The sequence below is a fragment of the Klebsiella pneumoniae subsp. pneumoniae HS11286 genome (genome assembly GCF_000240185.1).
Lineage (GTDB): Bacteria > Pseudomonadota > Gammaproteobacteria > Enterobacterales > Enterobacteriaceae > Klebsiella > Klebsiella pneumoniae.
Genome location: NC_016845.1, coordinates 1,655,072 through 1,710,430, shown reverse-complemented (window position 1 = coordinate 1,710,430; position 55,359 = coordinate 1,655,072). Strand labels below are relative to the sequence as shown.

59 protein-coding genes and 2 other annotated features (2 of these 61 only partly in view) are annotated in these 55,359 nt (G+C 58.8%); of the genes, 29 read left to right on the top strand and 30 right to left on the bottom strand.

Going from position 1 to position 55,359, the window contains the following annotated elements:
• The 3 genes from KPHS_16490 to KPHS_16470 form a co-directional block, all read left to right on the top strand.
• Positions 1-1,447: the 3' portion of a putative ABC-type transport system ATP-binding component gene (locus KPHS_16490; protein ID YP_005225949.1), read on the top strand. 293 nt of this gene lie to the left of the window's left edge; the window shows 1,447 of its 1,740 coding nt (coding positions 294-1,740); its start codon lies beyond the left edge, outside the window; its stop codon occupies positions 1,445-1,447.
• Complete coding sequence (locus tag KPHS_16480; protein ID YP_005225948.1) at positions 1,437-2,570, top strand: ABC transporter membrane protein; 1,134 nt, start codon at positions 1,437-1,439, stop codon at positions 2,568-2,570. The genes KPHS_16490 and KPHS_16480 overlap by 11 nt, the downstream gene beginning before the upstream one ends.
• 129 nt (positions 2,571-2,699) lie before the next feature.
• Positions 2,700-3,806, top strand: coding sequence for a putative ABC-type transport system inner membrane component (locus tag KPHS_16470; protein ID YP_005225947.1), 1,107 nt, complete (start codon positions 2,700-2,702; stop codon positions 3,804-3,806).
• Between the two features lie 60 nt (positions 3,807-3,866).
• Here the strand turns inward: KPHS_16470 and KPHS_16460 are convergent, their stop codons facing one another.
• A complete protein-coding gene (locus KPHS_16460; RefSeq protein YP_005225946.1) occupies positions 3,867-4,250 on the bottom strand; it encodes a membrane protein in 384 nt (127 codons plus the stop codon).
• Positions 4,251-4,435: 185 nt separating this feature from the next.
• On the opposite strand from KPHS_16460, the gene KPHS_16450 reads away from it, so the two are divergent.
• The 3 genes from KPHS_16450 to KPHS_16430 are packed head-to-tail and all read left to right on the top strand — an operon-like array spanning position 4,436 to position 7,400.
• On the top strand, positions 4,436-5,197 hold the full coding sequence (locus KPHS_16450; protein YP_005225945.1) for a putative DNase: 762 nt from the start codon (positions 4,436-4,438) through the stop codon (positions 5,195-5,197).
• Positions 5,194-6,438, top strand: a complete 1,245-nt coding sequence (locus KPHS_16440) for a cardiolipin synthase 2 (protein YP_005225944.1) — start codon at positions 5,194-5,196, stop codon at positions 6,436-6,438. The genes KPHS_16450 and KPHS_16440 overlap by 4 nt, the downstream gene beginning before the upstream one ends.
• Positions 6,435-7,400: a putative negative regulator gene (locus KPHS_16430; protein YP_005225943.1), complete on the top strand. Its 966-nt coding sequence runs from the start codon at positions 6,435-6,437 to the stop codon at positions 7,398-7,400. The genes KPHS_16440 and KPHS_16430 overlap by 4 nt, the downstream gene beginning before the upstream one ends.
• A 417-nt stretch (positions 7,401-7,817) precedes the next feature.
• Here the strand turns inward: KPHS_16430 and KPHS_16420 are convergent, their stop codons facing one another.
• The 6 genes from KPHS_16420 to KPHS_16370 are packed head-to-tail and all read right to left on the bottom strand — an operon-like array spanning position 7,818 to position 11,280.
• Entirely contained in the window at positions 7,818-8,522 is a 705-nt protein-coding gene (locus KPHS_16420; protein ID YP_005225942.1) for a putative transport protein, read from the bottom strand.
• A 45-nt stretch (positions 8,523-8,567) separates the two neighbouring features.
• On the bottom strand, positions 8,568-9,020 hold the full coding sequence (locus KPHS_16410; protein YP_005225941.1) for a molybdopterin synthase large subunit: 453 nt from the start codon (positions 9,018-9,020) through the stop codon (positions 8,568-8,570).
• Between the two features lies 1 nt (position 9,021).
• A complete protein-coding gene (locus KPHS_16400) occupies positions 9,022-9,270 on the bottom strand; it encodes a molybdopterin biosynthesis protein (RefSeq protein YP_005225940.1) in 249 nt (82 codons plus the stop codon).
• Positions 9,263-9,751, bottom strand: coding sequence for a molybdenum cofactor biosynthesis protein C (locus KPHS_16390; RefSeq protein YP_005225939.1), 489 nt, complete (start codon positions 9,749-9,751; stop codon positions 9,263-9,265). Before KPHS_16390 ends, KPHS_16400 begins: the two co-directional genes overlap by 8 nt.
• A gap of 3 nt (positions 9,752-9,754) precedes the next feature.
• Complete coding sequence (locus tag KPHS_16380; protein YP_005225938.1) at positions 9,755-10,267, bottom strand: molybdopterin biosynthesis protein B; 513 nt, start codon at positions 10,265-10,267, stop codon at positions 9,755-9,757.
• A 23-nt stretch (positions 10,268-10,290) separates the two neighbouring features.
• Positions 10,291-11,280 (bottom strand): molybdenum cofactor biosynthesis protein A, encoded by a 990-nt coding sequence (locus tag KPHS_16370; RefSeq protein ID YP_005225937.1) that lies wholly within the window; start codon positions 11,278-11,280, stop codon positions 10,291-10,293.
• Positions 11,281-11,614: 334 nt separating this feature from the next.
• Here KPHS_16370 and KPHS_16360 point away from each other — a divergent pair, with 334 nt between their 5' ends.
• The 4 genes from KPHS_16360 to KPHS_16330 all read left to right on the top strand — a co-directional run bounded on the left by KPHS_16360 (position 11,615) and on the right by KPHS_16330 (position 16,038).
• Positions 11,615-12,520 carry a putative phosphatase/sulfatase gene (locus KPHS_16360; RefSeq protein ID YP_005225936.1) on the top strand — a complete coding sequence of 302 codons (906 nt, stop codon included), beginning with the start codon at positions 11,615-11,617 and terminating at the stop codon, positions 12,518-12,520.
• Positions 12,521-12,624: 104 nt separating this feature from the next.
• Positions 12,625-14,265 (top strand): putative cell division protein, encoded by a 1,641-nt coding sequence (locus tag KPHS_16350; RefSeq protein YP_005225935.1) that lies wholly within the window; start codon positions 12,625-12,627, stop codon positions 14,263-14,265.
• Entirely contained in the window at positions 14,265-14,936 is a 672-nt protein-coding gene (locus KPHS_16340; RefSeq protein YP_005225934.1) for a DNA-binding transcriptional regulator BasR, read from the top strand. Before KPHS_16350 ends, KPHS_16340 begins: the two co-directional genes overlap by 1 nt.
• A gap of 73 nt (positions 14,937-15,009) precedes the next feature.
• Positions 15,010-16,038: a sensor protein for basR gene (locus tag KPHS_16330; protein ID YP_005225933.1), complete on the top strand. Its 1,029-nt coding sequence runs from the start codon at positions 15,010-15,012 to the stop codon at positions 16,036-16,038.
• Between the two features lie 248 nt (positions 16,039-16,286).
• Here KPHS_16330 and KPHS_16320 read toward each other — a convergent pair whose 3' ends face one another.
• Positions 16,287-18,308 (bottom strand): excinuclease ABC subunit B, encoded by a 2,022-nt coding sequence (locus tag KPHS_16320; RefSeq protein YP_005225932.1) that lies wholly within the window; start codon positions 18,306-18,308, stop codon positions 16,287-16,289.
• A 411-nt stretch (positions 18,309-18,719) separates the two neighbouring features.
• Here KPHS_16320 and KPHS_16310 point away from each other — a divergent pair, with 411 nt between their 5' ends.
• Entirely contained in the window at positions 18,720-18,932 is a 213-nt protein-coding gene (locus KPHS_16310; RefSeq protein ID YP_005225931.1) for a hypothetical protein, read from the top strand.
• A gap of 750 nt (positions 18,933-19,682) precedes the next feature.
• Here KPHS_16310 and KPHS_16300 read toward each other — a convergent pair.
• From KPHS_16300 to KPHS_16270, 4 genes are read right to left on the bottom strand one after another with little or no spacing between them, the layout of a single operon-like run.
• Positions 19,683-20,405, bottom strand: coding sequence for a dithiobiotin synthetase (locus KPHS_16300; protein YP_005225930.1), 723 nt, complete (start codon positions 20,403-20,405; stop codon positions 19,683-19,685).
• Positions 20,398-21,153, bottom strand: coding sequence for a biotin biosynthesis protein BioC (locus tag KPHS_16290; protein YP_005225929.1), 756 nt, complete (start codon positions 21,151-21,153; stop codon positions 20,398-20,400). Before KPHS_16290 ends, KPHS_16300 begins: the two co-directional genes overlap by 8 nt.
• On the bottom strand, positions 21,137-22,294 hold the full coding sequence (locus KPHS_16280) for an 8-amino-7-oxononanoate synthase (protein ID YP_005225928.1): 1,158 nt from the start codon (positions 22,292-22,294) through the stop codon (positions 21,137-21,139). Before KPHS_16280 ends, KPHS_16290 begins: the two co-directional genes overlap by 17 nt.
• Positions 22,291-23,307, bottom strand: coding sequence for a biotin synthesis, sulfur insertion (locus KPHS_16270; RefSeq protein ID YP_005225927.1), 1,017 nt, complete (start codon positions 23,305-23,307; stop codon positions 22,291-22,293). Before KPHS_16270 ends, KPHS_16280 begins: the two co-directional genes overlap by 4 nt.
• 237 nt (positions 23,308-23,544) lie before the next feature.
• Between KPHS_16270 and KPHS_16260 the strand changes: the two genes are divergently transcribed.
• Together KPHS_16260 and KPHS_16250 are read left to right on the top strand one after the other, a co-directional pair.
• Positions 23,545-24,834, top strand: a complete 1,290-nt coding sequence (locus KPHS_16260) for an adenosylmethionine-8-amino-7-oxononanoate aminotransferase (protein YP_005225926.1) — start codon at positions 23,545-23,547, stop codon at positions 24,832-24,834.
• A 70-nt stretch (positions 24,835-24,904) separates the two neighbouring features.
• Positions 24,905-25,381 carry a putative kinase inhibitor protein gene (locus KPHS_16250; RefSeq protein YP_005225925.1) on the top strand — a complete coding sequence of 159 codons (477 nt, stop codon included), beginning with the start codon at positions 24,905-24,907 and terminating at the stop codon, positions 25,379-25,381.
• Positions 25,382-26,159: 778 nt separating this feature from the next.
• Here KPHS_16250 and KPHS_16240 read toward each other — a convergent pair.
• The 7 genes from KPHS_16240 to KPHS_16180 all read right to left on the bottom strand — a co-directional run bounded on the left by KPHS_16240 (position 26,160) and on the right by KPHS_16180 (position 34,053).
• Positions 26,160-27,542, bottom strand: a complete 1,383-nt coding sequence (locus KPHS_16240; RefSeq protein YP_005225924.1) for a putative amino acid permease — start codon at positions 27,540-27,542, stop codon at positions 26,160-26,162.
• Between the two features lie 98 nt (positions 27,543-27,640).
• Complete coding sequence (locus tag KPHS_16230) at positions 27,641-29,167, bottom strand: histidine ammonia lyase (protein YP_005225923.1); 1,527 nt, start codon at positions 29,165-29,167, stop codon at positions 27,641-27,643.
• A complete protein-coding gene (locus tag KPHS_16220; RefSeq protein YP_005225922.1) occupies positions 29,164-30,102 on the bottom strand; it encodes a putative urocanase in 939 nt (312 codons plus the stop codon). The genes KPHS_16230 and KPHS_16220 overlap by 4 nt, the downstream gene beginning before the upstream one ends.
• Positions 29,164-30,851: a sequence feature (potential frameshift: common BLAST hit: gi|336249366|ref|YP_004593076.1| urocanate hydratase), on the bottom strand. Its footprint overlaps the gene before it by 939 nt.
• Positions 30,099-30,851, bottom strand: a complete 753-nt coding sequence (locus KPHS_16210; RefSeq protein YP_005225921.1) for a putative urocanase — start codon at positions 30,849-30,851, stop codon at positions 30,099-30,101. (Overlaps the previous feature by 753 nt.) The genes KPHS_16220 and KPHS_16210 overlap by 4 nt, the downstream gene beginning before the upstream one ends.
• A 142-nt stretch (positions 30,852-30,993) precedes the next feature.
• Positions 30,994-31,719 (bottom strand): histidine utilization repressor, encoded by a 726-nt coding sequence (locus KPHS_16200; protein YP_005225920.1) that lies wholly within the window; start codon positions 31,717-31,719, stop codon positions 30,994-30,996.
• Positions 31,720-31,780: 61 nt separating this feature from the next.
• Positions 31,781-32,737: a formimidoylglutamase gene (locus tag KPHS_16190; protein ID YP_005225919.1), complete on the bottom strand. Its 957-nt coding sequence runs from the start codon at positions 32,735-32,737 to the stop codon at positions 31,781-31,783.
• On the bottom strand, positions 32,734-34,053 hold the full coding sequence (locus KPHS_16180) for an imidazolonepropionase (protein YP_005225918.1): 1,320 nt from the start codon (positions 34,051-34,053) through the stop codon (positions 32,734-32,736). The genes KPHS_16190 and KPHS_16180 overlap by 4 nt, the downstream gene beginning before the upstream one ends.
• A 154-nt stretch (positions 34,054-34,207) precedes the next feature.
• Here KPHS_16180 and KPHS_16170 point away from each other — a divergent pair, with 154 nt between their 5' ends.
• Positions 34,208-35,491: a putative pectinesterase gene (locus KPHS_16170; RefSeq protein YP_005225917.1), complete on the top strand. Its 1,284-nt coding sequence runs from the start codon at positions 34,208-34,210 to the stop codon at positions 35,489-35,491.
• A gap of 273 nt (positions 35,492-35,764) precedes the next feature.
• Here KPHS_16170 and KPHS_16160 read toward each other — a convergent pair whose 3' ends face one another.
• On the bottom strand, positions 35,765-36,172 hold the full coding sequence (locus KPHS_16160) for a putative cation transport protein (protein YP_005225916.1): 408 nt from the start codon (positions 36,170-36,172) through the stop codon (positions 35,765-35,767).
• Between the two features lie 14 nt (positions 36,173-36,186).
• On the opposite strand from KPHS_16160, the gene KPHS_16150 reads away from it, so the two are divergent.
• Positions 36,187-37,110, top strand: a complete 924-nt coding sequence (locus KPHS_16150) for an acyltransferase family protein (RefSeq protein YP_005225915.1) — start codon at positions 36,187-36,189, stop codon at positions 37,108-37,110.
• Between the two features lie 16 nt (positions 37,111-37,126).
• Here KPHS_16150 and KPHS_16140 read toward each other — a convergent pair whose 3' ends face one another.
• Together KPHS_16140 and KPHS_16130 are read right to left on the bottom strand one after the other, a co-directional pair.
• Complete coding sequence (locus KPHS_16140; protein YP_005225914.1) at positions 37,127-37,633, bottom strand: hypothetical protein; 507 nt, start codon at positions 37,631-37,633, stop codon at positions 37,127-37,129.
• A gap of 204 nt (positions 37,634-37,837) precedes the next feature.
• Positions 37,838-37,984 carry a hypothetical protein gene (locus KPHS_16130; protein ID YP_005225913.1) on the bottom strand — a complete coding sequence of 49 codons (147 nt, stop codon included), beginning with the start codon at positions 37,982-37,984 and terminating at the stop codon, positions 37,838-37,840.
• Positions 37,985-38,368: 384 nt separating this feature from the next.
• Here KPHS_16130 and KPHS_16120 point away from each other — a divergent pair, with 384 nt between their 5' ends.
• Together KPHS_16120 and KPHS_16110 are read left to right on the top strand one after the other, a co-directional pair.
• On the top strand, positions 38,369-38,581 hold the full coding sequence (locus tag KPHS_16120) for a hypothetical protein (RefSeq protein ID YP_005225912.1): 213 nt from the start codon (positions 38,369-38,371) through the stop codon (positions 38,579-38,581).
• Between the two features lie 81 nt (positions 38,582-38,662).
• Positions 38,663-39,217, top strand: coding sequence for a LuxR transcriptional regulator (locus KPHS_16110; RefSeq protein ID YP_005225911.1), 555 nt, complete (start codon positions 38,663-38,665; stop codon positions 39,215-39,217).
• Between the two features lie 41 nt (positions 39,218-39,258).
• Here KPHS_16110 and KPHS_16100 read toward each other — a convergent pair whose 3' ends face one another.
• Positions 39,259-39,993: a putative regulatory protein MerR gene (locus tag KPHS_16100; RefSeq protein ID YP_005225910.1), complete on the bottom strand. Its 735-nt coding sequence runs from the start codon at positions 39,991-39,993 to the stop codon at positions 39,259-39,261.
• Between the two features lie 155 nt (positions 39,994-40,148).
• Positions 40,149-41,360, bottom strand: coding sequence for a diguanylate phosphodiesterase (locus KPHS_16090; RefSeq protein ID YP_005225909.1), 1,212 nt, complete (start codon positions 41,358-41,360; stop codon positions 40,149-40,151).
• A 330-nt stretch (positions 41,361-41,690) separates the two neighbouring features.
• Between KPHS_16090 and KPHS_16080 the strand changes: the two genes are divergently transcribed.
• From KPHS_16080 to KPHS_16060, 3 genes are all read left to right on the top strand, one after another.
• Complete coding sequence (locus KPHS_16080) at positions 41,691-41,936, top strand: two-component-system connector protein YcgZ (RefSeq protein YP_005225908.1); 246 nt, start codon at positions 41,691-41,693, stop codon at positions 41,934-41,936.
• A 243-nt stretch (positions 41,937-42,179) separates the two neighbouring features.
• Entirely contained in the window at positions 42,180-42,368 is a 189-nt protein-coding gene (locus KPHS_16070; protein YP_005225907.1) for a hypothetical protein, read from the top strand.
• Positions 42,369-42,419: 51 nt separating this feature from the next.
• Complete coding sequence (locus tag KPHS_16060) at positions 42,420-42,686, top strand: two-component-system connector protein AriR (protein ID YP_005225906.1); 267 nt, start codon at positions 42,420-42,422, stop codon at positions 42,684-42,686.
• 109 nt (positions 42,687-42,795) lie between these two features.
• Here the strand turns inward: KPHS_16060 and KPHS_16050 are convergent, their stop codons facing one another.
• The gene (locus KPHS_16050; protein ID YP_005225905.1) at positions 42,796-43,791 is read right to left on the bottom strand and encodes a 6-phosphogluconolactonase; all 996 of its coding nucleotides are present in this window, start codon (positions 43,789-43,791) and stop codon (positions 42,796-42,798) included.
• A 228-nt stretch (positions 43,792-44,019) separates the two neighbouring features.
• Here KPHS_16050 and KPHS_16040 point away from each other — a divergent pair, with 228 nt between their 5' ends.
• Positions 44,020-44,838 carry a putative phosphatase gene (locus tag KPHS_16040; protein YP_005225904.1) on the top strand — a complete coding sequence of 273 codons (819 nt, stop codon included), beginning with the start codon at positions 44,020-44,022 and terminating at the stop codon, positions 44,836-44,838.
• Here the strand turns inward: KPHS_16040 and KPHS_16030 are convergent, their stop codons facing one another.
• From KPHS_16030 to KPHS_16000, 4 genes are all read right to left on the bottom strand, one after another.
• Entirely contained in the window at positions 44,839-45,897 is a 1,059-nt protein-coding gene (locus tag KPHS_16030) for a molybdenum transport ATP-binding protein (protein YP_005225903.1), read from the bottom strand.
• A 2-nt stretch (positions 45,898-45,899) separates the two neighbouring features.
• Positions 45,900-46,589 carry a molybdate ABC transporter permease gene (locus KPHS_16020; protein ID YP_005225902.1) on the bottom strand — a complete coding sequence of 230 codons (690 nt, stop codon included), beginning with the start codon at positions 46,587-46,589 and terminating at the stop codon, positions 45,900-45,902.
• The gene (locus KPHS_16010; RefSeq protein ID YP_005225901.1) at positions 46,589-47,362 is read right to left on the bottom strand and encodes a molybdate transporter periplasmic protein; all 774 of its coding nucleotides are present in this window, start codon (positions 47,360-47,362) and stop codon (positions 46,589-46,591) included. Before KPHS_16010 ends, KPHS_16020 begins: the two co-directional genes overlap by 1 nt.
• 142 nt (positions 47,363-47,504) lie before the next feature.
• On the bottom strand, positions 47,505-47,654 hold the full coding sequence (locus tag KPHS_16000) for a multidrug efflux pump-associated protein, AcrZ family (protein ID YP_005225900.1): 150 nt from the start codon (positions 47,652-47,654) through the stop codon (positions 47,505-47,507).
• 152 nt (positions 47,655-47,806) lie between these two features.
• On the opposite strand from KPHS_16000, the gene KPHS_15990 reads away from it, so the two are divergent.
• The 3 genes from KPHS_15990 (at position 47,807) to KPHS_15970 (ending at position 50,135) form a co-directional block, all read left to right on the top strand.
• Positions 47,807-48,595 (top strand): DNA-binding transcriptional regulator ModE, encoded by a 789-nt coding sequence (locus KPHS_15990; protein YP_005225899.1) that lies wholly within the window; start codon positions 47,807-47,809, stop codon positions 48,593-48,595.
• Between the two features lie 68 nt (positions 48,596-48,663).
• Positions 48,664-49,512, top strand: coding sequence for a molybdate transport system ATP-binding component (locus tag KPHS_15980; protein ID YP_005225898.1), 849 nt, complete (start codon positions 48,664-48,666; stop codon positions 49,510-49,512).
• Positions 48,664-50,135 (top strand) — a sequence feature (potential frameshift: common BLAST hit: gi|152969331|ref|YP_001334440.1| putative molybdenum transport ATP-binding protein ModF). Its footprint overlaps the gene before it by 849 nt.
• A complete protein-coding gene (locus KPHS_15970; RefSeq protein YP_005225897.1) occupies positions 49,509-50,135 on the top strand; it encodes a molybdate transport system ATP-binding component in 627 nt (208 codons plus the stop codon). (Overlaps the previous feature by 627 nt.) The genes KPHS_15980 and KPHS_15970 overlap by 4 nt, the downstream gene beginning before the upstream one ends.
• Here KPHS_15970 and KPHS_15960 read toward each other — a convergent pair.
• Positions 50,114-50,239 carry a hypothetical protein gene (locus KPHS_15960; protein ID YP_005225896.1) on the bottom strand — a complete coding sequence of 42 codons (126 nt, stop codon included), beginning with the start codon at positions 50,237-50,239 and terminating at the stop codon, positions 50,114-50,116. The genes KPHS_15970 and KPHS_15960 overlap by 22 nt on opposite strands.
• Before the next feature lie 105 nt (positions 50,240-50,344).
• Between KPHS_15960 and KPHS_15950 the strand changes: the two genes are divergently transcribed.
• The 5 genes from KPHS_15950 to KPHS_15910 all read left to right on the top strand — a co-directional run.
• Positions 50,345-51,361, top strand: coding sequence for a UDP-galactose 4-epimerase (locus KPHS_15950; protein ID YP_005225895.1), 1,017 nt, complete (start codon positions 50,345-50,347; stop codon positions 51,359-51,361).
• A 9-nt stretch (positions 51,362-51,370) separates the two neighbouring features.
• Positions 51,371-52,417: a galactose-1-phosphate uridylyltransferase gene (locus tag KPHS_15940; protein ID YP_005225894.1), complete on the top strand. Its 1,047-nt coding sequence runs from the start codon at positions 51,371-51,373 to the stop codon at positions 52,415-52,417.
• On the top strand, positions 52,417-53,568 hold the full coding sequence (locus tag KPHS_15930; RefSeq protein ID YP_005225893.1) for a galactokinase: 1,152 nt from the start codon (positions 52,417-52,419) through the stop codon (positions 53,566-53,568). The genes KPHS_15940 and KPHS_15930 overlap by 1 nt, the downstream gene beginning before the upstream one ends.
• Positions 53,562-54,605, top strand: coding sequence for an aldose 1-epimerase (locus KPHS_15920; RefSeq protein ID YP_005225892.1), 1,044 nt, complete (start codon positions 53,562-53,564; stop codon positions 54,603-54,605). Before KPHS_15930 ends, KPHS_15920 begins: the two co-directional genes overlap by 7 nt.
• A 291-nt stretch (positions 54,606-54,896) precedes the next feature.
• A protein-coding gene (locus tag KPHS_15910) for a phosphoglyceromutase (protein YP_005225891.1) crosses the window boundary here: on the top strand, positions 54,897-55,359 show its 5' portion. 290 nt of this gene lie beyond the right edge of the window; 463 of the gene's 753 nt are visible here — the first part of the coding sequence; it begins with the start codon at positions 54,897-54,899; its stop codon lies beyond the right edge, outside the window.

The following is a 55,359-nucleotide window of genomic DNA, read 5'->3' as shown; positions in this document are numbered from 1 at the left end:
GGAAAACCTGACCCTGTACGCCGACCTGCGCAGCGTCACCGGCGAGGCGCGGAAGAAAATTTTCGACCGCCTGCTGGAGTTCACCTCCCTTGGTCCATTCACCGAACGGCTGGCAGGCAAGCTTTCCGGCGGGATGAAGCAAAAGCTGGGCCTCGCCTGTACCCTGGTGGGCGATCCGAAAGTACTGCTGCTCGATGAGCCCGGCGTCGGCGTCGACCCTATCTCGCGCCGCGAGCTATGGCAGATGGTGCACGAGCTGGCCGGCGACGGCATGCTGATCCTGTGGAGCACCTCCTATCTCGATGAAGCCGAGCAGTGTCGCGATGTGCTGCTGATGAACGAAGGCAAACTGCTCTACCAGGGCGAGCCGACGGCGCTGACGCAAACCATGGCCGGGTGCAGCTTTCTGGTTTCCAGCCCGCAGGAAAACAACCGCCGCCTGCTGCAGCGGGCGCTGAAGCTGCCGCAGGTTAGCGACGGGGTGATCCAGGGCAAATCGGTGCGTCTGATCCTGAAAAAGGACGCGCGCATTGAGGAAGTCCAGCAGCATGGCGACATGCCGCCCCTGCAGGTGGCCGACACCGCACCGCGCTTTGAAGATGCGTTTATCGACCTGCTCGGCGGCGCCGGGACCGCTGAATCGCCGTTGGGGGCGATTATCCATCGCGTTGACGGCAGCAAAGAGGAAACGGTCATTGAAGCCCAGTCGTTAACGAAAAAGTTTGGTGATTTCGCCGCTACCGACCATGTCGATTTCCAGGTTAAGCGCGGTGAAATTTTCGGCCTGCTCGGCCCCAACGGCGCCGGGAAATCCACCACCTTCAAAATGATGTGCGGCCTGCTGGTGCCCACCTCCGGCAAAGCGCTGGTGCTGGGAATGGATCTCAAGGTCAGCTCTGGCAAGGCGCGCCAGCATCTGGGCTATATGGCGCAAAAATTTTCGCTGTACGGCAACCTCAGCGTCGAGCAAAACCTGCGCTTTTTCTCCGGCGTCTATGGCCTGCGCGGCCGGGCGCAAAATGAAAAAATCGCCCGGATGAGCGATGCCTTTGGCCTGAAAAGTATCGCCCGCCACGCCGCCGACGAGCTGCCGCTCGGCTACAAGCAGCGGCTGGCGCTGGCCTGCTCCCTGATGCATGAACCCGATATTCTGTTTCTCGATGAACCCACCTCCGGCGTCGATCCCCTTACCCGCCGCGAGTTCTGGCTACATATTAATAGCATGGTTGATAAAGGCGTGACGGTAATGGTCACCACCCACTTCATGGATGAGGCGGAATACTGCGACCGCATCGGGCTGGTCTATCACGGCAAACTTATCGCCAGCGGGACCCCGGACGCGCTGAAGGCCCAGGCGGCGGACGACAGCCAGACGGACCCAACCATGGAGCAGGCGTTTATTACCCTGATTAACCGCTGGGACAAGGAGAATAGCCATGGGCAATAGCATTCTCTCCTGGCGGCGGGTCCGCGCCCTGTGCGTCAAAGAGACCCGGCAGATTGTGCGCGATCCCAGCAGTTGGCTGATCGCGGTGGTGATCCCCCTGCTGCTGCTGTTTATCTTCGGCTACGGCATTAACCTCGACTCCAGCAGGCTGCGGGTCGGGGTATTGCTTGAGCAGCAGAGCGAAGAGGCGCTGGATTTCGTCCATACCATGACCGGCTCGCCCTATATCGACGCCACCGTCAGCGACAGCCGCAGGCAGCTGATTGAGATGATGCAGGCCGGGCGCATCCGCGCCATGGTGGTCATTCCGGTGGATTTCGACCGCCAGATGGCCCGCCCCGGCGCCGACGCACCGCTGCAGCTCATCACCGACGGCAGCGAGCCCAATACCGCCAACTTCGCTCAGGGCTATGTGGAAGGTATTTGGCAAATCTGGCAGCAGCAGCGGGCGGAAGACCGCGGCGAAACCTTTGAACCGCTGATCGACGTGCAGATGCGCTACTGGTTTAACCCGGCGGCTATTAGCCAGCACTTTATTATCCCCGGGGCGATCACCATCATCATGACCGTGGTCGGCGCCATACTGACCTCGCTGGTGGTGGCCCGCGAATGGGAGCGCGGCACCATGGAGGCGCTGCTGTCGACGGAGATCACCCGCGCCGAACTGCTGCTGTGCAAGCTCATTCCCTACTATTTCCTCGGCATGCTGGCGATGCTGTTGTGTATGCTGGTGTCGGTATTTATTCTCGGCGTGCCCTATCGCGGCTCGCTGCCGATCCTGTTTGTCATTACCAGTCTGTTTTTGCTCAGCACCCTGGGGATGGGGCTGCTGATCTCAACCATTACCCGCAACCAGTTTAACGCCGCGCAGGTGGCGCTGAACGCCGCCTTTTTACCGTCGATTATGCTGTCCGGGTTTATTTTCCAGATAGACAGTATGCCGGCGGTGATCCGCGCGGTGACCTATGTGATCCCGGCGCGCTATTTCGTTAGTACTCTGCAAAGCCTGTTTCTGGCGGGCAATATTCCGGTGGTGCTGCTGGTCAACGTGCTGTTTTTGATTGCGTCGGCGGTGATGTTTATCGGTCTGACGTGGCTGAAAACCAAACGGCGTCTGGATTAGGTTTTGTCCGGTGGCGCTGCGCCGACCGGGCCTACGGTTTAACCAACATCGATTATACGGTTCGCCGATCCCGTAGGCCGGGCAAACGCAGTGCCGCCCGGCGTGGTTGAATGGGCCAAAGGAGCTATTATGTTTCACCGTTTATGGACATTAATCCGCAAAGAGCTGCAGTCGCTGCTGCGCGAGCCGCAGACGCGGGCGATTTTAATCATGCCGGTGCTGATTCAGGTGCTGCTTTTTCCCTTTGCCGCGACGCTGGAGGTGACCAACGCCACCATCGCTATCTACAACGAGGACAGCGGTCGCCACGCGGTGGAACTCACTCAGCGCTTTGCCCGCGCCAAAGCCTTTACCCACGTCCTGCTGCTGCAAAGCCCGCAGGCGATCCAGCCGACCATCGATGAACAAAAAGCTCTGCTGGTGGTGCGCTTCCCGGCCGATTTCTCGCGCAATCTGGATAACTATCAAACCGCCCCGCTGCAGCTTCTGCTCGACGGACGCAACTCCAACAGCGCGCAAATCGCCGCCAACTATCTGCAACAGATTGTGAAAAACTATCAGCAGGAGCTGCTGGAGGGTAAAGCGAAGCCGAACAACAGCGAGCTGGTGGTGCGCAACTGGTACAACCCGAATCTCGACTATAAATGGTTCGTGGTGCCGTCGCTTATCGCCATGATCACTACCATCGGGGTGATGATCGTCACCTCGCTGTCGGTGGCTCGCGAGCGCGAGCAGGGCACCCTTGACCAGCTGCTGGTCTCCCCCCTCGCCACCTGGCAAATTTTCGTCGGCAAGGCGGTGCCGGCGCTGATCGTCGCCACCCTGCAGGCAACTATCGTGCTGGCGATTGGTATCTGGGCCTATCAGATCCCGTTTGCCGGCTCGCTGCTGCTGTTCTATTTCACCATGGTGATTTACGGTCTATCGCTGGTGGGCTTTGGCTTATTGATTTCGTCGCTGTGCGCCACCCAGCAGCAGGCGTTTATCGGCGTGTTCGTCTTTATGATGCCGGCTATTCTCCTGTCGGGGTACGTCTCACCAGTGGAAAACATGCCGCAGTGGCTGCAGAATCTGACCTGGATAAATCCCATCCGCCACTTTACCGATATCACCAAGCAAATTTATCTGAAGGATGCGAGTCTGGAGATTGTGTGGGGAAGTTTGTGGCCGCTACTGGTCATAGCGGCCACCACCGGCTCAGCGGCGTATGCGATGTTCCGAAGGAAGATTGCGTAATACCCGTCATCGTTCAAACTACAACGGCGTTGGCTTTCCTTACTCACCCCAGTCGCATAGTTATCTATGCTTCTGGGGATTCGCTGCGTTGCCGCCTTGTTGTAGCCCGAACGCTTTAGGGTAACGGCTCTTATCTTTCGCCAGCAGCGAGACCACCGCCGGGCCTGCCAGTATCACCAGCCCGGCGAGGGCCAGCAGCAGGTTGTTGTGCAGCACGCGCGACAGCAGCCACAGCGCTATCATGGCCGCGCCGAAGTACCAGGTCGTGGTGAGCTCCTCAAGGAAGTCTCCCACATCGCGCCAGCGCGCCTCATGGTGACGCTGTAAAAACAGCATCGCCAGCAGCGTGACGCTGTAGAGGACGCACAGTCCCAATCCGACGCGCACCAGCGCGCCGCTAATCCAACCCATCACCAGTACTGCCACGACCAGTAGATGCAACATAATCTGCCAGCAACTAAGACCCGTTGCGACGCGTACACGTTGTTGCCACTTCATGGCTTCTCTCCTGAAGGATTTTTCTCTGCTACTCAGAGTACCGCACTTTACGGAAAATTCCGTAACACCGCATCTTTTTGTGACGTCTACTACACTATTTTATTCAGGAAAGTGACATTTACTGGAGAATTATGGCTGAGCCAACGGCGGGATTTTCGTTGAACGTGCTGACAATTAACACCCATAAAGGCTTTACGGCGTTTAATCGGCGTTTTATTTTGCCCGAACTGCGCGACGCCGTGCGCAGCGTTAGCGCGGATATTGTTTGCCTGCAGGAGGTGATGGGCGCTCATGAGGTACATCCGCTGCACATCGAAAACTGGCCGGATACGACCCATTATGAATTTCTCGCCGACACCATGTGGAGCGACTACGCCTACGGGCGCAATGCGGTTTATCCGGAAGGCCACCACGGCAACGCCGTGCTGTCGCGCTTTCCCATTGAATACTACGAAAATCGCGATATCTCGGTCGGCAACGGGGAGAAGCGCGGCCTGCTGTACTGCCGCATCGTGCCGCCGCGGAGCGGGATAACTATTCACGTGATTTGCGTCCATCTCGGTCTACGCGCCGACCAACGGCAGGCGCAGTTGACCATGCTGGCGGAGTGGGTCAATACCCTGCCCGCGGGCGAGCCGGTGGTGGTGGCTGGCGATTTTAACGACTGGCGTCAGCAGGCTAACCAGCCGTTAAAAGCCCAGGCCGGGCTGGAAGAGATCTTTACCCGCGCCCGCGGACGGCCGGCGCGCACCTTTCCGGTCAGTTTTCCGCTGTTGCGCCTCGACCGCATTTACGTCAAGAACGCCCACGCCAGTCGCCCGAAGGCGCTGGCCCTTAAACATTGGCGGCATCTGTCCGATCATGCACCCCTTAGCGTGGAGATACATTTGTGAAATGTCGTTGGCAGGAAGGCAACCGCATTACGCTACTGGAGAATGGCGACCAGTACTATCCGGCGCTGTTTGCGGCCATCGGTCGCGCCAGCCGGCGGGTGATCCTCGAATCCTTTATCTGGTTTGAAGATGAGGTAGGCCGGCGGCTGCACGCGGTCCTGCTCGAGGCTGCCCGCCGCGGCATCCAGGTGGAGGTGCTCCTCGACGGCTATGGTTCCCCGGATCTCAGCGATGAATTTGTCGGCGAGCTCACCGCCGCTGGCGTGATTTTCCGCTACTACGATCCGCGTCCTAAGCTGATGGGGATGCGCACCAATCTGTTCCGTCGCATGCACCGTAAAATCGTGGTAATCGACGACACCACCGCCTTTGTCGGCGGTATTAACTACTCCGCCGAACATATGAGCGACTACGGTCCGGAGGCGAAGCAGGATTATGCGGTGCAGGTCGAAGGGCCGGTGGTGCTCGACATCCTGCAGTTCGAGCTGGAAAACCTGCCCAACAGCGAAACCGCCCGCCGCTGGTGGCGACGTCGTCGCCACCAGCCGGAGATTAACCAGACCCCCGGCGAGGCGCAGGCGCTGTTCGTCTGGCGCGACAACCAGGATCACCGCGACGATATTGAACGCCACTATCTGAAGATGCTGACCAGCGCCCGCCGGGAAGTGATTATCGCTAACGCCTATTTTTTCCCCGGCTACCGCCTGCTGCATGCGATGCGCAATGCCGCGCGGCGCGGAGTACGGGTTAAGCTGATCGTGCAGGGCGAACCGGATATTCCCATTGTGAAGTTTGGCGCCCACCTGCTCTATCACTATCTCGTTAAGGGCGGGGTGCAGATTTACGAATATCGCCGTCGCCCGCTGCATGGCAAGGTCGCTCTGGCAGACGACCACTGGGCCACCGTTGGGTCAAGCAACCTGGATCCGCTCAGCCTGTCGCTGAATCTGGAAGCCAATCTGATCATCCACGATCGGGTGTTTAACCAGACGCTGCGCGATAATCTCAACGGGCTTATCGCCCGGGATTGCCAGCGGATCGATAAAACGATGCTGCCGAAACGCAACTGGTGGCGGCTGGGCGTCAGCGTGATGGCTTTCCACTTTCTGCGCCACTTCCCGGCATGGGTCGGCTGGTTACCGGCTCATACCCCGCGGCTGGCCAGAGTCAGCCCGCCGGTCCAGCCGGAAATTGAAACTCAGGACCGCGTCGAGTCTCCAGCCAGGGATAATCCACTATGAGCAAATCACATCCCCGCTGGCGGATGGCGAAAAGAGTGCTGACCGTGCTCTTTTTTATCGCCGTCATCGTCCTGTTGGTGATCTACGCGCAAAAAGTCGACTGGCAGGACGTGTGGAAGGTGATCCGCGGCTACGATCGGCTGGCCTTGTTTAGCGCCATTGCGCTGGTTATCGTCAGCTACCTCATTTACGGCTGCTACGATCTGCTCGGTCGGGCCTATTGCGGGCACAAGCTGGCGAAACGCCAGGTCATGCTGGTGTCGTTTATCTGCTACGCCTTTAACCTGACACTCAGCACCTGGGTCGGCGGGATCGGTATGCGCTACCGGCTGTACTCGCGGCTGGGGCTGAACGGCAGCACCATCACCCGTATTTTTTCCTTAAGCATTACCACCAACTGGTTGGGCTATATTCTGCTGGGCGGGGTGATATTCACGGCAGATCTGGTGAAGCTGCCGCCGCACTGGTACATCAGCCAGACCACTCTGCGCATTATCGGCGGGGTGATGCTGATCCTTACGCTTTGCTATCTGTTCGGCTGCGCGTTCGCCAAACGCCGTCACCTGACGATTAAAGGCCAGCGGCTGGTGCTGCCCTCCTGGCGCTTCGCGCTGCTGCAGATGGGGCTCTCGGCGGCGAACTGGATGGCGATGGGGGCGATAATCTGGCTGCTGTTGGGCAGCGAGATTAACTATTTTCTGGTATTAGGGGTGCTGCTGGTGAGCAGTATCGCCGGGGTGATTATCCATATTCCGGCTGGGATCGGCGTGCTGGAGGCGGTGTTTATCGCCATGCTCTCCGGGGAAGATATTTCGAAGGGCGCGATCATTGCCGCCCTGCTCGCCTGGCGCGCGCTCTATTATTTCCTGCCATTGCTGCTGGCGACGGTGGCCTATCTGCTGCTGGAGAGCCGGGCGAAAAAGCTGCGGCAAAAGAACCAGCGCAAGCTGGCCCGCGAATGAAACGGTCAGGCCGCGCTGCGCTTGCACGGGCCTACGGGGTGTGAGCCTGTGAGAGGAGCCTGTAGGCCGGGTAAGGCGCAGCCGCCGCCCGGCAGCACCACGGGTACCGTGCCTGATGCCATCGCCCGGCGGCGCTGCGCTTGCGCGGGCCTACGGAGTGTGAGCCTGTGAGAGGATCCTGTAGGCCGGGTAAGGCGTAGCCGCCGCCCGGCAACATCAAGAGTACCGTGCCTGAAATCTCGCCCGGCGGCGCTACGCTTGCGCGGGCCTACGGAGTGTGAGCCTGTGAGAGGATCCTGTAGGCCGGGTAAGGCGCAGCCGCCACCCGGCAAAATCAAGGGTACCGTGCCTGAAATCTCGCCCGGCGGCGCTACGCTTGCCGGGCGTTCGGAGATGCAACCCTGTGATATAAAGAGGTTAGCGGCGGTTGCCCATAATACGCAGCAGCATCAGGAACAGGTTGATGAAGTCCAGATACAGCGTTAAGGCGCCAAGGATCGAGTATTTACGCAGCGTGGCGCTGTCGCGGGTATCAATCTGCTCGCCGATGTTTTTCAGCTTCTGGGTGTCATACGCCGTCAGACCGACAAACAGCACCACCCCAATATAGGTCACGGCCCACATCAGCGCCTCGCTCTTCAGCCACAGGTTGACCAGCGACGCCAGCACGATGCCAATCAGCCCCATAAACAGCATGCTGCCGAAGCCGCTCAGATCGCGCTTCGTGGTGTAACCATACAGGCTCATCGCCCCAAACATCCCGCCGGTGACCACAAAGGTGCTGGCGATCGAGGAATAGGTATAGGCGATAAAAATGCTCGATAGCGTCAGTCCGGTCAGCGCCGAATAGAGCATAAACAGCGTGGTGGCCATCCCGGCGCTCAGCCGCTGCACCATTCCCGACAGCACAAACACCAGCGCCAGCTGGGCAATAATCAGCCCGAAGAAAGTGATTTTGCTCGAAAAGACGAACATCATCACCGCCGGAGTATTCGCTGCAAACCACGCGATAAACGCCGTCAGCAGCAGGCCGACCGTCATCCAGCCGTACACCTGCGCCATGTAAGTCTGCAGGCCGGTACGGCCCTGCACTATTGAATCGGAACGCGGATATCTGTCCATGACTCTCTCCTGATTAACAAAGTTTCACCCTGTAAGCGTATCACACTACCAGCGCTCTGCCGCCTGGCGATCGCTGTCGCGGGCGTCGACCCAGCGTTCGCCATCCGGCGTCGCTTCACGCTTCCAGAACGGCGCGCGGGTTTTCAGGTAATCCATAATAAACTCGCCGGCGGCGAAGGCGCTGCCGCGGTGAGCGCTGGTGACGCCGACAAACACAATCTCTTCCCCCGGCCACATTTCGCCGATGCGATGGATAACCGTCACCCGGCCCAGCGGCCAGCGCTCGCGCGCCAGCTCGACAATTTCCGCCAGCGATTTTTCAGTCATCCCCGGATAGTGCTCGAGGGTCAGCGCCTTCACGCTGTCGCCGAGGTTGTGGTTACGCACTTTACCGGTGAAGGTGACCACCGCGCCGTCTTCATCGCGTTCCGCCAGCCAGGGATATTCCTCACTGACGCTAAAGCGCGCCGGGCTGACCACGATACGGGTTTGCGTCATGTCAGCCCCCCGTTACCGGTGGGAAGAACGCCACTTCGTCGCCGCTGGCCACTGGATGTTCGAAAGAGGTTAGCGTCTGGTTAACCGCCGCCAGCAGCTTGCCCTCCTCCAGGGCCAGCGCCCAGCGATCGCCGCGGGCGGCAAGCTGCTGACGAACCGCTTCGACAGTCGCCAGTTCGCTGGCATCAAGGGTCAGCGAATCGGTACCGACCAGCTCGCGCACCTGGGCAAAAAACAGAACCTTAATCATGGCATTCACCCACCTTAAAATCGCCGGACTTGCCGCCGCTTTTCGCCAGCAGGCGCACTGGGCCAATCACCATATCCTTCTGCACCGCTTTGCACATATCGTAAATGGTCAGCGCGGCAACCGAGGCGGCGGTCAATGCTTCCATCTCAACGCCGGTTTTCCCGGTGAGTCGGCAGAGCGATTCAATGCGCACCCGGTTATGTTCCGGCTGCGCCTGCAGATTGACTTCCACTTTGCTGAGCATCAGCGGATGACACAGCGGGATCAGCTCCCAGGTGCGTTTGGCCGCCTGGATCCCGGCGATACGCGCGGTGGCAAACACGTCGCCTTTATGGTGGCTGCCGTCGATAATCATCGCCAGGGTCGTCGCCTGCATTTCAACGTAAGCCTCGGCGCGCGCTTCGCGCACCGTTTCCGCTTTGCCGGAGACATCGACCATATGGGCTTCACCCGCGGCGTTAATATGGGTCAGTTGTGACATAGATTATTTCTTCAGGTGTGGAATGAAGTTACAGGGACGGGTGCGGGCATCAAGCTGCGGGGCGATGATGTTGTCCCACGCCGTACGGCAGGCTTTGGTTGAGCCCGGCATGGCGAAAATCAGCGTGCGATTGGCGACGCCGGCCACGGCCCGGGACTGCAACGTCGAAGTGCCGATCTCTTCGAAGGACAGCATGCGGAACACTTCGCCAAAGCCTTCGACCTCACGATCAAACAGCGGCAGCAGCGCTTCCGGCGCCTGATCGCCGTCGGTAAAACCGGTGCCGCCGGTGATCAGCACCACCTGCACGTTATCGCTGGCTATCCACGCCGATACCTGAGCGCGGATGGCGTAGCGATTCTCTTTGACGATCGCCTTCTCGACGACTTGGTGCCCCGCCTCCTGCGCCGCCTCGCGCAGCCAGTGACCGGAAGTGTCGTCCTCTTCGCCGCGACGGCTGGAAACGGTAAGAATAGCAATACGGGTCGGGATAAACTCAGCGCTAGCCTGGCTCATCTGAATGCTCCTTTCGAAAACGATTAACCGCCAATATAGGACAGGTTCTGCGTAATACCGGTGTTGCCCTGATGCAGGAAATGGGTCTGCTTTTTATGGGTTAAGGCTTCGGCGATCCGCGCCTCAAGCGCGGCCTGCTGCTGGTCTTCGGCCATCAGGTCGCGCAGGTCGACGCCGCCTTCGCCAAACAGGCACAGGTGCAGTTTGCCAACGGACGAGACGCGCAGCCGATTGCAGGTGGCGCAGAAGTCTTTTTCATACGGCATGATGAGGCCGATCTCGCCGGCGTAGTCCGGGTGACAAAAGACCTGCGCCGGGCCATCGCTGCGCTGGCGGATCTGATGGATCCAGCCGCGGCGCAGCAGTTCATCGCGCAGCACCATGCCGGAGAGATGGTGACGGCGGAACAGGTCGCTGCCTTCACCGGTTTCCATCAGCTCAATAAAGCGCAGCTGGATACGACGGGGTTGGATCCAGGCGAGGAAGGTATCGAGCTGGTGATGGTTAACATCACGCATCAGCACGGTATTCACCTTTACCTTGTCAAAGCCGGCGGCGAAGGCGGCGTCAATGCCGTCCATCACCTGGTGGAACTTGTCCTGGCCGGTGATGGCATGGAACTGGCGGGCGTCGAGGCTATCAACGCTGACGTTAATCGCCGTCAGGCCGGCATCGCGCCAGCGTTCGACATCGCGCGCCAGGCGGTAACCGTTGGTAGTGACCGCAATCTGACGGATCGCCGGGTTTTCACGCACGGCGGCAATAATCTCGGTGAAGTCGCGGCGCAGGGAGGGTTCCCCACCGGTGAGGCGAACTTTTTCGGTGCCCAGCGCAGAGAAAGCGCGCGTAACCCGGCGTACTTCGTCTACGCTGAGAAAGCCATTGTTATTGACGGCGCCGGGCTTATAACCGTTCGGCAGGCAGTAGGTGCAACGGAAGTTGCACACATCGGTAATCGACAGACGCAGGTAATAAAACTTACGCGCGAATGCATCGGTAAGCTGTGAGGCCATATACACCTTTCCAAATACGGGAGACGCGGTCATTTCTTTCCACGCCCTGGCGACAACCGGCGGCGTCGCGGCCAAATCGCCATATCTTTTGACACAGGCGAAGAGGCTAGAGTGTTAACAGGTTATGTCGATAGTAGCGCGTTACAGGCAGTTTCGCCATTGGCGATTTCGCTATATAATCTTATACATATCGCTATCTTCGTGCATTTTCGCTACAGAATAGCCATAAATCATTTTTTTGCCTTGATGTCGGTCAGTTTGTCGGGCTCCTCCCATCGTCTTTTAGGGGTAGATCGGGTAGTGTGTGGCCGTTTATGTGAAATAAGGAATTTCTATGCGCAATCGTACATTCGCTGACCTCGATCGGGTGGTCGCGCTCGGCGGCGGGCATGGTTTGGGCCGGGTGATGTCCTCCCTCTCCTCGCTCGGCTCACGGCTGACCGGCATTGTCACCACCACCGATAACGGGGGTTCCACCGGGCGGATCCGTCGTTCGGAAGGTGGCATTGCCTGGGGCGATATGCGCAATTGCATCAATCAGTTAATTGCCGAGCCGAGCGTAGCGTCGGCGATGTTTGAGTATCGTTTTGGCGGTAACGGCGAGCTTTCCGGGCATAACCTCGGAAATTTGATGTTAAAGGCGCTGGATCACCTGAGCGTGCGGCCGTTAGAGGCGATCAATTTGATCAGAAACCTGCTGAAAGTGGACGCTTTCCTGATCCCGATGTCAGAACAACCGGTGGATTTGATGGCGCTCGATCATGAAGGCCATGAAGTTTATGGCGAAGTGAATATTGATCAGCTTGATAATGTGCCGCAGGAGCTGATGCTCACCCCGCCGGTACCGGCCACCCGCGAGGCGGTGGAGGCTATCGCCGAAGCCGATTTGATCCTCATTGGGCCGGGCAGTTTTTACACCAGCCTGCTGCCGATCCTGTTGCTCGACGAGATGGCCCGGGCGTTGCGCCGCACCCCGGCGCCGATGGTTTTTATCGATAACCTCGGCAAAGAGCATAGCCCGGCCGCGAGGCTGTCGCTGGCGGAGCGCATCGCGATTATGGAGCGCTATGTAGGCAAGCGGGTGGTGGATGCGGTGATCGCCGGTCCAAAAGCCGATATCAGCGGCATTGACGACCGGTTGGTGATCCAGACGCCGCTGGAGGCCAGCGACGTTCCCTATCGTCATGACCGGGCGCTGCTCCGCGGGGCGCTGGAGAAAGCGATCCAGCTGCCGGGCTGATCCTGCGCGCCGGAGGCGGCCCTCTTCGGCGCACCTTAAAATCTTAAGGTTGTCTTAAAATAGGGCTGGCACTATACCCTCATCTTTTTCTGTGGGTGTGCATTATGTCGTTATTGCCTCTGCGTCGGCCGGTGGTCAGTCGCACGACTTATCTGATTCTCTTTGCTTGCTATATCGGCATCTTTCTCAACCTGGCTTTTTATCGCCAGGTTTTCCCGTTACTGCCGGTAAATAGCCTGCATAACTGGCTGGTATTTCTCAGTATGCCGATCGTGGCCATTAGCGTGATGAATATCCTCACCACTCTCGCCTCGTTCCTGAAGCTGGACCGGCTGGTGATTAGCCTGTTCATTCTGCTCAGCGCCTCGGCGCAATACTTCATCTGGAACTTTGGCGTGGTGATCGACCGCAGCATGATCACCAATATCCTCGACACCACTCCGGCGGAAAGCTTTGCTCTACTCTCCGGCGAAATGATTGCCGTCCTCGGCCTTTCCGGGGTTTTGGCGGTATTCGTCGCCTGGTGGGTGAAAATCCGTAAGCCCGCCACGCGGTGGCGCGGCGCGGCGATGCGCCTGCTCAATATCGCCGTTTCGGCGCTGCTGATTATTCTGGTGGCCGCGCTGTTCTACAAAGATTACGCCTCGGTGTTCCGTAACAACAAAGAGCTGGTGAAATCCCTGAGCCCTTCCAACAGCATTGTGGCCGTGAACTCCTGGTATGCTCATCATCGGATGGACAACCTGCCGCTGGTGAAGATTGGCGAAGATGCCACGCAGAAAGCGGTGATGCATAACGCTCCCCGTAAGAACCTGACGATCGTCGTGCTCGGCGAGACTTCGCGAGCGGATAACTTCTCACTGGGCGGCTATTCGCGCGACACCAACCCGCTGATGCGGCAGGACGGCGTGATCTATTTTCCGCATACCACTTCCTGCGGCACGGCAACCGCAGTTTCCGTGCCGTGCATGTTCTCCAATATGCCGCGCGCACATTATGATGAAGAGCTGGCGCACCATCAGGAAGGCGTCCTGGATATTCTACAGCGCGCAGGGATCCGGGTGCTGTGGAACGATAATGACGGCGGCTGCAAAGGCGCCTGCGACCGGGTACCACACCAGAACGTCACCGACCTGAAGCTCACCGGGCAGTGCATCGATGGCGAGTGCTACGATGACGTCCTGTTCCATAATCTCGACAGCTATATCGATAACCTGCAACAGGATGGCATTATTGTGCTGCATACCATCGGCAGCCACGGTCCGACGTACTACAATCGCTATCCAGCGGCGTTTCGCAAATTCACGCCGACCTGCGACACCAATGAGATCCAGGGCTGTACCCGGGAGCAGTTGACCAATACCTATGACAACACCATCCTTTATGTCGACTATGTCGTTGATAAAGCGATAAAACTACTGCAATCTAAACAGGATAAATTTACCACTAGCCTGGTTTATTTGTCCGACCACGGCGAATCGCTGGGAGAAGATGGCGTCTATTTGCATGGTCTACCGTATTCCATCGCGCCGGATACGCAGAAACATGTGCCGATGGCGCTGTGGCTCTCCGCCGACTACCAGCAGCGCTACGGCATTTCCGCGCACTGTCTGCAGCAGCGGGCGCAAAAAGAGAATTACTCGCAGGATAATCTGTTCTCCACCCTGCTCGGCCTGCTCGGCGTCAGCACCCGCGAGTACCAGGCGGCAGATGATATCTTAACGCCATGTAGAGAGGCTGGTTGATGAAAATCTTAGTCATTGAAGACGATGCGCTGCTGTTGCAGGGGTTAATTCTGGCGATGCAAAGTGAAGGATACGTGTGCGACGGCGTCTCCACCGCGCACGAAGCCGCGCTATCGCTGGCCAGCAATCATTACAGCCTGATCGTGCTGGATCTCGGCCTGCCGGATGAAGACGGGCTGCATTTTCTCTCCCGCATGCGGCGGGAGAAAATGACCCAGCCGGTGCTGATCCTCACCGCCCGCGATACGCTTGAGGATCGCATTAGCGGTCTCGATACCGGGGCGGATGACTACCTGGTAAAACCCTTTGCCCTGGAGGAACTCAATGCGCGCATTCGCGCCCTGCTCCGCCGGCATAACAACCAGGGCGATAATGAAATCAGCGTCGGCAATCTGCGCCTTAACGTCACTCGCCGCCTGGTGTGGCTGGGTGAAACGGCGCTGGATCTTACGCCGAAAGAGTATGCCCTGCTGTCGCGGCTGATGATGAAAGCCGGTAGCCCGGTGCATCGCGAGATCCTCTACAACGACATTTACAGCTGGGACAACGAGCCGGCGACCAATACCCTGGAAGTGCATATTCACAACCTACGCGAAAAGATTGGCAAATCGCGGATCCGCACCGTCCGGGGCTTTGGCTATATGCTGGCTAACAACATCGACACGGAATAGACCATGGCTCTGTTTGCAACTGAAACCTGGACCATGCGCCACCGGCTGCTGCTGACCATCGGCGACCATCCTGGTGGTCTGCCAGCTGATAAGCGTCTTCTGGCTATGGCATGAGAGCAAAGAGCAGATCCAGCTGCTGGTGGCCAGCGCCATCGAAGGGCACAACAACCAGAAACATGTGGAGCATGAGGTACGGGAAGCGGTTGCCAGCCTGCTGGTGCCGAGCCTGCTGATCGTTGGCCTGGCGCTGTATATCAGCATGCTGGCGGTGCGCAAGATCACCCGCCCGCTTTCACGACTGCAAAGCGAACTGGAGAACCGCACGCCGGACAACCTCACTCCTATCGTACTCAGCGAATCGGTGCCCGAAGTCACGGCGGTGACCACCGCCCTGAATCAGTTGGTTTCCCGCCTCAATCTGACCCTCGACCGCGAGCGGCTGTTTACCGCCGACGTGGCGCATGAGCTACGCACCCCGCTGGCCGGGCTGCGGCTGCACCTTGAGCTGCTGGCGAAAGTGCATGGCATGGGCGTCGACCCGCTGATCCAGCGTCTCGATCAGATGACCACCAGCATTTCCCAGCTGCTGCAGCTGGCGCGCGTCGGCCAGTCCTTCTCCGCCGGCAGCTACCAGCAGGTGCTGTTGCTGGATGACGTGGTAAAACCGCTGCAGGACGAACTGGAGGCTATGCTGGCGCAGCGTCAGCAGCGGCTGCTGCTGACGGATATCGAAAACGAGGCCGTCGTCTCTGGCGATGCGACGTTAATCGGCGTGATCCTGCGCAATCTGGTGGAGAATGCTCACCGCTACAGCCCTGAAGGGTCGACGATCCGCGTGTCGGTGAAAGCGGGCCTGATGCCGGTGATGGCGGTGGAAGATGAAGGGCCGGGGATCGATGAGGCGAAAAGCGGCGAACTCAGTAAAGCCTTCGTGCGCATGGACAGTCGCTACGGCGGCATTGGCCTCGGACTGAGCATCGTCACGCGCATCGCTCAGCTGCATGACGCCCAGTTTTTTTTGCATAACCGACAGCCAGGGCCAGGGGTCCGCGCGTGGGTGCTATTCCCGCAGCGCGGGGGTCAGAACGTCAGCACCCATTGATGGAAGAAGGCAACAATAATGACCAGGGCGGTGGCGACCGCCAGATATTCACGGAAGTTAATTTTTTGCATGGGCGCTATCCTCATCAGGTTGAAGATAGTGTCGCCTGGCGAGATTAAGCAAACATTAAGAAGGCCGCAACGCGGCCTTTTTTCTTCTCAAATGTTTGTTATCTGGCAAGCAGGACGATAAGAGAAGCGCGCCTTCACTATACCCCGCACGTCCACTCCGCCAGTCTGCGCCCAGAATCAGGAGGCGGCGATAAACAGCTCGCGTAGCTGATGCAGCTGGTCGCGTATTTGCGCCGCCTCCTCAAACTCGAGGTTCTGCGCGTGCTGCATCATCTGCCCTTCCAGCTCGTGGATTTTCTGCTGCAGCGCTTTTGGCGTCATATCCACAGCGCTAAGCCCGGCAGGCTCAACGGCCTTCGCTTTACCGCGCCCTTTGGCTTTGGTTTTCGCCAGGCCCTGGCCCAGCTGCAGGATATCCACCACTTTCTTATTGAGCCCCTGCGGCACGATGCCGTGCTCTTCGTTGTAGCGCTGCTGTTTCTCCCGTCGACGCTCGGTCTCGCCAATGGCTTTGGCCATGGAGGGGGTGATCTTATCGCCGTAGAGGATGGCCTTGCCGTTGACGTTGCGCGCCGCGCGGCCGATGGTCTGGATCAGCGAGCGTTCAGAACGCAGGAAGCCCTCTTTATCCGCATCCAGGATCGCCACCAACGACACCTCAGGCATATCCAGCCCCTCACGCAGCAGGTTGATCCCCACCAGCACGTCAAACTCGCCAAGACGCAGGTCGCGGATGATTTCCATGCGCTCGACGGTGTCGATATCCGAGTGCAGATAGCGCACGCGCTCGCCGTGCTCCTCAAGGTACTCGGTTAAGTCCTCCGCCATCCGCTTGGTGAGAGTGGTGACCAGCACGCGCTCGTTGATGGCCGTGCGCAGGCGGATCTCTGACAGCAGATCGTCGACCTGAGTCGCCACCGGGCGCACTTCGATGATTGGGTCAAGCAGACCGGTCGGCCGCACCACCTGATCCACAACCTCGCCGCCGGATTTATCCAGCTCATAGGCGCCCGGAGTCGCCGACACATAGATGGTTTGCGGCGCCAGCGCTTCGAATTCTTCAAACTTCATCGGCCGGTTATCCAGCGCCGACGGCAGGCGGAAACCGTATTCCACCAGCGTCTCTTTGCGCGCCCGGTCGCCCCGGTACATACCGCCGATCTGCGGCACCGTGACGTGGGATTCGTCAATCACCAGCAGGCCATCCGCCGGCAGATAGTCGAACAGGGTCGGCGGCGGCTCGCCGGGTCCGCGCCCGGAGAGAAAGCGCGAGTAGTTTTCAATGCCCGAGCAGTAACCCAGCTCGTTCATCATTTCGAGGTCAAACTGGGTACGCTGGGTTAAGCGCTGCTCTTCCAGCAGCTTGTTGTTGGCCAGCAGCACCTTGCGCCGCTCCGCCAGCTCAAGCTTGATCTCTTCCATCGCCTGGACGATGCGCTCCCGCGGCGTTACGTAGTGGGTCTTGGGATAAATGGTATAGCGCGGCACCGTCCCTTCGACGTGGCCGGTGAGCGGGTCGAATAGCGACAGACGCTCGACCTCTTCGTCAAACAGCTCAATGCGCAGGGCGATATCGTCGGATTCCGCCGGGAAGACGTCGATCACCTCGCCGCGCACGCGAAAAGTGCCGCGCTGGAAGGCCTGATCGTTGCGGGTATACTGCAGTTCGGCCAGACGACGCAGGATCGCCCGCTGGTCAATCAGCATACCGACCGTCAGATGCAACATCATTTTCAGATACAGGTCCGGGTCGCCGAGGCCGTAGATCGCCGAGACTGACGCCACCACCACTACGTCGCGCCGCTCGAGCAGCGCTTTGGTGGCCGACAGACGCATCTGCTCAATATGTTCGTTTACCGAGGCGTCCTTCTCAATGAAGGTATCTGAGCTGGGAACGTAGGCTTCCGGCTGATAGTAATCGTAGTAGGAGACGAAATACTCGACGGCATTCTCCGGGAAAAACTCTTTCATCTCGCCGTAGAGCTGAGCCGCCAGGGTTTTGTTTGGCGCCAGCACCATCGTCGGCCGCTGTAGGTCGGCAATCACGTTGGCGATGGTAAAGGTTTTACCGGAGCCGGTAACCCCCAGTAGCGTCTGATGCGCAAGCCCATCCTCCAGCCCCTCTTCCAGGCGGCGGATGGCTTCCGGTTGGTCTCCGGAGGGGCGAAAGGCGGAATGCAGTACAAACGATTTACTCATCAATCAGAACCTGAAAAAAGAATTAGCGGCCGGTGTTTAATTCTACCCCCCGGACCGTTTTTTGCCAATAAATTATACTGGATATTTAAACAGTACGTACTTATGATAACGCCACAAAAGGGTCTTATTGGCTAGCAAGCTGGGTGCAAAACGCGCGTCAGACGGAATAATCCTCCGGCCGCCAGGGTTATCCCCAGAAAATTTTACCTTTTAACATTTGTCAAGCGGACGGATTAAACTTTTATGGCAGCAGATGACGCTTTTCTTACACCCATTGATTTTATCTAACAAGCTGATATTTAAGATCTTTAAAGAAAAGACGCCTTTCGCGCCAATTCAGCCGCAAGCCGCGTACGCTCTAGCTTGCCGCAGGTTTTCTAACTCTAATACACAAGGTTATCCACAGGAATAGTGGATAACTGTCCGCAGCCCAAGACCACCGCCGCCCGGCGCCTGTCGCCTTTTGCGGTCAACCGCGTGGCGAAAAATTTTTATCGAACTATTTTTGATAACTATCCGCTTAAAGCCGCTCGATTTTTGCTGCTTTTTGCACCACCCTTTAGCGTCGGGCACCGGAAAAGTGCAGCCCCGGCGCTGACGAGGCCCGATGGTATCGGCGTTTAGCGCTTTTTTCCGAGCGTTCTTTTTCCTGGCAAGAGTTTTGCAGCATCTTTCTGTCGCCCTGACGCCAGGATAAGGAGAAAACGTCCATGTTGAATTTACAGGCAGTAAATCACTTTTACGGCAACCAGCATTCGCTGTGGAATGTCGATCTAGTACTACGCCCGGGAGAGTGCATTGGCGTACTGGGACGCGAGGGCATGGGAAAAACCACCCTGGTTAACTGCATTGCTGGCCACCTGCCGGTGGCCAGCGGCCGGATGACCTGGCATGACATTGGCGCCCCGCCGCAGGATCTCACCCCCCTGTCCGCTCAATCGCGCAGCGCCATTGGTATCGGCTACGTGCCACAAGATAAACGCATTTTTTCCCAACTCAGCGTGGAAGAGAACCTGCACATCGCCCTGGCGGCCGGGAAACCCGGGGCTAACGCCAGCGGCGGCGAGATTTATGAGCATTTTCCCGAGCTCTATGCCCTACGGCAGCGCAAAGGCGCCTCGCTGAGCGACGACGATCAGTACCAGCTGGCGCTGGCCAGGGCGCTGATCGTCCAGCCGCGGCTGCTGATCCTTGATGAACCCTCGCGCGGCAGAGGGCCGCGCTGCCTGCAAAAGCTGGCGGATCTGCTGCTGCGGTTAAATCGCGATATCGGCCTGACGGTGCTGCTCGCCGAGCAGCACCTGCCCTTTATCCGCCGGGTGGCGGATCGCTTCTGTGTCTTGCACCGGGGCCGTAACGTCGCCGAAGGCGATATTATGGCGCTGGATGAGCCGCTGCTGGCGCAGTGGATAACGCCGGATCCAGCGCCCTGAGGTCCAGATACTGCCCGAGATCGTCGCGCTGCGCGATATCGGCAAGCCACGGTATTTCGCCGAGGAACGGCGCGGCCAGTCGGTTTTTCAGCGTCGCCAGATATTCGGCGTGGCGCTTGCCCGGCGGCTGTACGTCATTGGCGATCCACCCCGCCAGCGGTAGTCCCGCCTGGCGTACCGCCTGAGCGGTAAGCATTGCGTGGTTGATACAGCCGAGCTTAACGCCCACCACCAGAATGACCGGCAGCTGTTCCGCCTGCGCCCAGTCGGCGAAGGTCAGGGAATCCGAGAGCGGCGTAAACCAGCCGCCGGCGCCTTCCACCAACACCCAGTCGGCGAGACCTTCCAGCTCACGCAGCCCGCTGGAGAGCCTGGCCGCGGCGATCGGCCGCCCTTCGTCGGCGCTGATGATGTGCGGGGAGGTCGGCTCGGCGAAGGTATAGGGGTTCACCTGGTCGTAACGCAATGCGACCCGACTATGACGCTGCAGCGCCAGCGCATCTTCATTACGCAGCCCATCGCCGGTAAGCTCGCTACCGGAGGCCACCGGCTTATAGCCGGCAGTGTGAAAACCCAGCAGATTCGCCGCCTGCAGCAGGGCGCTGCTGGCGATGGTTTTACCGACTTCAGTATCGGTTCCGGTGACAAAAAAACGTTTAGTCACGCTCAATGACTCCTGTAAAAAGAGAATACGTCAGCGGGCAGATGCCCTGCCGCTGCGGCCAGGCCAGCTGCAGCTCGCGCAGTTTGCCGCGGCCAAGCGGGGCGGCGGTCCGCCCCTGGTGCAAATGGGTGGCGCCGATGCCCTTCAGGGAGCGCATAGCGCTCAACGCATCGGCGAACGGCAGGCTAATCTGATGAACCTCGCCGGTCGCGCGCAGGCCGCTAAGCGCCGCGCGCACCGCCGCTTCGCTAAGGAAACGGTTGGCATGCGGCCGGTCGTCGATGGCCTGCCACGCCTGATTGAGCTCCGGCAGCGAGTCGGCGAGCAGCGTGCTAAACGCCACTCTGCCGCCGGGACGCGCCACCCGGTACAGCTCGCCAATTGCCGCCCGTAGATCGTCGCACCACTGCACCGCCAGATTGCTCCACGCCAGATCGACGCAGGCGTCCGGCAGCGGCAGCGCCTCAATATCCCCCAGCAGATAATGCTGCGCGGCGTCGTTACGCTGCGCCTGGGCGAGCATCCCGGCGGAGAGATCCAGCGCGGTCACCACGCTGCCCGCCTCACGCCAATAGCGACTCATACTGCCGGGGCCGCAGCCGGCATCCAGCACCTGCGCAAAATCGCGGCGCGCCAGCTGGCGCAGCAGTAGATCGGCGCAGCGCCGCTGCAGTTCATCATGTTGCGTATAGCCGCTGGCCGCCCGGCCAAACGCCGCGGCCACCGCCTGCTTATTCACTGTGGCCATGCAGCACCTCCAGTAAACGGTTAATGTCTTCAGCATGATGGGCGGCTGTCAGGGTCAGGCGCAAACGCGCGCTGCCGACCGGCACCGTCGGCGGACGGATCGCCGTTGCCCAGCAGCCCGCGTCGCGTAGACGGCAGGCCAGGTTCAGCGCCCGGGCGTTGTCGCCGACGATCAGCGGCTGGATCGCGCTGACGGAGTCGGTCAACCCCAGCGACACCTTGCCCATCCCCTCACGGAACTGACGGATGCGGGCGGCCAGGATGTCGCGACGCTGCCGCCCTTCATCGCTGCGAATGATCCCCAGGGCAGCGCTCAACGCCACCGCCTGGGCGGGCGGCATCGCGGTGCTGTAGATCAGATGACGGGCAAACTGCAGCAGATAATCGGCCATTGCTTCGTCGCACAGCACCGCCGCGCCGCTGACGCCGAAGGCCTTGCCGAAGGTAACCACCAGCAGCTCAGGGCGCACCGCCTGCGCGGCGCAGCTCCCGCGTCCTTCGTCGCCGACCACGCCAACACCGTGGGCGTCATCCACCAGCAACACTGCCCCTGCGGCCTGCGTCGCGGCGTGAATGGCCGCCAGCGGCGCGCTGTCGCCGTCCATGCTGAAAATGCCTTCAGTGACCGCCAACTGTTCGCCCGCCAGCGGCTTAGCCAGCAGTTGCGCGAGCTGCTGCGGATCGTTGTGGGTAAAGCGCCGCAGCTGGGCCGGGCTGAGGCTCGCCGCCTCCAGCAGAGAGGCGTGGCTCAGGCGGTCGGCGACAATCCGATCGTCTTTCTCCACGAGGGCGGCGATCAGCGCCTGATTCGCGGCAAAGCCGGAGATAAACAGCAATGCGCGCGGATAGCCCAGCCAGTCGACGAGCGCCTCTTCCAGCGCGCGGTGGGCTTCGCTATAGCCGCTCACGTGGCCCGAGCCGCCGGCACCGACGCCATAGCGCGTGGCCCCCTGTTGCCAGGCGGCGATAATCGCCGGATGCTGACTCAGGCCCAGATAGTCATTGCTGGAGAAGTTAAGCCAGCGCTCCCCTTCCCGCTCCAGCCAGCGCCCGGCGCCGTGCGTCACCGGCAGGCGGCGGCGAAAAGCTTCCGCCGCCCGCCGCTCGTCCAGCGCCCGATCGATTCGCTGCTGCCAGCTCATAGCGCCGCCGCGTTGTAATATTCCTCAGTGTCCGGGGTGAGTAAGGCCTGCTCCAGACGCTGCTGCTGCTCATTGTCGCCTTCCAGCACCGCCGTCTGCTGCGGGTTGATCCCCAGCTTGCGGAACAGCTGCAGGTCTTTGTCCTCTTCCGGGTTCGGCGTGGTCAGCAGCTTGCAGCCGTAGAAAATCGAGTTCGCCCCGGCCATAAAGCACATCGCCTGGGTCTGCTCGTTCATCTGCTCGCGGCCGGCGGAGAGACGCACGTAGGAGGTGGGCATCATGATGCGCGCGATGGCGATAGTGCGGATGAAATCGAAAGCGTCGACGTCGTCGTTATCCGCCAGCGGCGTGCCCTTGACCTTCACCAACATGTTGATCGGTACGCTCTCCGGCGGCGTCGGCAGATTAGCCAGTTGCAGCAGCAGTCCGGCGCGATCTTTTACGCTCTCTCCCAGCCCGACGATGCCGCCGGAGCAGACTTTGATCCCAGCATCACGCACTTTATCCAGCGTATCCAGGCGCTCCTGGTAGGTGCGGGTGGTGATGATGTTGCCGTAAAATTCCGGCGAGGTATCAAGGTTGTGGTTGTAGTAATCGAGGCCCGCTTCGGCCAGGCGCTGCGCCTGACTGTCGGTCAGGGTGCCGAGCGTCATACAGGACTCCAGCCCCAGCGCCTTCACCCCTTTCACCATCTGCTCCAGATAAGGCATATCGCGGTCATTGGGGTTTTTCCACGCCGCGCCCATACAGAAGCGGGTGGAGCCGGCGTTTTTCGCCTGGCGCGCTGATTCCAGCACCTGCTCAACCTCCATCAGGCGCTCGGCTTCGAGGCCGGTTTTGTAGCGTGCGCTCTGCGGGCAATATTTACAATCTTCCGGGCAGGCGCCGGTTTTGATCGACAGCAGGGTGCTGACCTGCACCTGGCGCGGATCAAAGTGTTGACGATGGATTTGCTGCGCTTCGAATAGCAGATCGATCAGCGGTTTATTAAATAATTCCGTTACTTGCGACATTGTCCAGCGAGGTTGGTGAGCCATTTTCCTCTCCAAAAGGTCGTACACTTCCTATTTCACACAGCCTCTTTGTTGGCGGCACTCGCGCACCCGAGTCACATAGTGAACTATGCTCCTGGGGATGTTCTCGCTTGCCGCCTCGATGCTGCGCGAAATATTTTGTGTACGTTTCATTGTAAGTAAGTTCAGTGTAGACTTGTAAACCTAAATGTTTTCAAAATGGTTTACAAGTCGCTTATGACACTGGACGATCTCGCTTTCGATCGGCGCCACATCTGGCACCCCTACACCTCTATGACTTCCCCCCTGCCGGTCTACCCGGTGGTGTCCGCCCACGGTTGCGAGCTGTCCCTCGCCGGCGGCGAACAGTTGGTTGACGGTATGTCTTCCTGGTGGGCGGCGATCCACGGCTACAATCACCCACGCCTCAATGCGGCGCTGAAGGGGCAAATTGACCAAATGTCGCACGTGATGTTCGGCGGGATCACCCATCCGCCGGCAGTAGCGCTATGCCGTCAGCTGGTGGCGATGACCCCGGCCTCGCTGGAGTGCGTTTTCCTCGCCGACTCCGGTTCAGTGGCGGTAGAGGTGGCGATGAAAATGGCGCTGCAGTACTGGCAGGCTAAAGGCGAACCACGTCGTCGTTTTCTGACCTTCCGCAACGGCTATCACGGGGATACCTTCGGAGCGATGTCGGTCTGCGATCCGCAGAACTCGATGCACAGCCTGTGGCAGGGCTACCTGCCGGATAACCTGTTCGCCCCCGCGCCGCAAAGCCGCTTTGACGGCGAGTGGGACGAGATGGATATGGTGCCGTTTGCCCGCCTGATGGCCGCGCATCGTCATGAAATCGCCGCGGTGATCCTCGAACCTATCGTCCAGGGGGCGGGCGGCATGCGGATGTACCATCCGGAGTGGCTGAAGCGGGTGCGTAAAATGTGCGACCGGGAAGGGATACTGCTGATCGCCGATGAGATTGCCACCGGCTTTGGACGCACCGGCAAGCTGTTCGCTTGTGAACACGCCGGGATTACCGCCGACATTCTGTGTCTGGGCAAAGCGCTGACCGGCGGCACCATGACCCTTTCCGCCGCCATCACCACCCGAACGGTTGCTGAAACCATTAGCAATGGCGAAGCCGGTTGCTTTATGCACGGCCCCACCTTTATGGGCAATCCGCTGGCCTGCGCGGTGGCCGGCGAAAGCCTGCGCCTGCTGGAGAGCGGCGAATGGCAGCCGCAGGTGACGGCGATTGAAGCCCAGCTGCAGGCCGAGCTGGCCCCGGCGCGGGGATCTGCGCTGGTCGCGGACGTCCGCGTGCTGGGCGCTATTGGCGTGGTTGAAACCCGTCGCCCGGTCAACATGGCCGCCCTGCAGCGCTTTTTCGTCGAGCAGGGAGTCTGGATCCGTCCGTTTGGCCGGCTGATTTATCTGATGCCGCCGTACATCATCACGCCCGAGCAGCTGACCCGCCTGACCCGTGCGGTCAACCAGGCAGTGCAGGACGAAACATTTTTTAGCGAATAAATAGCGGAATTGCGTCGTCGGGAAGGCTACACTTCTTTGTTAATCAGCGCATTATCAATGAGGATGAAGCATGAAACTGATCAGTCACGATCTCCAGGACGGCGGTAAGCTGCCTAATCGTCACGTCTTCAACGGCATGGGCTACGATGGCGACAATATTTCGCCGCATCTGATGTGGGATGATGTGCCCGCGGGAACCAAAAGCTTTGTGGTGACCTGCTACGATCCGGATGCGCCGACCGGCTCCGGCTGGTGGCACTGGGTGGTCGCTAACCTGCCGGCCGATACCCGCGTCCTGCCGCAAGGGGCCGGTTCCGGTCAGGCGGAGCTGCCGGAAGAGGCCGTTCAGACCCGCACCGATTTTGGTAAGGCAGGCTACGGCGGCGCGGCGCCGCCGAAGGGCGAAACCCACCGCTATATCTTCACCGTCCACGCCCTGGACGTCGAGAAAATTGAGGTGGATGCTGAGGCCAGCGGCGCGATGGTCGGCTTTAACGTCCATTTCCATTCCCTCGCCAGCGCCTCCATCACCGCCCTGTTCAGTTAATCTTCCCCGGATAGCGGCTTGCGCCTTATCCGGGGTACCCGCGGCGCCATTTGTTTTTCGGGTGGCGCTGCGCTTACCCAACCTACACTACCCCCACGCCCATGCTAGCGCAGCGCCGCCGGGCGATTGCCGCGGGCACGGAGCCGCTTTTATGCCGGGCGGCGGCTGACGCCTTGCCCGGCCTACGGTGCTATTGCGCGGTTATTTTGCCGGGCGGCGGCTGACGCCTTACCCGGCCTACGGGGTCCAGACCCAGTATGTGAATCGCCGCCAAACATGGGGCCGCTGAAACTGCCGGGGCTGGCGGCCTCAACATCGCTGAGACGTTCCCGGAAGGCCGGGGCAGCCCGCATGGATGCGGGCTGAGGGCCGTGTTTTGCAAGGACGCTGCCTCGGCCCGACCCGAAGCCTGCAGGGATAAGTCGAAGGCACCACGCAGTGGCGATGTTGCTGGCCGAAGCCCGGGGGTACAGGGGGCGGCGGCGACTGGCCGCCCCCTGTGCGCTCCCTGCTCCATGAGAAACATAACGTAGAAGACATTTCGGGAGCGCAATGTGCTCGGAATTAATACAAAACAACTGTTTTTACCGGATTAAAACCGTTACAAGCCGATAGCAGTATCTACAATACCCCCAGGCCCGCGCAAGCGCAGCGCCGCCGGACGATTGCCGCGGGCACGGAGCCGCTTTTATGCCGGGCGGCGGCTGACGCCTTGCCCGGCCTACGGTCCGTGCCATTTGTAGCCCCGGTAAGCGCAGCGCCACCGGGGAAATTGATCTTACTGTTCAGTGGCTACCTGCAGCGCCGTTTTACGCACCCGCGCATACCACACCACCGTCAGCAGCCCGAGCCAGACCAGGCCGGCGATCAGCGCCATCCGCGTTTCGGCAAACATCCCTAATACGGCGATGACCAGCCCCATAAACAGCAGCGTCAACAGCGGCGCAACCGGCCAGAACGGAATGGGAAAGGCGATCTGGCTGCGCTCTTCGGCAGACAAACCGCGGCGCATGGCAAAATGGGATAGCAGAATCATCAGCCACACCCATACCGTGGCGAATGCCGCCAGCGAAGCAATTAGCACAAATACCTGCTCGGGGATCAGATAGTTCAATACCACCGCCGCCAGCAGCGCGCCGCCCATGACCACCACCGTCATCCAGGGCACACCGTTGCTGGCGATGCGCTGGAAGCTTTTCGGCGCCAGCCCCTCTTTCGACATGCCGTACATCATGCGTCCGGCGCCAAAAATATCGCTGTTAATCGCCGAGATGCTGGCGCTGATCACGATGATGTTAAGGATGGTCGCCGCCGCCGGGATCCCCAGACCGTCGAAAATAAGCACAAACGGACTCCCCTGTTCGCCAAAGCTGTTCCACGGGAAGATCGCCATCAGTACCGCCAGGGTGCAGACGTAGAACAGGATAATGCGCAGCGGAATGGTATTGATGGCCTGCGGGATCACCTTCTTAGGATCCTTCGCTTCCGCGGCGGTGACGCCGATAATCTCCACCCCGCCGAAGGCGAACATCACGATGCCAAGCGAGGCGATAACGCCCTGCCAGCCGTTAGGGGCAAAGCCGCCGTGGCTCCAGAGGTTTTCCAGCCCGGTGGCCGGGAAGCTGTGGCCAAAGCCAAAGAAGATGATCCCCGCCCCCGCCAGCATCATGGCGATAATCGCCACCACCTTCACCAGAGACAGCCAGAACTCCATCTCGCCAAATACCCGCACGTTGCACAGGTTCATCGCGCCGATAAAGAAGATGATGCTGAGGATCCAGATCCAGCGCGGCACATCGGGGTACCACAATCCCATATAGATGCCGAAGGCGGTGACGTCGGCCAGGGCGACGATCACCATTTCAAAGGTGTAGGTCCAGCCGGTAATAAACCCGGCCAGTGGCCCGAGATACTGGCGGGCATAGCTGCCGAAGGAGCCGGAAACCGGGTTGCGCACCGCCATCTCGCCCAGCGCGCGCATGACGATAAACACCGCCGCGCCGCCAATCAGATAGGCCAGCAGCACCGCCGGGCCCGCCGCTTTGATGGCTGAGGCCGAGCCATAGAACAGCCCGGTGCCGATAGCGGAGCCGAGCGCAATAAACCGAATGTGTCGGGCATTGAGCCCGCGCAGCAGATGTGGCTTGTGTTGTTGTTGCATATACAGGTGTCCTGATTTTTTTATATGACGACAAATATGCGGTGTAGGGCGGTCGGGGGAATGACTTCCCCCGACGCGGGTACAGAGAACAACGGTGATTAATGCAGTACGGCAGGCAGCAGACGCGTCAGGTGACGGGCCGCCAGAAGCGCAATGGCGTTATCGATATCCGGGGCGAAGTAGCGATCCTGCGTATAGTGCGGCACGCGTTCGCGCAGCAAGTGACGCGCCTCTTCCAGCAGCGGACTGGTGGTCAGTCCTTCGCGCATATCCAGCCCCTGCGCCGCCGCCAGCCACTCAACGGCCAGCACCCCGCGGGTGTTCTCGGCCATCGCCCACAGGCGGCGACCGGCAGCCGGCGCCATGGAAACATGGTCTTCCTGGTTCGCGGAGGTGGGCAGGCTGTCAACGCTATGCGGGTGCGACAGCGCTTTGTTTTCACTGGCTAAGGCCGCCGCCGTGACCTGGGCAATCATAAACCCGGAGTTGACGCCGCCATTTTTGACGAGGAACGGCGGCAGCTGCGACATATGGCTGTCCATCATCAGCGCGATGCGGCGCTCGGAGAGCGAGCCGATTTCGGCGATCGCCAGCGCGATATTATCCGCGGCCATCGCCACCGGTTCGGCATGGAAGTTACCGCCGGAGATGACGTCATTTTCGGCGGCAAAGACCAGCGGGTTATCGGAGACCGCGTTGGCTTCAGCCAGCAGCACCTCAGCCGCCTGGCGGATCTGCGTCAGGCAGGCGCCCATCACCTGCGGCTGGCAGCGCAGGGAGTACGGGTCCTGCACCTTGCTGCAGTTATGGTGCGACTGCGAGATCGCGCTATCGTCGGTCAGCAGGTGGCGATACAGCGCCGCCGCATCAATCTGCCCGCGCTGGCCGCGCACTTCATGGATGCGCGCATCAAACGGACGACGTGAGCCCAGCGCCGCTTCGGTGGTTAACGCCCCGCAGACGACCGCGGAGGCGAACAGATCCTCGGCTTCGAACAGACCGCGCAGGGCAAAAGCGGTCGAGGCCTGGGTGCCGTTGAGTAGCGCCAGCCCCTCTTTCGCCGCCAGGGTAATCGGCTCCAGCCCCACCTGACGCAGCGCTTCGGTGGCCGGCAGCCATTCGCCGCCGCGTACCCGCGCTTTACCTTCTCCGAGCAGGGTTAACGACATATGCGCCAGTGGCGCGAGGTCGCCGGAAGCGCCGACGGAGCCTTTGGCCGGGATCCACGGCGTCACGCCGGCATTCACCAGGCCAATCAGCGCCTGGATCACGCTCAGGCGGATCCCGGAGAAACCGCGGGACAGGCTGTTAATCTTCAGCACCATAATCAGCCGCGTCAGATCATCGTCCAGCGGCTCGCCAACGCCCGCCGCATGGGACAGCACCAGCGAACGCTGCAGGTTCTCCAGATCTTCCGTCGAGATACGGGTTTGCGCCAGCAGGCCAAAACCGGTGTTGATGCCGTAGGCGGTACGCCCTTCGGCAAGGATGGCGTTGACGCAGGCCACGCTCTCGTCAATGGCGGCAAACGCGCCGCTGTCGAGGGTAATATTTACCGGGTGGCTGTAAACGTCGCGGAGCTGCGACAGGCTGAGTTGACCCGGGATCAAAGTTAAAGATTTCATTTAGCGTTCCCCTGCGTTGCCGCCACCATCGGAAGATTCAGACCCTGTTCTGCTGCGCATTCAATGGCAATCTCATACCCCGCGTCGGCATGACGCATTACGCCGGTCGCCGGGTCGTTGTGCAGGACGCGGGCGATACGCGCCGCCGCTTCATCGGTACCATCGCAGACGATAACCATCCCGGAGTGTTGCGAGAAGCCCATGCCTACCCCGCCGCCGTGGTGCAGCGACACCCAGGTCGCGCCGCTGGCGGTATTGAGCAGGGCGTTGAGCAGCGGCCAGTCGGAGACCGCATCAGAACCATCGCGCATCGCTTCGGTTTCGCGGTTCGGGCTGGCGACGGAGCCGGAGTCAAGGTGATCCCGGCCAATGACGATCGGCGCGGAGACTTCGCCGCTGCGCACCATTTCGTTAAACGCCAGACCGAGTTTTTGCCGCCACTCCAGACCGACCCAGCAGATACGCGCCGGCAGTCCCTGGAAGCTGATGCGCTCGCGCGCCATATCCAGCCAGTGGTGCAGATGCTGATCATCTTTGATGATCTCTTTCACTTTCGCGTCGGTTTTGTAGATATCCTGCGGATCGCCGGACAGCGCTACCCAGCGGAACGGGCCGATACCGCGGCAGAACAGCGGGCGGATATAGGCCGGCACGAAGCCCGGGAAATCGAAGGCGTTGCTGACGCCCACTTCCTGCGCCATCTGGCGGATGTTGTTGCCGTAGTCGAAGGTTGGGACCCCCATCTCATGGAAGGCCAGCATCGCCTGCACGTGATCGGCCATCGAGCGTTTCGCCGCCAGAATAGTGCCCTGCGGGTCGGATTCGGCTTTCTGCTGATACTCTTCCCAGCTCCAGCCTTTCGGCAGATAGCCATGCAGCGGGTCGTGGGCGCTGGTCTGGTCGGTGACCATATCCGGGCGCACGCCGCGCTTCACCAGCTCCGGTACGATCTCCGCGGCGTTGCCGCACAGCGCGATAGAGATGGCCCGCCCTTCGGCGGTGATTTTTTGATGCGCGCCAGGGCGTCATCCAGCGAGGTGGCTTGCTCATCCACGTAGCGGGTACGCAGACGGAAATCGATGCGGCTCTGCTGACATTCGATGTTCAGCGAGCAGGCGCCGGCCAGCGTCGCGGCCAGCGGCTGCGCGCCGCCCATGCCGCCCAGACCGGCGGTTAATACCCAGCGGCCTTTCAGGCTGCCCTGGTAGTGCTGGCGACCGGCTTCGACGAAGGTTTCGTAGGTACCCTGCACGATGCCCTGGCTGCCGATGTAGATCCAGCTGCCGGCGGTCATCTGGCCGTACATCGCCAGCCCTTTGGCATCCAGCTCGTTAAAGTGTTCCCAGGTGGCCCAGTGCGGGACCAGGTTGGAGTTGGCGATCAGCACACGCGGTGAGTTTTCATGGGTTTTGAATACGCCCACCGGCTTCCCGGACTGCACCAGCAGGGTTTCATCGCTTTCCAGGTTCTTCAGCGCCTTCACGATAGCGTCATAGCATTCCCAGTTGCGCGCTGCGCGACCAATACCGCCATAGACCACCAGCTCGTGCGGGTTTTCGGCGACATCGGGATCAAGGTTATTCATTAACATACGCAGCGGGGCTTCGGTCAGCCAGCTCTTCGCGGTCAGCGTCGTGCCTCTTGGCGCACGGACGTCCAGCTGGCGATATTTGCTTTGCGACATCGGGGTTTCTCCTGACAATGAACGTTGTTTACGTAGATACATATACTTGTCTATACAAGCATGCGCAAGCCAGGATTTAACAGAAATGATACAATTTTGTTATATTGCGTCAGCAATCACGTTTTGCTGACGCCAGCGTGGATCAGGAGCCAAAGCGCCCCTGCAGACGATATCGGCTACCGGGGAACAGCAGGCGCGCGTGGGAGACGATGTGGGTTGTCGACCAGGTGCGGCGACGGATCAGCAGGCACGGATCGTGGGCGTGAATATGCAGCAGCGCGCACTCTTCCGCCGTGGCCTGCACCGCTTCAACAATATGTTCACCTTCAGTTAACGGCGCGATCAGCGACAGGTAATCATGGGGCGTGGTGGCGGTGTAGTCCTGATGCAGATAGTCCGGGACCACTGCGGCATTGACGCAGCGATCTTCGATTTGCACCGGCACCTCGTTTTCGTAATGCACCATCAGCGAGTGAAAGATGCGGGTGCCTTCCGGGACGCTGAGCGCCGTCGCCTGAATATGATCCGCCCGGGTCTCCTCAAGCAGGAGTACCTCACAGCGGTGCTGATGGTGACGGGCGACAATTTCTGCGGCAATACTGCGCACCTCGAACAGCGCCGACTGCCCTTTCGGCTCGGCGACAAAGGTTCCCACCCCTTGCAACCTGACCAGCAGGCCTTCGTCCGTCAGCTCACGCAGCGCGCGATTGATGGTCATTCGGCTGAAGCCGAACTGGGCCACCAGCTCAGCTTCCGACGGGATACGGTCATGCGGTCGCCAGACGCCGCTGTGGATCTTTTCGCTGATCGCCTGCTTCACCTTTTCATAGAAAGGCGCGGGCGCGGAACGAGGTTGTTGTGCAAACATGGCCTGGCTTTCCTTATGCGTAATAAGCGGAGCGGCGAAACGAAAATAATAGCGCGGATCGCTAGCGCCACCAATGGGCGATTTGCCATGCCAGACGGGCCGCCGCGCGAGCGCCCTGACCGTCAATGTCAAACAGCGGGTTAAACTCCACCAGATCCACCGCCTGCAGCTTACCGTTGCGGCACAGCGGCTCAACGATGCGCAGCAGCGTGGCCAGCGGCACGCCCAGCGCCGCCGGGGCCGACACCGCCGGCATTTCTCGCGCCGGCAGTACGTCGAGATCGATAGTCAGATACAGACGGTCGAATTGCGCGATATTGCGCTCAAGCTCCGGCAACACGCGAGTTTCGAAGGCTGTCAGCACCTCCAGATCTTCAACGATAGCCACCTGGCGGCGCGCCGCTTCATCCCATAGCGCCTGGGTGTTCGCCGCCCGGCTAACCCCGATGCAGGTATAGTGAAAACCGCGCTGCTGCGCGTCACACTCCAGCGCCAACTGGCGGAACGGCGTCCCGGAGCTGGCGCAGTCGGCAAAGCGCAGATCCAGATGCGCATCGAGATTAATAATGCCCACTTTTTCGCCCGGGAAGGCATCCAGTACCCCAGCGCCGTGGCCGAAGGCCGTCTCGTGGCCGCCGCCCAGGACCAGCGTGCGTTTACCCACCCGCTGACAGTCGGCCACCGCCTCGCGCAGCGCCTGATGCGCGGCTTCTAACTGCTCGCCGTCGACGCTGATGGTGCCCATATCCACGCAGCGGTCATGACCCTGATGGCTGGCCATATTGGCCAACGCCCGGCGCAGGGTCGCCGGGCCGTCCGCTGCCCCGGTACGCCCCTTGTTACGCCGAACCCCTTCGTCACAGGCGAAGCCGAGCAGCGCGATATCGCCGGGCATCTCCTGCGGCGCGAAGCGTTCCGCGCGGACGATGGTCTGGAACAGGCGCAGCGCATTGGGCGCTTCCGCGCTGTCGTCGCGTCCCTGCCAGAGACTGGCTGGCGTAGCTTGCCACAGCATCATTGCAACTCTCCTTGAACAACGCGATGCCAGAGCGGACTGCGCCCCGGCTCATACACCATCTCGACGGGATGCTCAGCATCCCAGATGGCGAAGTTAGCGACAAAGCCCGGCGCCAGCTGGCCGTGGCTGGCCTGGCGCCCCAGCGCCCGCGCGGCATGGCGCGTCACCCCGGCCCACGCCTCCTCCGGCGTCAGGCCAAACTTAACGCAGGCCATGTTCATCGCCAGATGCAGGCTGGCGAAGGGGCTGGTGCCGGGGTTGAAATCGGTCGCCACCGCCATCGGCACCTGGTACTTGCGCAGCAGCTCGACCGGCGGTTTACGGGTTTCATTAAGGAAGTAGAATGCGCCGGGGAGCAGGGCTGCCACGGTGCCGCTTTCGCGCATCGCCGCCACGCCCTCTTCCGTCAGATACTCGATATGGTCGGCGGAAAGCCCATGATAGCGGCTCACCAGCTGCGCGCCGCCCAGCGACGAGAGCTGCTCAACGTGGCCTTTTACCGGAATGCCCAGCGCCTGCGCCGCCTGAAAGACGCGCTCAGTTTGCTGCGGGCTGAAGCCGACGTTTTCGCAGAAGACGTCAACGCTTTCAAACAGTCCCTCCTGCCACAGCGTCGGTAAAATGGTCTCGCAGACCAGCGTAATATAGCCGTCAGCATCGCCTTGATATTCCGGCGGCGTGGCGTGGGCGGAGAGCAGCGTCGCCGACAGTTCCACGCCATTATGATCGGCCAGTTGTCGGGCGACCCGCAGCATTTTGCGTTCGTTTGGCAGGTCGAGGCCGTAGCCGGATTTGATCTCCAAGGTGGTCACCCCTTCACGCAGCAGGCGTTCCAGACGCGGCTGGGCCAGCGCCAGTAGTTCAGCTTCGCTGCTGTCGCGCGTGGCGCGCACGGTGGAGTTAATGCCGCCGCCGCTGGCGCTGATGGTTTGATACGACACGCCGTTCAGCCGCTGCTCCCACTCCTGGGCCCGGCTGCCGCCGAAGACGAGATGGGTGTGGCAGTCGATTAATCCCGGCGTTACCAACCGGCCTTCAAGATCGATACTGCGCCCGCTGGGGACGTCATCTTCGGCGACAATCGCCGCGATGCGGCCGTCGCGCACCAGCAGCGCATGGCGCTCCAGCAGGCCGTAAGGTTGAGCGTGATCGGGGTTCAGGGTGGCGAGACGCCCGTTTCGCCAGATAACGAGTTCGGAAGTGGCTTCAGTCATAGCGCTTAACTTGTCATGGGTTGTATAGACATTTATTTTCATAACGCCGGTAAAGTCAACAATAGCGCAGGGAAATGTTATTTTTTTGTGACTAAAGACCATCCGGCAGGGCTGCGCGTTGCGTAAAGACGGTAAGTTTTTCCGTCCACGTCTTCCCGTTTCGTTCAAGTTAGTATAAAACAGCAGGTTTTAAAGGACTTATACCCTGGCGTCTCAGCCGGGGTATTTCACTACGCTTAATTTTGCCCGGAGCAACATGAACACATATTCCGTTTCCCGTCTGGCGCTGGCGCTGGCCTTCGGCGTGACGCTGTCCGCCTGTAGCTCGACGCCTGCCGATCAACAGCCCTCAACGCAGACTGCACCGGGCACTACCGCGCGTCCCATACTCAACGCCGAAGAAGCGAAAAACTTCACGCCGGCGGCCTATTTCCAGTCGCTGGCTCCCAACGCCGCCGCCTGGACGCCGTCTGCCATCAGCCTGCCGGCGCAGCCTGACTTTATCGTCGGCCCTGCGGGAACCCAGGGCGTAACCCATACCACCATTCAGGCGGCGGTGGATGCGGCAATTGCCCGTCACTCTAACCGTCGTCTGTATATCGCGATTATGCCGGGCGAGTACCCTGGAACCGTCTACGTTCCGGCGGCGCCGGGCGCCCTGACCCTGTATGGTACTGGCGATAAGCCAATCGACGTGAAAATCAGCGAAGCCATTGATTCCGAGATGGATCGCAACACCTGGCGTCGTCTGGTCAATCCAGGCGGTAAATATATGCCGGGTAAACCGGCGTGGTATATGTTCGACAGTTGCCAAAGCAAATCCGCGGCGACCATCGGCGTAATGTGTTCCGCAGTCTTCTGGTCACAGAATAATGGTCTGCAGCTGCAGAACCTGACCATCGCCAACAACCTCGGCGACAGCGTTGACGCCGGTACCCACCAGGCGGTGGCATTGCGCAGCGATGGCGACCAGGTGCAGATCAATAAGGTCAATATTCTTGGCCGTCAGAACACCTTCTTCGTGACCAACAGCGGCGTGCAAAACCGTCTGCAGGACAACCGTCAGACCCGCACCCTGGTGACCAACAGCTACATTGAAGGCGATGTGGATATCGTTTCCGGCCGCGGCGCGGTGGTGTTTGATAACACCGATTTCCGCGTGGTGAATTCCCGTACCCAGAAAGAGGCCTACGTCTTCGCGCCGGCTACTCTGAAGAGCGTGACCTACGGCTTCCTGGCGACCAACAGCCGCTTCACCGCCTCCGGGGATAACGTCGCGCAGCTCGGCCGCGCGCTGGATGTCGATGGCAATAGCAACGGCCAGGTGGTGATCCGCGACAGCGCTATCAATGAAGGCTTTAATATTGCCCAGCCGTGGGCGGCGGCGGTAGGCTCCGGCCGCCCGTTCAGCGGCAACACCGGCAGCGCCGATGACAAAGGCAATCTGCAGCGCAACCTCAACGACAACGGCTTCAACCGCATGTGGGAGTACAATAACCGCGGCGTGGGAAGCACCGTGGTCGCCGAGCCGAAACAGTAAAGCGCAACAAGCGTGAACCATAATAAAAGAGAGGGCGATGCCCTCTCTCAAACTGCTGACAACGTGCAATCTTCAGGAATTGCCCGGCGGCGCTGCGCTTGCGCGGCCCTACAGATAACTGCATAACGGTTTGATATTGAAGTCTTTCGTAGGCCGGGTAAGGCGAAAGTCGCCACCCGGCAGAAATGCGAGCACAATGACGAAACAGGTTTGTCGTCAGCCAGAGAGGGGGCGATGCCCCCTCTTTTCTTTTTCGTTCAGCGCTTCACGCCGTCAGGCGGAACGCCATTTGCGGGTCAGCGGTTTTTCCAGTTCCACGATCAGGAACATGGCGAAGCCGATGATAAAGGTGATCACCCAGTAGCGGAACGGCAGCCCGGTGGTGCCGAACAGCATCTGCATAAAAGGCGCGTAGATAATCAGCAGCTGTAGCACCAGCAGTACGCCGCTGACGATCCAGATCCCTTTGTTGGCCAGCAGACCTTTGGTTAACGAGAATCCATCCGATACGCGGCAGTTCAGCATATAGAACCACTGGGCGGTGACCAGAGTCTGCAACAGCACGGTACGAATAAACTCCGGCGAATAGCCGCGCGGCTGCAGCCAGGCTTCGAGAATAAAGGCGCTGACCGCAATCATTGACCCCACAAACGCTACGCGCCAGATGGCAAAGCCGTCCATCACGTGAAGGCTGTATGACAGCGGTGACCTTTTTCACCATCTATAACACCTGGGATCGCTTTGATTATGACTATCACTGGATCCTCGGGCTGCTGACCTTTATCTCGACCATCGCGACGCCGCTGTTTTTTGTCGTGGCCGGCTATCTTGATGCGCAGACGCGCCACGATGCCAACTGGCAAATTGGTAAAATTAAAAGCGTGGTCATCGTCTTTCTGTTTTGGGTGACGGTCTATTATGTCTGGGAGCCTTACCAGCGCGGCTACCTGATCCAGCCCTGGTTTATTTTCGCCCTGATTGTCATCTATACCTTTCATCCTTTGATCGCCTGGCTCAGCCAGCGGCGCGGGCTCTTTTTCGCCGTGCTCCTGACGCTGCTGTGCTGCTCCTACGGTTACGACCTGCTCTCGGTGATCTACCCGGACAGACATCTTTTCAGTTTGCCGCCGCAGTATCGCCTGTGGACATGGCTACTGTTTTATTTAACCGGGCAGTTGTTTAACGATCCAAAGGTCGCGGAGTGGATACGCAACCCACAGGTGATTAAAGGGTCGATTATCGCTCTGCCCTTTGTCTATTTATTTACCTGGTTTTATGAACGCCATTTCTTCTTCGCCCTGTTTAAAGCAGATCGTAATGCGTTCATTCTCACGGGATCGCAAATTTATATCCTGATCGTCCTGCTGGTGATCGCCGCTAACGCCGTGCAGTTTAAAAAGAACCGCGAGTGGAAAGAGGCCGTGCTGGCGACGGTCAGTAAAGCGATGACCGGAGTTTATATCCTCCACTATTCCGTGTTTCACCTGCTGGTGATGCTCATCCCTGTGCATTCGCTAGCCACCAAGTTGGGGGTAATAGCGCTGACCTTTGTCCTGTCGGTGCTCATTTCCCTTGCCGCGCTCTCCAGTACGCTGCTCAGGAAGGTGATTACCTTGTAACCGACAACGGGACGATTTAGCGGAAGCTCCACTGGATACTAATCACAAACACGCTGGGAATAATAATGCCGCTTTCAACGGCGAAATAATCGGTGAAGTTATACTGGATAGCGTGGTAGATATAGGGTGAAAAGCCGATCCCCGTGGCGTCCTTAAAGTCTTTATAGGAGCCATGATCGCCGCAATGCTCGAAGGCGTCGAAGAAGAATTCGCCGGTATAGCCGTAAACGCCTTTGAAGGTCCACCCGCTGCCGCTGTGGTACCAGTCTCTTCTCACCCCCAGCGCCAGGCAGCGATCGTTGAAGCTGTTATTCATAGTGCCAAGCAGAAGGCTGTATTTGGAGTCTGCAGAGAATTTCCGCTCCACTGAGAAAAAATGATTTTCGAAATTCTCTGTATATTGTCCGTGATTATTGGTCAGATGGTAAACATAGGAACCGGTATTCACAGAATAGAGGTTAAGTTCGTTCGCCTGCGCGAGAGAGGCTAACCCGGCCAGGAGCATCACGCTTTTGCCGCGCATTTTCCCTCCTCAGTCCTCAAGGCCTGTCCAGGGACAGAAAGCTTTTGCCGTATTTACCGGTCGTGACAGGGGTATAAGACTCGACAGGGAAATGGGGGAAAAATAACGATGCCAAACCACCGCGTCGTTACCAAAAAGCGTAGCACAGCCCTTATTCGCCAACAAATCGAATGGGCCGTTTACGACATGGCAGACGTTACCCCTTTACCTTACTGTGCAAAAAGCAGACAAAGCCTCATCATATTTTCCGCTATGCTCAGAGTCCGACGCGGAAGAAAGCCACCTGTCGACGACAGCGTTGCTGTTTACCCCTTCGCGCGTCGGCGCAATCTCATGCATTTCGCCAGCCATGACAGAATTTTCACAATTGGCTTTCTTCTACCATCATCAGCTTCTTCCCGCTGGTTTTACAGCTAAATCCTGCACAACCCGACTTTTCTGTACAAGTTATCACTTAATAAAATTATTATAAATCAACAAATTAAAACACACACAAAAAATAAGCCGTTACGTTGTACATATAGTAATGAAAAAAGTTGTACATAGTGAAATCAGCGTCTATAGTTTTGGAGTGTTAACTGCTTGTTGCGCAACAAAGCGGGGAAGCTTGACGATTGCGCAGCGAGTCGGACGGTGGTTCCTGGTTATACATTTCCTGTTCGTGACTTGGCGCGTACCAACGGTACGCTGCGACTTTTATTGTCTGTTTGCTTTATACGTGGGAGAGTTCGAGCTATGCATATTAAAAATACCATTCCAGCAGAGTTTGTCTTCAATTCGGCCCTGATGAAGAATATTGAGAATACGCTCATTAAGCAGCACAGAACGGTAAATAATGAGCGGATGATTACGGAAATCCAGCATCGTCTGCAAACGGAAAGTAACGAAATACTTTCCGATCTCTATCTGCAGGCGCTGGATATGCTGTACAGCAAACCTCATCATTAAATAAACCCACTGTGCTGGCAGCAGGCTTCGACCTGCTGTACCGGCGCGCCTGGGTCTCTATCGGCTAACTGAGGCAAAAAAATGTCACACCATAATACTTGCTATCGTTCTGAGCATTACGATCTGTGGTTTGATAATGGTTTTCTTCTCTATGGGATGTCGCTGATCCTGAATAGCCTGCCGGCATCTTACTTCCGCAAAAAACATGTTTTCTTCACCAGCGACAATTATTTCGCGGTACTGCAGCACAACTATAATCGGCGGGATACATTATTTATTCTGTTAACCGAAGGCAACGATCTTAATTTTCTTAGTGAACTGCCTATGCTGCGCTTACCGGCCAACTCGACGCCGGAAGAGTTAAAGATATTTCTGCATCAACCCACCCGCTATTACAAAACCCATCCGGCGCCAGGCGCCTCGGTGCAGTTTACCGAGCGGGAAAAGAAAGTTATTCAACTTATCAGCAATGGCGAAGCGGTCGCCAGCATTGGCCGGTCGCTAAACCTGCATATAAAAACCATTTATCAAATCCGGCTGAATCTGATTAAAAAGCTCGGCTGCAGCGGTAGAACCGATTTTTTTAATATCAGCCGCAGCGAAACGTTCAAATCCTGGAGCCAGATTCACCTGTAACCCAGCACTCAAGCCCTGATCCGCACCACGGATCGGGGCGCTTAATTTTGGCCGTGAAAATGGATGCTGAAGCCCTGCTCCTGCCAGTGGCTGAGCAGCTCCTCCTGCAGAGGCGTGGCGGCACGTCCGGTCCAGACGAAAATATGCTGCCCGGGAAATAGCTCAGGCCGCGGCGACTCCAGCGGTTCGGCGAGAACGTTGACATGCCAGCCGCGTTGGGAAAGACGCCATGCCTCCAGCCACAGACGCGTCCTGTCCTCATTGCTCCAGCCCACCAGCAGCGTCTCTTTGCCATTTTTTTTACGCGCTTCGGCGAGAAACAACGCTACGCAGTCAATTAACAGGCCGTCCAGCATGCTGCTAATCACCAGCGAGGTATTCTGATCCAGCTTGAGACGCTGTCGTACCGGCACTAACAGGCTATCGATGAGGGTGTCGATGGGGTGTTGATGACTCAGCGCCATTAATTTGGCGCGGATTCTGGCGGGCTGCATATAACGCAGAATGGACATCATCTCTTCCTGAAGATGCGCGGATTCGTCGCGCGCCGCCGGCAGGTTATCCTCCAGCAGCGCTTTGACTTTCCCTACTGATACACCGCGCTCTATCCAGCGCTTGATCTCTTCGATACGCAGGATATCTTCTTCATCAAATTGTCGATGCCCGCCTTCGCTACGCTGCGGTTTCAGTAGACCGTAACGACGCTGCCAGGCGCGCAGTGTGACCGGATTGATTCCGCAACGTTCGGCGACTTCACCGATACTGTAAAACGCCATAGCAGCCTCACATCAACCTGATACCTTAATACCTAAACTAACGAATTCAGGCATCCTGTACAACTCTATTTTCTTGTACAGATAAAGATATCAGGTTGCGGCTCACAGCGCCCGGGAAAAAAGATGAAAAAATGTTTAGCTGATTTCGCGGTGGTTCATTTTTTCTCCGGCCATGCGACGGCGGGTAGGCCCCCCAGGCGCGCGCTGGCGAACAAATTGCCCTGAAACTGTGAAATACCGGCTGATTCCAGCCACATCCACTCTTCAGCACGCTCAACGCCGACGGCTGAGACCGCAATCTCCAGAGAAGTACAGCATTTGATAATCGCCTGTACAATCGACTGGCGCGGTCCGTCCTGGTGGATATTGCGGATCAGCTCATGGTCGATTTTAATTCTGTCGGGTTGGTATTGCGCCAGCAGCGATAGCCCGGCAAACCCGGCGCCGAAGTGATCGATGGCAAGATTAATTCCCGCGCCCTTCAGTTTGCGCACCGCATCGGTAAAATCGTCCATCCGCGAAATCACTTCCCGCTCAGTGAACTCGACAATAATCTGCTCCGGAATAAGGTCATTGCGACTAATTTCGTCGAGCAGGAAAGCCACCGCATTCGGCGCTTTGACCATGGTCATCGGCAGTAAATTAATGCTTAACGCCTTATTACGTAAACCTAATTTTCCCGCCAGCGACAACGCCACCCGTTTACTGTGCAGGTCGGCGAGATAAATATCGTCCCCGGTCAGCCCGGCAAAATAGGCGCCGGGGGATTGCCCGTCCGGTGTACGCAACAGCGCTTCCCACGAAATAATTTCGCAGGCGAAAGGGTCGACAATCGGCTGGAAGGCAAAGGAACAACCTTCCGTATTATCGATAATCGGGGTATCAGGATAGAACGTCTCCTTATCAGGAATAAAAACCCAACTATCTGCGGAAGGAATCTCAAAATAGTTCGCTTTTTCTGTGGCTTCGACAAAAGTACGGAAAAATTGCAGCGCCCGGTCATCATAGGTGAGCTGATATTTTGACGTCCCCCGGTCCATCACCGCCTGCAGAACTTCCTCGCGATCGTGTTCGCGTAAATCAAACAGTTCCATCCCGACCTTACCAAAACGACGGGACGGCGCATAATCGCAAAGCAACTCCACCAGATTATAGTGGCGAGGATCCCGGCAGATATGCTGATAAATATCCTGAACCTTTTCTTCAGGCCCCTCAATGAGTTGAAAAAAATGCGTCCCGTTAAAAAGTAAAATACCGGTGACGTCCGCCTGCCCATTTCTTTCGTTTGCCCTGGCGACCATGGCCTCGATCGATTTGAATGAGACATTGTCGCAGATATGGCTGCGATAAATGATGGTGGTTAGCATAGTGATTCCAGATGGGAGGGATAAGCATTCACAGTAGCAGTTATCAGGCTAAGGGTCTCGTAAAACTACGTTTTGTCTTAACAAAAAAGATACACTAAAAATCCCTTTTTTGTGCAAGGTTTTCCCTTTTTTTCTTTCCTTGTACAACATGCAACGCTAAACCCCACCTTTACAAGCCAGAACCGCGCCAGGCAAAAAAAAATTAAACAATTAAAAATCATATAGTTAAACTAACATGAATCATTATTGTGCAACTTTGTGTGTACAGGTTAATAATTATTGTATAAGTTTAATGGCAGTTAACAGATGAATGAAATGAAAGGAGCACATATGCAGCAGAATGGTTACATTCCAGATACAGCGAACGCAATTGCCCAGTATTTCAACAAAGCATCTTTGCCTTCCCAGCAGGAAACCCTGGGTCAGATCGTGATGGATATTCTTAACGAAGGGCGTCATCTCAACCGCAAAGCGCTATGCACCAAACTGTTGAGCCGCCTGGACCGCGCTCGCGCGCCGGAGGAAGAGAGCCACTATCAGACCTTAATTGGTCTGCTGTTTGCTGGCCAGGAATAACGTCATCGATCGTCGCCTGTTGCAGCGCCGCAGTAGCAGATGAGGGGCGATCGCTTCCACAAACCTGCTGCTGACCTGAATGCCGTTCGCCTATTCAGGAAAAGGGTGGCATGCATAGAGACGGTTATGAATAACAGTGAAACTGAGGAAATAACCGATGAAATCATCGGCGAGGCGGTTCTAGCGCTTCTGAAAACGAATCGCCCGATTACCACCCCGACCCTGCTGGTTCGACTTCGGTTAATGCAGGCGACAGAACCAGATCGCCAGCGTAGAAAGATCATCGCTGCCGTGATCGAAGAAATTTGCGCGAAGCTTATCCGTCAGCGGAAGTACGCGCCTTTACAGGTAAAGAAAATCAATGGCCGTTGGGAAACCAGAGGTTCGCTGGCGCCAGACAGCATGCCGTCGGAAGCTAAAAAGATCCACTGATTATCCCAACCATGGTGAATTAAACAGAGTGAGAATGTGATGAGACAGACTATGCATCAGCAACCAGATATTTACGCAAGACTGCAGGACACCGCGCTCTCCGACTATTTCCGTAACGCCGGTGATAAACTGGTTGATGAGTCCGCCGTCATGTCGCTCGCCATCAACAGTATTCTCCAGTCCGAGGGTCACCTGAACAATAAGGCCATTATTTTATGGCTGATTCAGGCGCTGGAAACCACCGATGACGTGGTGACCGCGGACGTGATCCGAAAAACGCTGGAGATTGTCGTTGGCTACACCATGGACGATATCTAACGTCGTCACGCTTCTGGCCCGCCAGGACAACGCCTTCTCCGCAGAGCCTGTCCGCTCTGAGCAAAAAAAACCTCGCTAAGGCGAGGTTTTTCTTTTACCTGATGGCGGTTCAGTGGGCGTTGACCACCACCCACATCGGCCCCTGCCCAACCGCATAGCGGCCTTTCTCCTGCAGCAGTCCCTGCTCACCGACGATATCGTACACCGCGATATGGTGCGACTTCTGCCCGGCGGCAATGAGATATTTACCGCTGTGATCGAGGTTAAAGCCGCGCGGCTGGGTCTCGGTAGGCTGATAGCCTTCCACCGCCAGCACGCTACCATCTTCCGAAACGCTGAACACCGTGATGATGCTGGCGGTACGATCGCAGGCGTAAAGATGACGGCCATCCGGGGTGATATGAATATCCGCCGCCCAGCGCACGCCGCTAAAATCAGGCGGCATCATATCCAGGGTCTGTACACATTCGATGTTGCCCTTAGGATCTTTCAGCTCCCAGACGTCAATCGAGCTGTTTAGCTCATTGACGCAGTAACCATACTGCTGGTTGGGATGGAATACCATGTGACGCGGACCGGCGCCCTCGACGGTCGTCACTTCCGCGGGCTCCTGTGCCGAGAGGAAACCATCGTCGCTGAGGGTAAACAGGCAAATGCGATCCTGCTTCAGCGCCGGCACCCACAGGGTGCGATTATCCGGGGAGATATTGGCCGAGTGGCAGCCTTCCAGCCCTTCCACCACGGTGATGGTTTCGCCCGGCAGGCCGTCGTGCAGCGGGGTCACGCTGACACAGCCCTGATTGTAGGAGGCGCTGAAGACAAAGCGGCCATGACGATCGGTAGAGATATGGGTCGGGCTGCCCGGCAGCGCAGCTTCGCCCGCAAAGGTTAACGCCCCGTTATCCGGCGTGATGCGATAGGCCAACACGCGAAACTCCGGACGAACGCCAACGTACAGAAATTCCTTGTTGGGGCTGACCACCATCGGCTGGACCTGCCCTGGGGCATCAACCACCTGCACCAGCGTCAGTTTGCCGTCCGCTTCAAGACTCCAGACATGGATTTGTTGGCTTTCCGGGCTGGCGGTATAAACGGTTTGTTTCATGACTACTCCTTCCCTCACTGCACGTGGAATTTTCATTTTCAGGATAACAGCACCCTGAAAATTATAAGACATCCGCCCATGATACTCGCATCGTCCGCCGAATTTCCGCCGGACGGCGGCACAAAGGGCATACAGACATTCACGGCAGATGTGGAAAAATTGGTCCTGACGCCACGGCGGTGTACCATCATGGCCAGGTCACTTTTCAACATCAACCGGAAATAACACATGACAACACGCGTGATTGCCCTGGATTTAGACGGCACCCTGCTTACCAGCAAAAAAACCATTCTGCCCGCTTCGCTGGAGGCGCTGGCCCGCGCCAGAGAGGCAGGCTATCAGGTCATCGTCGTCACCGGACGTCATCACGTCGCTATCCATCCTTTTTATCAGGCACTGGCTCTCGATACACCTGCAATTTGTTGTAATGGCACCTATTTGTATGATTATCACGCAAAAAAGGTTTTGGCCGCCGATCCTATGCCGGTGGAGCAAGCGGTAAGCCTCACTGCCATGCTCGCCAAACAGCAGATCCACGGCCTGGCATATGTGGACGACGCGATGCTTTATGAACACCCCACCGGGCATGTGATCCGCACCCGCAACTGGGCGCAGGCGTTACCGGAAGATCAGCGTCCGGTTTTCGCTCAGGTCGATTCGCTGGCGCAGGCGGTTCGCGAAGTTAACGCGGTATGGAAATTCGCTCTCACCGATGACGACATTCCCCGCCTGCAGCGGTTTGCGCAGCAGGTTGGCGAGACGCTGGGCCTCGAGTGCGAATGGTCGTGGCACGATCAGGTGGATATCGCGCGCGCCGGCAACAGCAAAGGCAAACGCCTGGCGCAATGGGTGGCCGACCAGGGGCTGTCGATGCAGGATGTGGTGGCCTTCGGCGATAACTACAACGATCTTAGCATGCTGGAAGCGGCGGGCACCGGGGTGGCGATGGGCAACGCGGTGGACGAGGTGAAAGCCCGCGCCAACATAGTCATCGGCGACAATGAGTCCACCAGCATCGCCGAGTTTATCTACCGCCAACTGCTGTAATCAGGCGGCGATCGACACGCTTTTAATCTGGGCAAACACCTGCTGACCTGGCGCTATCGCCAGGTCGTCCCGCGCCCATGGGCTAATCCTGGCCCATAGCAGACGGCCACTCACTCTGAGCTGCACTTCAATCTGTCCGTTGACCTCCAGATACTGAACCACCTCGGCGCGCAAGATATTGCGGATGCTGGTCCCGGACGGCTGGGCCAGTGTCAGCGAAACGTCCGACGCCTGAATGCGGATCCGTGCGGTGTCGCCTGCGGGACGTTCGAGCCGGTTGACCCACAGCAACTGGTCCCCCAGCGCCAGGGCCGTCATCGCATACTGCGGGTGCTGCGCGGCGACGGTGGCGCTAAGGATAGTACTCTGCTGCTCCGCCGGCAGCCAGGGGTGCATCACGCTGCTGCTCCAGACCTCCTCCAGCGGACCGAAAGCTTTCACCTTACCGGCCTCCAGCACCAGCACACGATCGGCCAGATGCTGGATCTCATCCAGCGAGTGGCTGACGTAAAGCATCGGAATATGAATCTCCTGCGCCAGCCGCTGCAGGTAGGGCAATAGCTCGCGTTTGCGCGGAATGTCCAGCGAGGCCAGCGGCTCATCCAGCAGCAGCAGCTCCGGCGCGGTCAGCAGGGCGCGGCCGATAGCCACTCGCTGCTTTTCGCCGCCGGATAACCGGCCCGGCAGACGATCCAGCAAGGGCGCAATCCCCAGCAGATCCACCAGCTTATCGAACTGGCTGACCATGGATTTCGCCATCCCATACTGCAGATTGCCGCGCACTTTATAATGGGGAAACAGGCGCGCATCCTGAAAGACATAGCCGATACGGCGCTGCTCCGGCGCCAGGCAGATACGCTGCGCGGTGTCGTTCAGCACCCGGCCATTGAGCACGATCCGCCCCGCCTGGGGTCGGGTCAGGCCGCTGATGGCGTTAATAAACGAGGTTTTGCCAGCGCCGGAGACGCCAAAGACGGCGGTGATCCCGCTGGCGGGCAGAGTTTCACGGATCTGCAGGCAGTGGCTACCGAGGGTCTGGGTAAAGTCCAGCTCCAGCATCATTATCCTCCCATGCGCTGGCGGCTCACGCGGGCCAGCCATTCCGAAATCAGCAGCGAAACCAGCGCCAGACCGATGGCGATGAGGCAGAGGCGGGCCGCCGCCCCCTCCCCGCCCGGGGTTTGAATCAAGGTGTACATCGCCGAAGGGAGGGTGCGCGTTTCACCGGGAATATTGGAGACGAACGTGATGGTCGCGCCAAACTCCCCTAACGAGCGGGCGAAGGCCAGCACCGTGCCGACAATAATCCCCGGCAGAGTCAACGGCAACGTAATGGTCAAAAATACCCGCCAGCGGCTGGCCCCGAGGGTTCTCGCCGCTTGCTCCAGTTTGACGTCCACCCCTTCCAGCGCCAGGCGAATGGCGCGCACCATCAGCGGGAAAGACATCACCGCCGCCGCCAGCACCGCCCCGCGCCAGCTAAAAGCAAAGCTGATGCCGAACCAGTCATACAGCCAGCTGCCAATAAACCCGCGCCGCCCCATGGCCACCAGCAGCAGGTACCCCACCACCACCGGAGGCAGCACCAGCGGTAAATGGAGAATACTGTCGAGCAGCGCCTTGCCGGGAAAGGTGCGCCGAACCAGCAGCCAGGAAAAAAAGATGCCAAAGGGCAAGCTCAAGGCCACCGCCAGGGAGGAGACTTTCAGGCTCAGCAGCACCGCCTGCCATTCGGGTTCGCTCAGAAACATCAGCGGGTGGTAAATCCGTAACGTTTAAAGATAGCGGACGCTTCCGGCCCTTTCAGGTAGTCATAGAAGGCGCTCACAGCCGCATTGCGGTGCCCATCGACAATCGCCAGCGGGTACTCGACTTTCTGATGCGAGGCTTCCGGGAAGGTGCCGACCACTTTCACCCCCTTGCTGGCCACGGCATCGGAGCCATAGACAATCCCCAGCGGCGCTTCGTTGCGCTCCACCAGCGCCAGCGCACCGCGCACGTCTTCAGCCGGGGCGAGCTTCGGCGACAACGTCTCCCAGGCACCGAGTTTCTGCAGTGCTTCTTTGGCATAGATACCGGCCGGGACATGCTGTGGATCGCCCACCGCCAGACGGCCTCCTTTCAGCAGGCTGGTCCAGTCGGTTTTCTCATCAATGGTTATCGCCCCCTGCGCACTGGCTTTCGGCGCGACCACCACCAGGCTGTTGCCAAGCAGAGTGGCGCGGGTTGCCGGAACGATGGCCTTTTTATCTGCCGCGTAATCCATCCATTTCTGATCGGCGGAGATAAACAGGTCCGCTGGCGCACCCGCTTCTATCTGCCGCGCCAGCGTCGACGACGAGGCAAACGACGACACGACCTCGACGTTTTTTTCTTTCTTGTACGCCTGGGCAATATCCTGCATCGCGTTGGTTAACGATGCGGCGGCGAAAACGGTCACTTTACCCTCTGCCGCCAGCGCCTGACCCGCGACGCACAGCGTGAGTGATACCCCGACAACCCCGCGTAACCAAGAACCTGCCATCTTACTCTCCTGTCAATGCGTTATGTAGTCGATAATATAACGATATGCGAAGCGTTTTTATAGTGATACAGGACAATAAAACGAAGGGAAATGATACAGGAGGGAAATAGCACAGCGCCCGGTTAAACCGGGCGCCGGGAAATCAGTGATTTTGCTGGCTGCGATCTTTGTGGCCTACGCCGGAGAAGAGGTTGAACACTTCGCCAAGACCGTAAATCAGTCCCAGGATGACCGCCATCACCACCGGTACCATGATGACCGCAAAAACCAGACTTTTCAAAAGCTCTAACATGGTTCACTCCAGATAGTATGATTTCCTGATTGTAACGATTTCAGCCGAAAAAACACGTCCCATTTGTGCGGTGGGTAATGACCAACCGCGCAGAGAGGTTTTGCAAGTGGGCGACTATCGGTCACAATACCCTTTTTTGTCAGGAAACGATTATGCAGGCCGAAATTCTTCTCACCCTTAAGCTACAGCAGCGCCTGTTTGCCGATCCGCGGCGGATCGCCCTGCTCAAACAGATTGACCAGACCGGTTCGATAAGCCAGGGGGCGAAGCATGCGGGTATCAGCTATAAGAGCGCTTGGGATGCCATCAATGAGATGAACCAGCTCAGCGAACAGCCGCTGGTGGATCGCGCCACCGGCGGAAAGGGCGGCGGCGGCGCGGTGCTGACCCGCTACGGGCAGCGTCTGATCCAGCTGTACGATCTGCTGGCGCAGATCCAGCAGAAAGCGTTTGATGTACTCAGCGATGACGATGCCCTGCCGCTGGATAGCCTGCTGGCGGCCATCTCGCGCTTTTCCCTGCAGACCAGCGCCCGCAACCAGTGGTTCGGCACCATTACCGGCCGCGATCGCCAGCAGGTGCAGCAGCACGTGGAAGTACTGTTGGCTGACGGAAAAACCCGCCTGAACGTCGCCATCACCGCGCAAAGCGCTGAGAAGCTGGGACTCGATGAGGGCCAGGAGGTGCTGGTCCTGCTCAAAGCGCCATGGGTCGGCATCACCCTCGATCCCGCAGCAGCCCGCCAGGCCGATAACCAGCTGTCGGGACGTATCAGTCATATCGAATGCGGGTCCGGACAGTGCGAAGTACTGATGACCCTGGCGGACGGTCAAACCCTGTGCGCCACCCTGCCACAGGCGCAGGCCGCTGGCCTGGCGGAAGGAACGGAGGCGATCGCTTACTTCAATGCCGATCGCATCATTCTCGCGACGTTATGCTGACCCCATTGACATTACGCGCCTGAAGTCGTATCCCTGATGCACATCGCTGCAAAAAAATGGGATACATCATGTCATCATTGCAAATTTCGCAAGGCACGTTTCGCCTGAGCGATACAAAGACCTTAAAAATAGACCACCTGAGCGTGGCGGCGGGTGAAAGCTGGGCGTTCGTCGGCAGCAACGGCAGCGGCAAATCCGCCCTCGCGCGAGCCCTGGCCGGCGACCTGCCCCTGCTCAGCGGCCAGCGCGAAAGCCATTTCTCCCGCGTGACCCGCCTCTCCTTCGAACAGTTGCAGAAGCTGGTCAGCGACGAGTGGCAGCGCAATAACACCGACCTGCTCAGCCCAGGCGAAGAAGATACCGGCCGCACCACCGCGGAGATTATCCAGGATGAGGTGAAAGATCCTGCCCGCTGCGCGCGCCTGGCTGAACAGTTTGGCATCAGCGCCCTGCTGGACCGCCGGTTTAAATACCTGTCGACCGGGGAAACGCGTAAGACCCTGCTGTGTCAGGCCCTGATGACCGATCCGCAACTGCTGATCCTCGATGAACCTTTCGACGGTCTCGACGTCAACTCCCGCCAGCAGCTGGCTGCCCTGCTGGCCGACCTGCACAGCGCCGGCATCACCCTGGTGCTGGTGCTCAACCGTTTCGATGAGATCCCGGAGTTTGTGCAATTCGCCGGCGTGCTGGCTGACTGCACCCTCAGCGAGACCGGCGAGAAGTCTTCCCTGCTGCAGCAGGCGCTGGTCGCCCAGCTGGCGCACAGTGAAAACTGGACGGCATCACCCTGCCGGAGCCGGATGTCCCACCGGCCCGTCATGCGCTGGCAGACTCGGCGCCGCGTATCGTGCTCAACGACGGCGTGGTCTCCTATAACGATCGCCCGGTCATCAATCACCTCTCATGGACCGTGAATCCAGGCGAACACTGGCAGATCGTCGGTCCCAACGGCGCCGGTAAATCTACGCTGCTGAGCCTGGTCACCGGGGATCATCCGCAGGGCTACAGCAACGATCTCACGCTCTTTGGCCGCCGGCGCGGCAGCGGTGAGACCATCTGGGATATTAAAAAGCATATCGGCTACGTCAGCAGCAGCCTGCATCTGGACTACCGGGTCAGCACCAACGTCCGCAACGTCATCCTGTCGGGCTATTTTGACTCGATCGGCATTTATCAGGCGGTCTCCGACAAGCAGCATAAGCTGGTGCAGCAATGGCTGGATATTCTCGGCATCGATAAGCGCACCGCCGACGCGCCGTTTCACAGTCTGTCGTGGGGCCAGCAGCGGCTGGCGCTTATCGTCCGCGCGCTGGTGAAGCATCCAACCCTGCTGATCCTCGATGAACCGCTGCAGGGGCTGGACCCCCTCAACCGCCAGCTAGTGCGCCGCTTTGTCGACGTGTTGATTGGCGAAGGGGCCACACAGCTGCTGTTTGTCTCGCACCATGCGGAAGATGCCCCGGACTGTATTACCCATCGCCTGGCGTTCGTTCCCAGTGGAGACGGTTACACTTATCAGCTCGGCCCCGTGGCCTGACGCCCCCTGCCGGGGATCGAAAGATCCCTGGTATTTTTCAGAAAAATAGCGCCAAAATAATATAATGACATGTTTTTAAAGCAAAATATATTCAATGATATCATTTCGCCCTTGAGTGTAAACGATTCCACTAACTTGCCCTATGTCACACTTTTCACTTCTTTGATATGCTATCTTCCTCACAAACGATAAGCCGAATGGAGCGAATCATGAAAGTTCTGGTTACAGGTGGTAGCGGTTACATTGGAAGTCATACCTGCGTTCAACTGCTGCAGCAGGGACACGAGGTGGTGATCCTCGACAATCTCTGCAACAGCAAGCGCAGCGTACTACCGGTGATTGAACGTCTCGGCGGCAAAGAAGCCACCTTTATTGAAGGCGATATTCGTAACGAAGCGCTGATGACGGAGATCCTCCACGATCACGCCATTGAGGCAGTGATCCACTTCGCCGGGCTGAAAGCCGTCGGGGAGTCCGTCGCCAAGCCGCTGGAATATTACGACAATAACGTCACCGGCACACTGAAATTAGTCTCTGCCATGCGCGCCGCTGGCGTGAAGAACTTTATCTTTAGCTCCTCCGCTACCGTCTACGGCGATCAGCCGAAAATCCCGTATGTCGAAAGCTTCCCGACCGGCACCCCGCAAAGCCCCTACGGCAAAAGCAAGCTGATGGTGGAGCAGATCCTGACCGACCTGCAGAAAGCCCAGCCGGAGTGGAGCATTGCCCTGCTGCGCTACTTCAACCCGGTCGGCGCCCACCCGTCGGGCGACATGGGGGAAGACCCGCAGGGGATCCCGAACAACCTGATGCCCTACATCGCCCAGGTCGCCGTTGGCCGTCGCGAATCGCTGGCCATTTTTGGTAACGACTATCCGACCGAAGATGGTACCGGCGTGCGCGATTACATCCATGTGATGGACCTCGCCGATGGCCACGTCGCGGCCATGGAAAAACTGGCTGACAAAGCCGGGGTGCATATCTACAACCTTGGCGCCGGCGTCGGCAGCAGCGTGCTCGACGTAGTCAATGCTTTCAGCAAGGCCTGCGGCAAACCCATTAACTACCATTTCGCGCCGCGCCGCGATGGCGACCTCCCGGCCTACTGGGCGGATGCTGCCAAGGCCGACCGCGAGCTGAACTGGCGCGTAACGCGCAACCTGGACGAAATGGCGCAGGACACCTGGCACTGGCAGTCCCGTCATCCGCAGGGTTATCCAGACTAAGGAACCTTCATGAGCGTATTTAACCCCGTTGACCATCCACATCGTCGTTATAACCCGTTAACCGGACAGTGGATTCTGGTTTCTCCGCATCGCGCCAAGCGCCCCTGGCAGGGGGCGCAGGAAACGCCGGCAAAACAGACCTTGCCGGCCCACGATCCGGACTGTTTCCTGTGCCCGGGCAACACCCGGGTGACCGGCGACACCAACCCGAATTACACCGGTACCTACGTATTTACCAACGACTTTGCGGCCCTGATGACCGACACCCCGGACGCACCGGAGAGTGACGATCCGCTGATGCGCTGCCAGAGCGCCCGCGGCACCAGTCGGGTGATCTGCTTCTCGCCAGACCACAGCAAAACGCTGCCGGAACTGAGCCTTGAAGCGCTGGAAGACGTGGTTAAAACGTGGCAGGAACAGACCGCGGACCTCGGGAAAAGCTACCCGTGGGTGCAGGTTTTTGAAAACAAAGGGGCAGCGATGGGCTGCTCCAACCCTCACCCGCATGGTCAGGTGTGGGCCAACAGTTTCCTGCCCAATGAAGCGGAACGGGAAGACCGTCTGCAGAAAGAGTATTACGCCGCACAGGGCCAGCCGATGCTGCTGGACTATGTGCAGCGCGAACTGGCCGACGGCAGCCGCACGGTGGTGGACACCGAGCACTGGCTGGCGGTGGTGCCCTACTGGGCCGCCTGGCCGTTCGAAACGCTGCTGTTGCCGAAAGCGCACGTGCAGCGCATTACCGATCTCACCGACGCCCAGCGCAGCGATCTGGCACTGGCGTTGAAAAAGCTGACCAGCCGTTACGACAACCTGTTCCAGTGCTCATTCCCCTACTCCATGGGCTGGCACGGCGCGCCGTTTAACGACGAAGACCATAACCACTGGCAGCTTCATGCCCACTTTTATCCGCCGCTGCTGCGCTCCGCGACGGTCCGCAAGTTTATGGTTGGTTATGAGATGCTGGCCGAAACTCAGCGCGATCTGACCGCCGAGCAAGCTGCCGAACGACTGCGCGCCGTCAGCGACGTCCATTTTCGTGAATCCGGAGTGTAATGATGAGTCTGAAAGAGAAAACCCAAACCCTGTTCGCTGACGCCTTCGGCTACCCGGCCAGCAATGTCATTCAAGCGCCAGGCCGCGTCAACCTGATCGGCGAGCATACCGATTACAACGACGGTTTTGTGCTGCCCTGCGCTATCGACTACCAGACGGTGATCAGCTGTGCGCCGCGCGACGATCGTACCGTGCGGGTGATTGCCGCCGATTACGACAATCAGACCGATGAGTTCTCTCTCGACGCGCCGATTATCAGCCACGACACCCAGCAGTGGTCGAACTATGTCCGCGGCGTGGTAAAGCATCTGCAGCAGCGTAACAGCCACTTTGGCGGCGCGGATCTGGTGATCAGCGGCAATGTACCGCAGGGTGCGGGGTTAAGCTCCTCAGCCTCGCTGGAAGTCGCCGTCGGCACCGTGTTCCAACAGCTGTATCATCTGCCGCTGGATGGCGCGCAAATCGCCCTCAACGGCCAGGAGGCGGAAAACCAGTTCGTCGGCTGCAACTGCGGCATCATGGATCAGCTGATTTCAGCGCTGGGCAAAAAAGACCACGCGCTGCTGATCGACTGCCGTTCGCTGGGCACCAAAGCCGTCTCGATGCCGAAAGGCGTGGCGGTGGTGATCATCAACAGCAACTTTAAGCGTACTCTCGTCGGCAGCGAGTACAACACCCGTCGTGAACAGTGCGAAACCGGCGCGCGCTTCTTCCAGCAGCCCGCCCTGCGCGATGTCACCCTTGAGCAATTTAACGCCGTCGCCCATGAGCTGGATCCGGTGGTCGCGAAGCGCGTACGCCACGTGCTGACGGAGAATGCCCGCACTGTGGAAGCCGCCAGCGCCCTCGAAAAAGGCGACCTGAAGCGGATGGGTGAGCTGATGGCAGAGTCCCACGCCTCGATGCGTGATGATTTCGAGATCACCGTCCCGCAGATCGACACCCTGGTGGAGATCGTTAAGGCCGCGATCGGCGATAAGGGCGGCGTGCGCATGACCGGCGGCGGCTTTGGCGGCTGCGTGGTAGCGTTAATCCCGGAAGATCTGGTCGATACCGTTCAGCAGGCCGTTGCCAACGAGTATGAAGCGAAAACCGGTATTAAAGAGACATTCTATGTCTGCAAACCGTCACAGGGGGCCGGGCAATGCTAACGCAAACCACCGCGCTGGCCCCGGACGGCCGGCCATGGCAGCAGGTGACCCTGCGCAATAAGTCGGGGATGACCGTCACCGTGGCGGACTGGGGCGCGACGCTGCTCAGCGCCGAGGTGCCGCTGGCCGATGGCAGCCTGCGCCGACCGCTGCTGGGCTGCGCAAAGCTGGAAGACTATGCTCGCCAGGCCGCATTTCTTGGCGCCTCGGTAGGCCGCTACGCCAACCGTATCGGCCACAGCCGCTTCCCGCTTGACGGCCAGGTCGTCAACGTCACGCCGTCAAACGACGCGGGCCACCAGCTCCACGGCGGCCCGGAAGGGTTTGATAAGCGCCGCTGGCGCATTGTCCGCGCCGACGAGCAGGAAGTGCTGTTCGCCCTGACCTCGCCCGATGGCGATCAAGGCTTTCCGGGCACCCTGCAGGCCACCGCGCACTATCGTCTGACCGACGATAACCGCATCGCGATTACCTATCGCGCCACCGTGGACCAACCCTGCCCGGTGAATATGACCAATCACGTCTATTTCAACCTCGACGGTGAGCAGGGCGATGTGCGCCAGCATCAGCTCCAGATCCTCGCCCAGAGGTATCTGCCGGTGGAAAGCGACGGTATCCCGGGTGGCGAACTGAAAGATGTTGCTAACACCAGCTTTGATTTCCGCCAGCCGAAAACCATCGCCGCCGACTTCCTCGCGGATGCCGATCAGCAAAAGGTGAAGGGATACGATCATGCCTTCCTGCTGGATGCCAAAGGCGACGCCAGCCAGCCTGCGGCACAGGTCTGGTCGCAGGATGGCAAGCTGCAGATGACGGTCTATACCTCCGCTCCGGCGCTGCAGTTTTACTCCGGCAACTATCTCGGCGGCACCCCGTCGCAGACGACGGAGCCCTACGCCGACTGGCAGGGACTGGCGCTGGAGAGCGAATTCCTGCCGGATTCGCCGAACCATCCGCAATGGCCGCAGCCGGACTGTGTATTACGTCCGGGCCAGGAGTACGTCAGCCTGACGGAATATCAGTTTATCGCCCGATAATCGCCAGCGCCCTCCATCAGGGGGCGCTGCTTTTCGTCCCCGCCCTCCTCTCTGCCGCCTCTTTTTTCAGCAACCTGCTCTATTTTCCGTCACCAAAGGACAAAAAAATAACCTGTGTATTACAAGCACCTTACACTGCGCCACTATTTTCGCTATGGTTAGGGATAAGCATTGCCGTGCGCCAAATCACGGCAATATAATGAGAATAGTTATCAATCAATAACACATACACCATCACATTCAGCGCACCGTTCGCGGCGCGAGGGATGGCGTGTAGAGAGGAGTGAGAGAATGGCTGTAACTAAGCTGGTACTGGTTCGTCATGGCGAAAGCCAGTGGAACAACGAAAACCGCTTCACCGGTTGGTACGACGTGGATCTGTCCGAGAAAGGCGTTAGCGAAGCAAAAGCAGCGGGTAAACTGCTGAAGGCTGAAGGCTTCAGCTTTGATTTTGCTTATACCTCCGTGCTGAAACGTGCCATCCACACCCTGTGGAACGTGCTGGACGAACTGGATCAGGCCTGGCTGCCGGTTGAGAAATCCTGGAAGCTGAACGAGCGTCATTACGGCGCGCTGCAGGGCCTGAACAAAGCGGAAACCGCTGAGAAATATGGTGACGAGCAGGTTAAACAGTGGCGTCGCGGCTTCGCTGTCACTCCGCCGGAGCTGACCAAAGACGACGAGCGCTACCCGGGCCACGATCCGCGCTATGCAAAACTGACCGACGCCGAACTGCCGACCACTGAAAGCCTGG

Coding starts and splice junctions, on each gene's coding strand:
- KPHS_16480 (YP_005225948.1), top strand. CDS start 1,437: ATGGGCAATAGCATTCTCTCCTGGCGGCGGGTCCGCGCCCTGTGCGTC.
- KPHS_16470 (YP_005225947.1), top strand. CDS start 2,700: ATGTTTCACCGTTTATGGACATTAATCCGCAAAGAGCTGCAGTCGCTG.
- KPHS_16460 (YP_005225946.1), bottom strand. CDS start 4,250: ATGTTGCATCTACTGGTCGTGGCAGTACTGGTGATGGGTTGGATTAGC.
- KPHS_16450 (YP_005225945.1), top strand. CDS start 4,436: ATGGCTGAGCCAACGGCGGGATTTTCGTTGAACGTGCTGACAATTAAC.
- KPHS_16430 (YP_005225943.1), top strand. CDS start 6,435: ATGAGCAAATCACATCCCCGCTGGCGGATGGCGAAAAGAGTGCTGACC.
- KPHS_16420 (YP_005225942.1), bottom strand. CDS start 8,522: ATGGACAGATATCCGCGTTCCGATTCAATAGTGCAGGGCCGTACCGGC.
- KPHS_16410 (YP_005225941.1), bottom strand. CDS start 9,020: ATGACGCAAACCCGTATCGTGGTCAGCCCGGCGCGCTTTAGCGTCAGT.
- KPHS_16400 (YP_005225940.1), bottom strand. CDS start 9,270: ATGATTAAGGTTCTGTTTTTTGCCCAGGTGCGCGAGCTGGTCGGTACC.
- KPHS_16390 (YP_005225939.1), bottom strand. CDS start 9,751: ATGTCACAACTGACCCATATTAACGCCGCGGGTGAAGCCCATATGGTC.
- KPHS_16380 (YP_005225938.1), bottom strand. CDS start 10,267: ATGAGCCAGGCTAGCGCTGAGTTTATCCCGACCCGTATTGCTATTCTT.
- KPHS_16370 (YP_005225937.1), bottom strand. CDS start 11,280: ATGGCCTCACAGCTTACCGATGCATTCGCGCGTAAGTTTTATTACCTG.
- KPHS_16360 (YP_005225936.1), top strand. CDS start 11,615: ATGCGCAATCGTACATTCGCTGACCTCGATCGGGTGGTCGCGCTCGGC.
- KPHS_16350 (YP_005225935.1), top strand. CDS start 12,625: ATGTCGTTATTGCCTCTGCGTCGGCCGGTGGTCAGTCGCACGACTTAT.
- KPHS_16340 (YP_005225934.1), top strand. CDS start 14,265: ATGAAAATCTTAGTCATTGAAGACGATGCGCTGCTGTTGCAGGGGTTA.
- KPHS_16320 (YP_005225932.1), bottom strand. CDS start 18,308: ATGAGTAAATCGTTTGTACTGCATTCCGCCTTTCGCCCCTCCGGAGAC.
- KPHS_16290 (YP_005225929.1), bottom strand. CDS start 21,153: ATGGCCACAGTGAATAAGCAGGCGGTGGCCGCGGCGTTTGGCCGGGCG.
- KPHS_16280 (YP_005225928.1), bottom strand. CDS start 22,294: ATGAGCTGGCAGCAGCGAATCGATCGGGCGCTGGACGAGCGGCGGGCG.
- KPHS_16270 (YP_005225927.1), bottom strand. CDS start 23,307: ATGTCGCAAGTAACGGAATTATTTAATAAACCGCTGATCGATCTGCTA.
- KPHS_16260 (YP_005225926.1), top strand. CDS start 23,545: ATGACACTGGACGATCTCGCTTTCGATCGGCGCCACATCTGGCACCCC.
- KPHS_16250 (YP_005225925.1), top strand. CDS start 24,905: ATGAAACTGATCAGTCACGATCTCCAGGACGGCGGTAAGCTGCCTAAT.
- KPHS_16240 (YP_005225924.1), bottom strand. CDS start 27,542: ATGCAACAACAACACAAGCCACATCTGCTGCGCGGGCTCAATGCCCGA.
- KPHS_16230 (YP_005225923.1), bottom strand. CDS start 29,167: ATGAAATCTTTAACTTTGATCCCGGGTCAACTCAGCCTGTCGCAGCTC.
- KPHS_16210 (YP_005225921.1), bottom strand. CDS start 30,851: ATGTCGCAAAGCAAATATCGCCAGCTGGACGTCCGTGCGCCAAGAGGC.
- KPHS_16200 (YP_005225920.1), bottom strand. CDS start 31,719: ATGTTTGCACAACAACCTCGTTCCGCGCCCGCGCCTTTCTATGAAAAG.
- KPHS_16190 (YP_005225919.1), bottom strand. CDS start 32,737: ATGATGCTGTGGCAAGCTACGCCAGCCAGTCTCTGGCAGGGACGCGAC.
- KPHS_16180 (YP_005225918.1), bottom strand. CDS start 34,053: ATGGTCTTTAGTCACAAAAAAATAACATTTCCCTGCGCTATTGTTGAC.
- KPHS_16170 (YP_005225917.1), top strand. CDS start 34,208: ATGAACACATATTCCGTTTCCCGTCTGGCGCTGGCGCTGGCCTTCGGC.
- KPHS_16160 (YP_005225916.1), bottom strand. CDS start 36,172: ATGGACGGCTTTGCCATCTGGCGCGTAGCGTTTGTGGGGTCAATGATT.
- KPHS_16150 (YP_005225915.1), top strand. CDS start 36,187: ATGACAGCGGTGACCTTTTTCACCATCTATAACACCTGGGATCGCTTT.
- KPHS_16140 (YP_005225914.1), bottom strand. CDS start 37,633: ATGCGCGGCAAAAGCGTGATGCTCCTGGCCGGGTTAGCCTCTCTCGCG.
- KPHS_16130 (YP_005225913.1), bottom strand. CDS start 37,984: ATGGCTGGCGAAATGCATGAGATTGCGCCGACGCGCGAAGGGGTAAAC.
- KPHS_16120 (YP_005225912.1), top strand. CDS start 38,369: ATGCATATTAAAAATACCATTCCAGCAGAGTTTGTCTTCAATTCGGCC.
- KPHS_16110 (YP_005225911.1), top strand. CDS start 38,663: ATGTCACACCATAATACTTGCTATCGTTCTGAGCATTACGATCTGTGG.
- KPHS_16100 (YP_005225910.1), bottom strand. CDS start 39,993: ATGGCGTTTTACAGTATCGGTGAAGTCGCCGAACGTTGCGGAATCAAT.
- KPHS_16090 (YP_005225909.1), bottom strand. CDS start 41,360: ATGCTAACCACCATCATTTATCGCAGCCATATCTGCGACAATGTCTCA.
- KPHS_16080 (YP_005225908.1), top strand. CDS start 41,691: ATGCAGCAGAATGGTTACATTCCAGATACAGCGAACGCAATTGCCCAG.
- KPHS_16070 (YP_005225907.1), top strand. CDS start 42,180: ATGCAGGCGACAGAACCAGATCGCCAGCGTAGAAAGATCATCGCTGCC.
- KPHS_16060 (YP_005225906.1), top strand. CDS start 42,420: ATGCATCAGCAACCAGATATTTACGCAAGACTGCAGGACACCGCGCTC.
- KPHS_16050 (YP_005225905.1), bottom strand. CDS start 43,791: ATGAAACAAACCGTTTATACCGCCAGCCCGGAAAGCCAACAAATCCAT.
- KPHS_16040 (YP_005225904.1), top strand. CDS start 44,020: ATGACAACACGCGTGATTGCCCTGGATTTAGACGGCACCCTGCTTACC.
- KPHS_16030 (YP_005225903.1), bottom strand. CDS start 45,897: ATGCTGGAGCTGGACTTTACCCAGACCCTCGGTAGCCACTGCCTGCAG.
- KPHS_16020 (YP_005225902.1), bottom strand. CDS start 46,589: ATGTTTCTGAGCGAACCCGAATGGCAGGCGGTGCTGCTGAGCCTGAAA.
- KPHS_16010 (YP_005225901.1), bottom strand. CDS start 47,362: ATGGCAGGTTCTTGGTTACGCGGGGTTGTCGGGGTATCACTCACGCTG.
- KPHS_16000 (YP_005225900.1), bottom strand. CDS start 47,654: ATGTTAGAGCTTTTGAAAAGTCTGGTTTTTGCGGTCATCATGGTACCG.
- KPHS_15990 (YP_005225899.1), top strand. CDS start 47,807: ATGCAGGCCGAAATTCTTCTCACCCTTAAGCTACAGCAGCGCCTGTTT.
- KPHS_15980 (YP_005225898.1), top strand. CDS start 48,664: ATGTCATCATTGCAAATTTCGCAAGGCACGTTTCGCCTGAGCGATACA.
- KPHS_15960 (YP_005225896.1), bottom strand. CDS start 50,239: ATGATATCATTGAATATATTTTGCTTTAAAAACATGTCATTATATTAT.
- KPHS_15950 (YP_005225895.1), top strand. CDS start 50,345: ATGAAAGTTCTGGTTACAGGTGGTAGCGGTTACATTGGAAGTCATACC.
- KPHS_15940 (YP_005225894.1), top strand. CDS start 51,371: ATGAGCGTATTTAACCCCGTTGACCATCCACATCGTCGTTATAACCCG.
- KPHS_15930 (YP_005225893.1), top strand. CDS start 52,417: ATGATGAGTCTGAAAGAGAAAACCCAAACCCTGTTCGCTGACGCCTTC.
- KPHS_15920 (YP_005225892.1), top strand. CDS start 53,562: ATGCTAACGCAAACCACCGCGCTGGCCCCGGACGGCCGGCCATGGCAG.